This is a genomic window from Pseudomonas sp. HN11, assembly GCF_021390155.1.
In the GTDB taxonomy this organism is placed as follows: domain Bacteria; phylum Pseudomonadota; class Gammaproteobacteria; order Pseudomonadales; family Pseudomonadaceae; genus Aquipseudomonas.
The window spans coordinates 6194425-6249707 of the sequence record NZ_CP089985.1 but is presented as its reverse complement, the minus strand read 5'-3'; the positions used below and the strand labels follow the sequence as shown (position 1 = coordinate 6249707).

The following is a 55283-nucleotide window of genomic DNA, read 5'->3' as shown; positions in this document are numbered from 1 at the left end:
CGGCGCCTACGGCCTGGCCGTGGTCAGCGCCAGCCAACCGGACCGCGTAGTCGCTGCTCGCAGTGGCAGCCCACTGGTGATCGGCTTGGGCCTCGGCGAAAACTTTCTCGCCTCCGACCAATTGGCCCTGCGCCAGGTCACCGACCGTTTCATGTACCTGGAAGAAGGTGATATTGCTGACATCCGCCGCGAAAGCGTAGCGATCTGGGACGTTAACGGTAACTCCGTCGAGCGCGAAGCCGTGCAATACCGCGACGGTGCCGAAGCCGCCGACAAAGGCGAATACCGCCACTTCATGCTCAAGGAAATCCACGAGCAGCCAGCCGTGGTGCAACGCACCCTGGAAGGTCGCCTGAGTCAGAACCAGGTGTTGGTCAATGCCTTCGGCCCACAAGCTGCCGAACTGTTTGCCAAAGTGCGCAATGTGCAAATCGTGGCCTGCGGCACCAGCTACCACGCCGGTATGGTTGCCCGTTACTGGCTGGAAGAACTGGCCGGTATCCCGTGCCAGGTGGAAGTCGCCAGTGAGTTCCGCTACCGCAAGGTGGTGGTGCAGCCCGACACCCTGTTCGTGACCATCTCCCAGTCCGGCGAAACCGCCGACACCCTGGCCGCACTGCGCAACGCCAAGGAACTGGGCTTCCTGGCCAGCCTGGCAATCTGCAACGTCAGCATCAGCTCCCTGGTGCGTGAGTCCGACCTGACCCTGCTGACCCAGGCCGGTCGCGAAATCGGCGTAGCATCCACCAAAGCCTTTACCACCCAGCTTGTCGGCCTGTTACTGCTGACCCTGTCCCTCGGTCAAGTGCGTGGCACCCTGGCCGACGGCGTCGAAGCCATGCTGGTCGAAGAACTGCGCCGCCTGCCAACTCGTCTGGGTGAAGCCCTGGCCATGGACAGCACCGTCGAAAAAGTCGCCGAGCTGTTCGCCGACAAGAACCACACCCTGTTCCTCGGCCGCGGCGCGCAATACCCGGTGGCGATGGAAGGCTCGCTCAAGCTCAAGGAAATCTCGTACATCCACGCCGAAGCTTACCCGGCCGGCGAGCTCAAACATGGCCCATTGGCCCTAGTGGATGACGACATGCCAGTGGTCACCGTGGCGCCAAACAACGAACTGTTGGAAAAACTAAAGTCCAACTTGCAGGAAGTACGAGCCCGTGGGGGCCAACTGGTGGTGTTTGCCGATGAGAAAGCCGGCATGACCAACGGTGAAGGCACTCACGTCATCAATATGCCGCACATCAACGACACCCTGTCGCCGATCCTCTACACCATTCCGCTTCAGTTGCTTTCGTACTACGTGGCCGTGCTCAAGGGCACCGACGTAGACCAGCCGCGCAACCTGGCGAAGTCGGTGACGGTGGAGTAATACGCCGTATCCTGGAGGCCCGTCGGGCCTCCAGGATACGATGAAAGGATTCGACACCCATGCAATCTCCCTTCTCCCAGATCAGCGAGCGTTTGCACCATCGCCGGTTTGTCGTCGCAAACAACACCCAAGGTCTTTCCGGGGCCGGCACGGTGTTTCATTATCAGGTCGAGGGCCATGCTATCTCGAGCACTTACCAGGGCGGGCGGATTCGCAACGGGCAGCAGGTCGGGCGTGTTACAGGTCCCGACACCATCGAATTGCTGTACCAGTGCCTGACGACGGAAGGTGAACTGTTGGCGGGTTGGTCTCGTGGCACCGTTGGCGTGGATGAGATCGGGCTGACGACGCTTGCGTTCTCATGGGGCTGGTTGGCTGGTGCGACGGGTGGCGGCGAGTCCCGTTATGTGGAACTCGTGTCCGATTGATTTCGGTGAGCTACTTAACGTCGCTGATGCACAGCCGAAATGCCCTCGTCAGGCGTGTTGCACAAAAGTGAGACGCACCGCAAAACCGATCAACAGGCTGCCGAATAACCACTGCTGCATGCGTTGTGCTGAGCGATTGCGCGCCAGCCACTGGCCGATGCGCGCACCGGCCAGGGCGTAGCAGCAATCGAAGACGAAACCGACGACCACCAGGATCACGCCCAGCAGCGCGAATTGTGCCGCCACCGGCCCCGCTTGCGGGTTGATGAACTGCGGCAACAGGACCGAGCAGAACAGCAGCGCCTTGGGGTTGAGCAGGTTGGTCAGCAAGCCGCGTTGCAGTGCTGCACGCCAGGCATGGGCTGCCAGTGTGGTGTGTGCTGTATCCAGGAACGGCAGCATATTCGCGCGCAGGCATTGAATACCCAGCCACAACAGATAGGCCGCGCCACCCAGGCGCACTGCATCAAAGGTCCACGGCGCCACCTTGAACAAGGTCGCCAACCCCATGCCCGCCAACGCCACATGGCAGGCGCGGGCCAGTCCCAAGCCAATCGCCGTGGTCAGCGCCAAGGCCTTGCCCTGGCGCGCTCCGGTCTGCAGCAGCAGGATCATGTCCGGCCCGGGCAACAGATACGCCACCGACAATGCCACCAGGAATAACCAGAGTTCCGTCATGTCTCACCCCCTTGTGTGTTGGCCAATTCTAGGGCCGAAAGGTGGCGCAGGTGCTTGCGTAGTCAGCCAGAGAATCGTCTATTCTTGGCATTCTCTGCCATTGATAACCTTATTGACCGTTCACTTATGCCAAACCTTAAACTCGATGCGTTTGACCGCAAGATTCTTGAAGCCCTGCAACGCGACGGCCGCCTGAGTAATGTACAACTGGCCGATGAGATCGGGCTGTCCGCCTCACCCTGCCTGCGGCGCGTGCGTCTGCTGGAAGAGGCCGGTGTGATTCGCGGCTACCAGGCCACGCTGGACCGTGACGAAGTCGGCCTGGGGATGATGGTATTCGTGGGCGTGAAGGTGGAGCGGCATAACGACACCGAGGCCAACGCCTTTCGCGAGGCAGTGACGGCGCTGCCGGAAGTGATCTCGGCGTTCCTGGTGTCGGGGGAGTCGGACTTTCTGTTGCAGGTGGTGGTTCCGGATTTGCGCGGCTATGAGCGGTTCGTCACGGGTAGTTTGCTGAAGCTGCCGGGGGTGAGGGACATTCGCAGCAACTTCGCGATTCAGACCGTGAAAACCCCAGGGGCGTTACCGCTGGGGCATTTGCCCAACTAATCGCCTTCTGTGAGCGGGCTTGCACGCTCACCACAGGGTTACTGCGGCGTCATGCAGTCGAGTGAACGATCCACCATCACTTTGGCCATTTCCATCAGGTAACCGGCGGCCTTGGGGGAATCATTCAACCCCTCGGCACAGTGGAGCAGGTCTGAGGCATAAGCCAGGGCGTCTTCGAGACTGAGGTCGGGATGGGTGGTGAAAAAGTGGTGGGGTGGGTTGGACTTTACTTTGGTCATTTCAATAACTCCCAGTAGTCCAATGTACATTCGAGCTGCTAAACCCGGTCACTGAATTGACAGTGACGAACGCAGACTAGCCACCGACAAAGGCAGGGCACAAGTGGTTGGGGTTCTCTCGGAAATGTCCTGCGAAAGAAAGGGAAGCGGGACGTAGGAGTCGTAGTTTCAGACTTTGCCCGTTCAAGCGGCGCTTCAACTGCGCACGAATGTCAACAGTAGCGTGTAATCATTGTTGTCGGCAGCGCGAAGCGCTTGGATGTAGCGTTGGCGCACTTCATTAGCGGTCACCAAGTTACCGCGACCCCAGGAGAAGGGAGCAAGACCACATTGCCTCAGCAGGCAGTCGGCCATGAGGCGAGCATGTCTACCGTTGCCATTCGGAAAGGCGTATAGCCAAACAAGTCGGTGGTGAAAGCGCACGGCAACCTCTTCTGGCAGGAAGACATTGTGTTCCAGCCAGTAAGTCATGTTGTCGAGCAACTGCCGTAAGTTGACCGCGATCTGCGTCCAATCACAGCCGATATTCTTATCGGATTTGCGGAAGGTGCCGGCCCATTTCCAAGTGTCGTCGAACATTTTCAGGTGAAGCTCACGGCAGAAATGGTCGTTCAGTACATCCAGTTTTTTTTGCCGCGCTATCCAACGTGAGGCTTTGAGGATGTTCTGCGCCTCCCATTCATCCAATTCACCCTGGTTGGCGATATGCCTCGGTTTCAGGCCAGCGACTTCGTCGGGATCGAGCGGCGTTTGGCCTGGTTTCAGTTCCAGTTCTATTGCCATAGGCGGGCCCACGAACCGTCGAGTAGTTCTCTGCGACGTTCATCAATCTGACGTTCGATGAACGCATCAGAGGGGCGTTGGTCTTCGAAGCTCATGGAATGTGCAACGCCTAGGATTTCTTGCTTCGCCATGAATTCGGCGCGGTCTTGGACGACTTCGTGCAGGGGCTTCTTGGGGACCAGGCCGTAGACGAGTTCACAGTCCAGTGCTGCTGCTAGCTTTCTTAGCTGTGCGAGCGATATCCGATCTTCAGCCTCGGAGCGCTCGGACTTAGTCAACGTCCCTGAGGATACGCCGGCAATTTCGGCCTGCGTTTTTAATGAGCGGCCTAGTGATTCTCGGATAGCCCGCAGCCAACCGCCTGGCGGAGCAGCCGCACTTTTAAGGGTATTAAACGGCTCAATGGCACGTTCTACCTGAGAAAGGCGCAGTTTGTAGAGCTTGGAAGCACTCATGGTGAATAACCCTTTGTAAGCCTGTAGGCTATCAATTTCGTAATTAATATTAGCCTATAGGCATACAAAATAATAAAAAAATAAGCCTATAGGCTAACAAAACACATAATTTTGTTTGCCTATAGGCTTACAAATTCTTTCAAATTGTTAATGGCAACAAAATTTACGTCCACCAATACCGCACAAGATGAAAGAAAATCGGCGCCGCAAAGCACACCGAATCCAACCGATCCAACATCCCGCCGTGCCCTTCGATCATGTGACCCCAGTCCTTCACGCCCCGGTCGCGTTTGATCGCCGACATCACGATGCCGCCGGCAAACCCCAGCAGGTTGATCAGTAGAGCAATCAAAAACGACTGCCACGGGTTGAATGGCGTGGTCCACCACAGTGCCGCGCCGATCAGGGACGACAACAGGATGCCGCCGACAAAGCCTTCCACGGTTTTCGACGGTGACAGGTTCGGCGCGATCTTGTGCTTGCCGAACAACTTCCCACACACGTACTGCAATACGTCCGACAGCTGCACCACGATCACCAGGTAGGCGATCAGCAGCAGGTTGCGGCCTTCGTAGCCGGGGATGTCGAGGGTCAGCAGGGCGGGCACGAACGACACACAGAACACCGCAATCATCAGGCCCCACTGCACTTTCGACGCGCGCTCCAGAAAGTGCGTGCTGTCGCCACCCAAGGAGGCGAGGATCGGCAGCAGCAGGAATACGTACACCGGGATGAAGATCGAGAACAGCCCGTACCAGTCCGAATAGATCAGCAGGTATTGCAGCGGCAGCGCCAGGTAGAACGCAGCGACCAACGCCGGGTAGTCGCTGCGGCGGGTGGGGGTGAGGGTGAGGAATTCGCGCAGGGCGTAGAACGATACCGCGTAGAACAGCAGGATCACCGCGCCGGTGCCGAGCCAGAAGGCGATGCCGATGACCACCACCATCACCCACCAGGCGTTGATGCGAGCGTTGAGGTTGTCGATCACCGCATTGGGGGTGCCACGGGTGCGCAGTTTGAGGATCAGGCCGATCAGCGAGGCGAGCACCAGAATCGCGCCGATGCCACCGAACAACATCAGGGTTTGGCTATCCATGTCAGACATGCTCCGGGGCAAGGGCGAGCAGGGCATCGCGGGTGCGGGCGAGAAAGGTGGTCTTGTCTTCGCCTTCTTCCAGTTGCAGCGGCGCGCCGAAGCTGGTGGTGCACAACAATGGCAGCGGCAATACGCGGCCTTTAGGCATGACCCGGTTGAGGTTGGCGATCCACACAGGAACCAGTTCGGCCTGTGGGTAACTTTTTGCCAGGTGGTACAGGCCGCTTTTAAATGGCAGCAGGCCATCTTCGAGGTTGCGTGTACCTTCGGGGAAGATGATCAGCGAATCACCATCTTCCAGGGCGTTGAGCATGGGTTGCAAAGGGTTATCCACAGGGTCCTTGCGTTCGCGGTCGATCAGCACGCCGTTGAACACGCGGTTGATGATGTAGCGACGCAGGGCGCTTGCATTCCAGTAATCGCTGCCTGCCACCGGGCGCGTGAATTTGCGCAGGTTCTGCGGGAGCGAGGCCCACAGCAACACGAAGTCGCCGTGGCTGCTGTGGTTGGCGAAGTAGATGCGTTGCACCGGCACCGGCGCGCATCCCAGCCACAGGCTGCGGGCACCAGTAACGGTACGGGCCATGGAGGTAATCAGCGTGGCGACCACGGGTTCGAACATGGGGATTCCTTATCCGGCGAAAGGTAGCCAGGGGCTGGCGAGGATCACGCCCAGGGTCAGCAGCGCTTGCGCGCCCAGCAGCCAGGCTTGTTTGCGCAACAGTTTTAGAGCGCCGCGACGGCGTTCGGTCCAATGGCGACCAATGCGCTTGGCCGATTGCAGGCCAAGGCTCAGCAAGGCTTGGTCGAGGTCTGACGTGCGATCAATGTCGCGGGCCAGTAGGGCGAACAGGTCGGCGTCGAAGGCCACGCGCAGCGACCAGTACTTTTGCAGCAGCCCGAGGACAATCATCCACAGGCTGAGCAGCAGACAGATTGTCGAGATACTCGCCATCAACAACTGGGCCAGGCCGAACAACACACCGGCCACGGTCAGACCTGTGGATAAGTGATCGAGCGAGCGGCCACGCCGTAACAGGCTGGCGACCACTTGGAGTTCCATATCAGCCGGCATGGGGCAAACCCTCCAATGCTTCACGATGTGCGGGGTGCAGGACCACATCGGCCCGCGCTGTACGAATGATAGTCAGCGCCTGCTCGACCGTCGCGGCGCGTCCGGTGTGCAGCAACCAGGCGGCAACGGCGGTAGCGCTGCGCGAGTAGCCGAGTGCGCAGCACACCAGCAGCGGGCCGCTGGCGCGCAGGCGCTCGATGGCGTGTGCCGCTTGCAGGCAATCGTCGGGAGTTGGGGCGATCAGGTCCAGCACGGGAATGCATTGGTAGGCGCGGCCCTGTGGATCAATCGGCAATTCGGCGCATAAATCGACGATAGCGTTGAAGGGCTTCTGCTCATTTGTCGCAGGAATTCGCCCAAGCCAGACGTTATCCACCATCAGATCGGGCTTTGGACGCTTGCGTGTCCACAGGCGCGAGTTAATCCACGCGCCCGCCCTATACGGTGCATACAGCCAGCGCGCGGCGGGCGACATTCGGCCATCGGCGCGTTTCTGGAAACCCCAAGCACCCAGCACCAGATAGTTTGCCTTGACCAAGGCGAGAGAAACCGCAGGCCACAGTAACCACAGCCAGCCACCGCCCAGTACCAGGGCGAGAATCGCCAGTATTAGAGCACCCAGCCCGTAACGTATACCCAGCCGCCAACGCTTGGGATCCCGCGTCAACCGCGCATTCAACAGTGGGTTCGGATGTCCCACCGGCCACAGCCACACGCAAATCCACCCGGCGAGGGCGCCTGTGGGTAAGTCGATAAAGTGGTGTTGATAAGTGGTCAGCACCGAAATACCGATCAAGACGAACCAGCCATGCACCAACCATCGCCAGAAACCCTGGGTATGGCGCTGGTACATGACCCACAGGATCACCAGCAACGCTATATGCAGCGACGGCGCCTGGTTGAACGGCTTGTCGAACCCCGCCAGCACCGCAAACAGCCAGCCAAACACGCCGTCCAGCTCCGGCCGCTCGAAGGTGAAGCGCAGCGGCCAGAGCAGGAAGCAGCTCACGGCGATCACCTGGGCACTCAGCAAGCGCAGCGCATGTTGTTTCAACTCATACCGGGTGTTGGGCAGCAGCAGGGAAAACCCGTAGAGCAGGTCGATGGACCAGTAAGGCACGATGGTCCAGGCCAGGAACGGCATATGGGTTTCCCAGCCGAACACCAGCGTGCCGACGTCGCTGCGCTGGCTGGTGACCCAGGTGGCGAATCCGTAGGTGCTAAAAAACAGCGGCGCCAACAGCAACAGCCAGAGTACCGCTGGTTTCAACAAACCGGGTTCGCGCATGCTCAGATCTTCTGTGCCAGGGACACGGTGAAAATGCCCCACTCATCCACACGCTGGGTGATCTTGCGGAAACCGGCCGCTTCCACCAGTTGGTCCATTTCCGCCTGGCTGCGGCGACGCATCACCCAGGCCTGACCCTGGCGGTGGCTGGTCAGCGCACGGGCGATCAGCTCCAGTTGCGGGTGCCACGGCTGGCCGGTGTAGACCAGGTAGCCACCGGCCTCCACGGCTTCGGCCAGTCCGGCCAATGAACCGCCGACCATGCCGTTATCGGCAAACAACTCGTACAACCCGGACACCACCGCCAGCGTCGGTTTCGGATCCAGCGCGGCCAGGTCCAAACGGTCGAACGCGTCACCTTTGACGAACTGCGCGATATCCCCAAGGCCCTTCTCGCGGATCAGCGCGCCACCGTCGCGCACGTTGATGTCGCTGTAGTCACGCAGCAGGATCGATTCCGGCAGCGGCGACACGCCCTGTAAGGCTTCCAGAATGTAGCGACCGTGGCCGGCGGCGATATCCACAATGCGTACTTCACGATCTTCCCCACGCAACGTGGCCATCGCCAGGCGCAGTAGCTCTTCGACATTCAGCTTGCGTTGGCGAATGCCGCGCCAACCGATGGAGTTGAGGTAGTTGGTATCGATCATCCGCCCCAGCCCGCCCTTGCCGGTGGGGGTGTTGCGGTACACGTAGTCCAGGGTGCTGCCGGAGTCGAAACCGGTGTCGAAGCCCAGCTTCACGCCATCCGACAGGTTCTTGCCCAGGCCCATGCTGGCGCGGGTCAGGCGCCAGTACAGGTCGCGCAGGGAATTGCGCGGTAGTGGCGCGGCGAGGGCTTCAGACTCGGCGCAGGTGGCGCCCAGTTTGTCGGCATCCAGCAGTGACGCGCGGTCCAGCGGGTGTTCGAAGTTCTGCAGGATGAAACGCCGGGCGCTGTTTACGGCGGTGGCGCGGTCGCGCTCACCGAGGGTGTCATGGAAGAAACCGGGGAGAATGTGCAGCTCTTTTTTCAGGCTGCCGAGGCGGTCAAAAAATTGCTGCTGGGGTTTGCGATGCACGACGAAGTCGGAGCCAGAGACCAGCAGTTGAGTCGGCACCTGGATCGCCTGGGCATCGGCGACAACCCGGTCGGCCGCTTCGTACAGGCCGAGCAGCACATTCACCGAGATGGCCTTGGTGATCAACGGGTCGCTGTCATAGGAGGCCACGCGCTCAGGGTCATGGCTGAGGAACTTGGCCTTAACGTAGCTGTTGACGAAAAAGTTGCCGCGAAACTTGCGCATCAACGCCAGGCCCGGCCGTGCAAAGGGCACGTAGAGCTTGACCTTGAACGCCGGGGAAGCGAGCACCAGCGCGCGGATCTTCGGCGCGTAGTCGTGCACCCAGGTCGCGGCAATCACCGCGCCAACGCTTTGGGCGATGATGGCGAAGTTTTCCTCCTCGATGCCATAGGCGGCCCCGATGTGGTCGCAGAAGGTCTGCACATCACGGGCGCTGGTGGCGAAGCTGGGGCTGTCACCGCGCTCGCCGGGGGATTGGCCATGGCCACGGGCGTCCCAGGCGAAAAAGTCGAAGTGCGGCAGGTTCAGCTCATCCACCAGGTGGGCGATACGCCCCGAATGCTCATGGCCTCGATGGAACAACACGATTGCCTTGCGCGGCCCGGTATTCTCCGTGGCTGGCCAGTGCCGGTAGAAAAGCTCGACGCCGTCATGGGTACTGAAGGTGTGCTCTTGCTGTTCGCGCATCGCAAAAATCCTTATGCAATCGGTGAGGTTTCTTTTTGTTCTTTGAGGCCCTGGCGCACCCGATTGACCAAGGTGTAGGCGAGCAGGGCCGCCACCAGCCACATCACCGCGTCGATCCAGCCCGCGCCCAGCCAGCCCAGCGCCACGCCGGTGGCCAGCACGCCGAGTACGAAGGCGCGATCACTTTTGCCCATCGGCCCGTCATAGCGCCGCGATGCTCCCACCATCGGCCCCAGCACGCCGGCGTATTCGCTGAACACCGCCAACAACGCCACCAGCAGCACCGGCGCCAGGCTCACGCCGGGGATCAACGCAAACGGCAGGATCAGCGCGCTGTCGGCGATCACATCACACAGTTCATTCAGGTAGGCGCCCAGGCGCGACTGCTGGCCGAATTCACGGGCGAGCATGCCATCGATGGCGTTGAGGGCCATGCGCAGGATCATCCACAGCGGGATCAACGCAAACAGCCATAGATATTGGGCGAAACTGGCGATCAGCAGGCCGACCAGCAAGGAAATCACACCGGCCAGCACGGTGATTTGGTTGGCGGTGGTGCCATTGTCATAGAGACGTTGCACGAGAGGGCGCAGCAGATTTTGAAAGCGCGGTTTGAGCTGATAGATCGAAATCATGGGAGGTGACGCTTCCTTGTCTGTGGACCCGCGAAAAACTGTTCTGGAGTGTGCCGATTAATCGTGGCCTGCACCAGTGATGGCGTGTGTTTCTGGGGGGTTAGTCACGGTCTGCCTCTAAGCAAACAAAAATTTCACGCCTTGTGTTATATCGTAACTAATTGTGTGCGAGCGGACATAAGTGGATGCAAGTGGATCTGGAAGCTGACGGCGCTTCGGTGGAAGGCCTTCCGCGGTTTCAACAAGGGCTGTTCCATGCCCGTCGATTGCGCCGGGCCGGTATCAGCCTGACGGTGTTGGCCGTTGCCGGCTGGGTGCTGGCGCTGTTTGTCGCGTTGTTTGCGCCGTTGTCGATCTGGCCGGTGGTGTTGATCAACTGTGCGTCGGCATTGTTGCTGCTGGTGGCGGGTTTGCAATCGGCGTGGTGGGTGGCGGATTGGCGTGCCCAGGCGTTGGAAGAACCGTCGGTTGATGTGCCGGTTGAAGACGCAAGCCGGTATGCGCGCCTTGCGCAGCGTTTTGGCCAACAGATCGGCGCGCCGGTATTGTGGCTCGGCGGCTGGTCGTTGCTGGCGCTGGTCAGCCTTGTCGAGTTCTGGAACCTGGCCTTGCCCGCCGCAACGGTCGGTCAATCGGCAAGCATCGGTGCTGCGCTGGGGTTGGGATTGGCGTTCGGGTTGCTGGTGTTTGAACGCTGTCTTGCACAGGAGACCGCAGCGCAATGGCCCGAAGCCTCGCAACTGGCGCAGTTGAGCCGGGTGGCGATTATTTGCCTGGTGGTCAGTGCGGTGTGTCTGCTGTTTGCCGGTGCAAACTCAGTCTGGCCCCTGAGGGTGGCCGTATTGATCGGCTTGCTGCCGGCACTCGTCTCGCTGGAGTTTCTATCAAGAGCGGTGCTGTCCCTGTTCAGCCCACGCCAGCCACGCCTGGAACCCCGCCTGATGGCGCAAAGCTTTATCGCCGGGCTGTTGCGCTGGCCGCCGCAACCCTTGCTCGCGTTGCAACATGAATTGCACAACCGCTTTGGCATCGACCTGCGTCAGATCTGGGCGTTTACCTACATGCGCCGGGCGTTCCTTCCCGTGTTGTTGGTGGTATTGGCGGTAGGCTGGGCGCTCACCGGCGTGCACGAAGTGCCCCTGCAAGGCCGTGGGATCTATGAACGTTTCGGCAAGCCGGTGCAGGTCTTCGGCCCTGGCTTGCATGCGGGGTTGCCGTGGCCATTGGGCCGCGTGATCAGCGTGGAAAACGGTGTGGTGCATGAATTGGCTACCAGCGTCAGCGAAGCCGCCACGCCGGAACTGGCCCCTGCCGAAGGCCCGGCGCCGTTGATTGCCAATCGCTTGTGGGACGCCAGCCATGTGAATGACAAGTCCCAGGTGATCGCCAGCAGCAGCGGCGACAAACAGAGCTTCCAGATCGTCAATATGGATGTGCGGTTCGTCTACCGCATCGGCCTCACCGACCAGGCCGCGCTCGCCGCCACCTATAACAGCGCGGACGTACCGACCCTGATCCGCAGCATCGCCAGCCGCATCCTCGTGCATGATTTTGCCTCGCGCACCCTCGACGAATTGCTCGGCGAACAACGCACCAGCCTGGCCGAGGAAATTGGCCGCGCTGTGCAGGCCGACCTGCAAAAACTCGACAGCGGCGTAGAAATTCTCGCCACGGTGGTGGAGGCGATCCACCCACCGGCCGGAGCCGCCAACGCTTATCACGGTGTGCAGGCTGCACAGATCGGCGCCCAGGCCCTGATCTCCCGTGAGCGCGGCGCGGCCAGCGAACACACCAACCAAGCGTTGCTGCAAGCCAGCACCGTCCGCGACCAGGCCACCGCCACTGCCCGCGAAGTGAACGCGGGCGCGCAAGCGGCCAATCTGCGCTTCGCCGCCGAACAAAAGGCCTACGCCACGGCCGGCCAGGCGTTTGTGCTGGAACAGTATCTCGGTCAACTCAGCCAGGGCCTGGCCCATGCCAAGCTGCTGATTCTGGATCATCGCCTCGGTGCCGACGGCGCGCCGACGATCGATCTGCGTTCTTTTACCTTGCCGGCCGATCCCTCGGTGCCGCGTAAAGCCGTTCAATAAGGAGTCTGTCTGTTGAGCGCTCATTCTCACGATCACGGTCATCATCACGGTCATCACCACCATCATCACGGTGATGAACAAGCGGCCGGCCCGTTCCCCTGGCGGCGTATGGCCTGGGCGCTGTTGCTGGTGCTGTTTGCGGTTGCCGCCGCCAGCCTCGTGCAAGTGCGTTCCGGCGAGGCCACGGTGATTACCCGTTTCGGTAACCCGTCGCGGGTGCTGTTGGAGCCGGGCCTTGGCTGGTGCTGGCCGGCGCCGTTCGAGGCGGCGATCCCGGTGGATTTGCGTCTGCGCACCACCTCCAGCGGTTTGCAGGATGTGGGCACCCGCGACGGACTGCGCATCATCGTGCAGGCGTACGTGGCGTGGCAGGTGCAGGGCGACGCGGACAACGTGCAACGCTTTATGCGCGCCGTGCAGAACCAGCCAGATGAAGCGGCGCGGCAGATTCGCACCTTCGTTGGCTCGGCGCTGGAAACCACGGCGGCCAGCTTCGACCTGTCCAGCCTGATCAACACTGACGCCAGCCAAGTGCGCATCGCTGATTTCGAAGCGCAGTTGCGCCAGCAGATTGATCAACAATTGCTCGCCACCTATGGCGTGCGTGTAGCCCAGGTGGGTATCGAGCGGCTCACTTTGCCATCAGTGACCCTTACCGCCACGGTCGACCGCATGCGCGCCGAGCGTGAAACCATCGCCACCGAACGCACCGCCGTGGGCAAGCGTGAAGCCGCGCAGATCCGTTCCGCCGCCGAGCGTGATGCGCGGATTGTGCAGGCCGATGCCACGGTGAAGGCTGCCGATATCGAAGCGCAATCGCGGGTCGAAGCGGCGCAGATCTATGGCCGTGCCTATGCGGGTAATCCACAGCTTTACAACTTGCTGCGGTCTCTCGACACCTTGGGCACCGTGGTCACTCCAGGTACCAAAATCATCCTGCGCACCGACGCCGCACCGTTCCGCGCCTTGGTGGACGGGCCGAAGGACGTCCAGCCATGACTGAGCGTGCCAGCCCGGACAGCCCATGGATCCAGGCCGGGCGTTTGACCTTCCTGGCGTTGTACGCGGTGACGGTATTGGCGGCATTGGCCTGGGCGTTTTCCAATGTGCGCCAGATCGACCCGCAGAACCGTGCAGTGGTCCTGCATTTCGGCGCGCTCGACCGCATCCAGAATGCCGGGCTGTTGCTGGCGTGGCCGCAGCCGTTCGAGCAGGTGGTGTTGCTTCCGGCGGCTGACCGCGTGATCGAACGCCGTGTGGAGAACCTGCTGCGCTCCGACGCGGCGATCCAGGCCGACCGTGTAGCCAGTTTCGCCACGCCGTTGAGTGATGCGCTGGCCGGTTCCGGTTACCTGCTAACGGGGGATGCCGGTGTGGTGCAACTGGATGTTCGGGTGTTCTACAAGGTCACCGAACCCTATGCGTTTGTGTTGCAGGGCGATCATGTGTTGCCGGCCCTGGACAGGCTGGTGACGCGCAGCGCCGTGGCGCTCACCGCGGCGCGGGACTTGGACACTATTTTGGTAGCGCGACCTGAATTGATCGGCACCGACAACGGCGCCGCCGAACGCCGTGAACGGTTGCGCGGCGACTTGGTGCAAGGCATCAATAAACGCCTCACGGAACTGGCTTCCACAGGCTTGGGACTGGGCATCGTAGTGACCCGTGTCGATGTGCAATCGAGCCTGCCGGGCCCGGCGGTGAATGCCTTTAACGCCGTACTGACGGCCAGCCAGCAAGCCGACAAGGCCGTGGCCAACGCGCGCACCGACGCGGAAAAACTCACCCAGACCGCGACTCAGCAGGCCGACCGCCTGGTGCAAGTCGCCCACGCCCAGGCCAGCGAGCGTCTGGCCAACGCCCAGGCGCAAACCGCGACCGTCGTCAGCCTGGCCAAGGTGAAAGACCCGGGCCTGCTGCTGCGTCTGTACCGCGAGCGCTTGCCGAAGATTCTCGGCCAGGCCGGTGCCGTGACCACGGTCGATCCGAAAGACGACTCCCGCTTGATCATCCAGGGAGCCGAACAATGAGCGCACCCATGCTGACCTCAGCCGAACAGCGCAGCGCTGCCCGGCAATTGACCCTGGCCATGTTGGCTTTGGGTTTGTTGGTACTGGGGCTGGTATGGCGTTGGCTGGCGCCGGACCAGATCGGTGTGAGCCAACTGCTGCTGGGCGTCGCGTCGTTGCTGGTGGCCGTGCCAGTGATGCGTTCGGCCTGGTACAGCCTGCGGTTTCCCAGCCTGCATGGCATCACCGACCAACTGATCGCCCTGGCCATGCTCGGTGCCTGGGCCACAGGGGATCTACTGACTGCGGCGTTGCTGCCGATTATCATGATCTTCGGTCACGTGCTGGAAGAGCGCAGCGTGATCGGTTCCCAGGAAGCCATCCACGCGTTGGGCAAGCTGACGCGCAGCCATGCGCGTCTGGTGCAGGCTGACGGCAGCATTGTTGAGGTGGATAACGGCACGCTGAACACCGGTGATGTGGTCGAGGTGCGTGCCGGTGACCGCGTGCCGGCTGACGGCGTGGTGCTGTCGGGCCAGGCGAGCCTGGACACGGCGCCGATTACCGGTGAGTCGGTGCCGTTGGAAGCCAGTGTGGGCATGCAGGTGTTTGGCGGGGCGATCAACCTTGATGGCCTGCTGCGTCTGCAAGTGACCCGCACGGGTAACGAATCCACCTTGGGCAAAGTCATCGCGCTGATGCAGAACGCCGAGCGCTCCAAGCCACCGATCACACGGCTGCTGGAACGCTATGCCGGCAGCTATATGGTGTTGGTATTGTTGCTGGCGGCGGTGACCTGGTTTGTGACCAACGACCCCCAGGCGATGCTCGCCGTGCTGGTGGCCGCGTGCCCATGCGCGCTGGTGCTGTCGGCACCGGCCACGGCGATCGCCGGGATAGCAGTCGCGGCGCGGCATGGGATTCTGATTCGCAGCTCGGCGTTTCTGGAGGAGCTGGCCGACCTGACTTCATTGGTGGTCGACAAGACTGGAACGCTGACCTTCGGCACCTTGCGCCTGCAATCCATCGAGACCACTGCGCCGGATCGGCAGGGGCTGCTGAATCTGGCGGCCAGCCTGGGCTCAGCGAGTAGCCATCCGGTCAGTCGGGCGTTGGCGGGTTTGGCCACGCAGGAGCAACTGCTGGCGTTGACGGCCATTCGTGAGCGTCAGGGGCTGGGCGTCGTGGCGCAGACCGATCAGGGCGAAGCGGCCTTGGGGCGCCCGGAATTGTTCGAGCAACTGGGCATCGTCACCACCTCTGTACCGAACCACGATGGCCCCATCGCGGGGCTTGCGCTGAATGGGCAATTCCTCGCCTGGTTGCTGCTGGCCGACAGTGTCAAGCCGGAGGCACGCCAGGCGCTGCAAGAACTGCGCGATCTCGGTCTCGGTCGCCAACTGCTGCTTACCGGTGATCGTCAAAGCGTGGCCACCAGCCTGGCGCTGGAGGTAGGCATCAGCGATGTCGAAGCCCAGGCCTTGCCCGAAGACAAGCTCAACCGCGTGTTGGGAGAAATTGGCAGCGGCTTCCGCCCGATGGTGGTGGGCGACGGCATCAACGACTCCTTGGCGCTCAAGGCGGGTGTGGTCGGCGTGGCCATGGGCGCGGGCGGGGCAGATATTGCCTTGGCATCAGCTGATGTGGTGTTGATCGGCAGTGACTTGCGGCGTCTGGGCACCTGTGTGCGTTTGAGTCGCCAGTGCCGGCAGACCTTGCAGGTGAACGTGATCATCGGCCTGGGTTGGACCCTGGCCATTGTCGTGTTCGCCGCGTTCGGTTGGTTGGGCGCGGCGGGCGCCATGATTGCAGCGGTGTTGCATAACCTCAGCACCTTGCTGGTACTGGGCAATGCCGGGCGTTTGCTGCGTTTTCAAGAACCGCTTTTGAAGCTCGAAGAATAATTTTCAGGAATATTTGCTCAGGGCTGTAACGCGGCGCAGGGACCTCACTCTAGTGGTGTGTCGAGACTGGACAATCCGTTCAGACCGACACCCCTACGATCATGAGGAATACAACAATGAACATCAAATCCGCTGCTGCTGGTGCCGCTCTCGCAATGGCCGCCGCTACCATGTTTGCCGGTGTTGTCACTCAGGTTCAAGCCGCTGACACAGCGGTTCACTGCTACGGCATCAACGCTTGCAAAGGCCAGAACGACTGCAAAACCAAGGACCACGCCTGCAAAGGCCAAGGTTCTTGCAAAGGCCAAGGCTTCAAGGCGATGGCCAGTGCCGATGCGTGCACCAAGGCTGGCGGTACAGTCGGCGAGTAACCGACAAACGAGTGCACCCGCAGCGGTCGCCCCCACCGCTGCGGACACTTTCCCAGGAGTGTCTTATGCCTACCTCTGTTCCGAGCCTCGGTTACGGCCTGGGTTTACGCAGTGAGTACTATCAGCAGATCCTTGAACAATCGCCAGGCGTGGATTGGTTCGAAGTGATCTCCGAGAATTACTTGATCCAGGGCGGTAAAGCCTTGTATTACCTGGATGCGATAGCCGAGCGCTATCCCTTGGTGATGCACGGTGTATCCCTGTCCATCGGTGGGCCCCATGCCCTTGATACCGATTACCTGAAACAAATCAAACAGCTCGCCGAGCGTATCCAGCCGTCGTGGATTTCCGATCATCTGTGCTGGAGCCGTGGCAGCGCCCACCAGTTGCATGACCTGCTGCCACTGCCTTATACCGAAGAAAGCCTCTACCACGTGGCCGCCCGTGTCCGCCAAGTGCAAGACGTGCTGCAACGCCCGCTGGTGCTGGAAAACGTCTCCAGTTATGTGCGCTCGAAGGCGGACGAATTCACTGAGTGGGAATTCCTCAATGCCCTGACCCATCTGTCAGGCTGCCAGTTGTTGCTGGACGTCAACAATGTGTATGTCAGCTCGCGCAACCATGGCTTCGATGCCTGGACGTTTATCCGCAACCTGCCACCGGAAAGCATCCGCCAACTGCATCTGGCGGGGCATATGGATTACGGCGATTACGTGGTCGACACCCATGACCATCCCGTGTGCGATCCGGTGTGGGTGCTTTATCAACAAACGCTTGAGCATCTGGGGCCGGTGTCGACGCTACTGGAGCGGGACGACCATTTCCCACCTTTTGAAGAGTTGCTCACTGAACTGAGCAAGGCCCGCGAACTGGGCAGGACGGCCCTGGCCAGGAGGCCGTTATGCGCCTGATCGATTGGCAGTTGGCTTTCGAACAGCACTTGTTAGCCGACACGGCAGTGCCCAACAGTGTTTTTGCCGCCACTCTATTAGGCGGGCCGACGCTGGATGTGGACACGGGCCTGGCGATTTACCACAACGCCTATCTTTCACGGTTGCAGGAAGTCTTGCGGCATGACTTCAGCGCCACCCTTTATTGGCTGGGTGATGAAGAATTTGCCGCGTTGACCGAGGCCTACCTGCGGCGCTACCCCTCGGCTCATTACAGCCTGCGTTGGCTGGGCGAGCGTTTCCCGGCGTTTATCCTTGAGCATCTGGTGGCTGAGCAGGGTGCGCCATTGGCGGAGCTGGCGCGTTTGGAATGGTCGTTTACCCTGGCATTTGATGCACCGCGGGGCCAACCGCTGACGCTGAACGATATGGCATCGCTGCCGCCGCAGGCGTGGCCGGTGTTGCAGGTTTGCCTGGCGCCGACGGTGCAAGAGCTGCTGTGCCGATTCAACAGCGTAGCGATCTGGCGTGCCAGCAAGGATGAATCCGACTTCCCCGACAGCCATGCACTGGCCCCGGCGCAGACGTGCCTGGTGTGGCGCCATCAGAATGTCTGCCATTACCGTAGCCTTGAGTCGGCAGAGGCGTATGCGCTGGCAGGCATGGTGACGACCGGTTGGAGCTTTGCCGAACTGTGTGCGGCGTTGGCAGTCACTTATGCAGAGGGTGCGCCACTGCAGGCTGTCACATGGCTTAAACAGTGGGTCCAAGACGGTTTGCTCGAGCGCCGAGCCCCATAGAAGAACGCTATTAAATCGATAGCCTCCTACTTTGTCTTCGGATGGTCTAACCTCACCTCAGACGTCTGAAACAAGGGGGGACAACTCATGCTCGCGCAACTTCCACCGGCCTTACAGAATCTTCAGCTACCGCTGCGTCTGCGACTCTGGGACGGCCATGAATTCAACTTGGGCCCAGAGCCCAGTGTGACCATCGTGGTGAAGGACCCCACGGTCGTGACCAAGCTGACCCATCCAACGCTCGATTCACTGGGCGAAGCCTTCGTCGAGGGCAAACTGGAGCTGGAAGGCTCCATCTCCGAGGTCATCCGGGTATGTGATGAGTTGAGTCACGCTCTGATCGAAGACGACGAGGGGAGTCGTCCGGTGCGCTCGATCCACGACAAGGCCACCGACGCCGCGGCCATTTCCTATCATTACGACCTGTCCAACGAGTTCTACCAGCTGTGGCTGGACCAGGACATGGCGTACTCCTGCGGTTATTTCGAAACCGGCAGCGAATCCATCGACCAGGCTCAACAAGACAAATTTCGCCACCTGTGCCGCAAGTTGCGGTTGCAGCCGGGCGAATATTTGCTCGATGTAGGCTGTGGCTGGGGTGGACTGGCGCGGTTTGCCGCGCGGGAGTTCGGGGTCAAAGTATTTGGCATCACCCTGAGCAAAGAGCAGTTGGCATTGGCACGCGAACGGGTGAAAGCCGAAGGCCTGGAAGATCAGGTAGACCTGCAATTGCTCGACTACCGTGACCTGCCACAAGACGGCCGTTTCGACAAAGTGGTCAGCGTGGGCATGTTTGAACACGTCGGCCATGCCAACCTGGCGCAGTACTGCAAGACGCTGTTTGGCGCGGTGCGCGAAGGCGGCCTGGTGATGAACCACGGCATTACCGCCAAGCACACAGATGGCCGCCCTGTGGGGCGTGGCGCCGGGGATTTTATCGAGCGCTATGTGTTTCCCAATGGCGAACTGCCGCACTTGGCGATGATGACTGCTGAAATCAGTGAAGTCGGGCTGGAAGTGGTCGACGTCGAAAGCCTGCGCCTGCATTACGCGCGCACCCTGGACCATTGGAGCGAGCGCCTGGAAGACAATCTGGAAGCGGCAGCGAAGATGGTGCCGGAGCAAGCGTTACGTATCTGGCGGTTGTACCTGGCCGGTTGCGCGTATGCGTTTGCGCGGGGCTGGATAAATCTGCATCAAATTCTTGCAACCAAGCCCCATGCAGATGGCAGCCATGAACTGCCTTGGACCCGCAGTGATATCTACTTTGGTTGAGGGATGTTGTACCACCTCAGCGTGGTCGGATCGACCACGCTGTTAGGGAAGCGCTCAAACGTTCCATGCTGTTTCGCTGGATCCTGATCATCTTGGATGTACAGTTGCTGGGTAAATGTATTGCTGGTTTGTCTGAACGACAGGTCATGCCGGGCCAGGTTTTTACCCCAGTCATCGGATGGCAGTGAAATAAAGCTCATTCCCCAGGTCGGCTCGTTCATATCACCAATGATAACGAATACGCCCCAGTGGTGTTCGCCCGGTGAAAGGATCAGGTATATGCCGTTGTCGTAAAGATAAACAGCTGCACGCTCAAACGGTTTGTCGGGGTAAAGTACTTTATAATGCAGATGCAGGATGTAGGTTGGTTTGCCGATTTCCACCTGCAGGGTGGGTACTGTATTCATGATGGACCTCACTTGTCGGATGTGACGCTGTGAAGCTTAGTCCAGCATGCCAGTGCTTCTGCGCCGGCCGTCGAGCTAAAGAATCGGAGAAATAAGCCGCGCGACCCGCATGCCCAATTGTTGAAGGCGGCGGGTTTCGCGGCTTTCTTCTTGGCTGACTTCATGGGCCAGGGCGAAGTCGTCCAGCAGCATGTGTTCCACTTCCTTGGCGAAGGCCTCGTCGACCGTCAGCAGCATCACTTCGAAATTCAGCCGGAACGAACGGTTGTCCATGTTCGCACTGCCGATGGCGCTGATTTCGCTGTCCACCAGCACCACCTTCTGATGCAAAAAGCCCGGCGTATACCGGAACACCCGCACGCCAGCCCGCACCGCTTCGATAGCGTAAAGGCTGGAGGCGGCGTAGACAATGCGGTGATCCGGGCGTGACGGCAGCAGCAGGCGCACATCGACACCGCGCAAAACCGCCAGGCGCAGGGCGGCGAATACGGCCTCGTCGGGGACGAAATACGGGCTGGTGATCCATACGCGTTCGGTTGCTGCGTGAATGGCTTCGACAAAAAACAGCGAGCATGTTTCATACGGGTCGGCCGGGCCGCTGGCGAGCAACTGGCAGAGCACGCCGTCCTCGGGGTAGGCATCCGGCAGGATCAGCGGCGGCAACTCGCGCGCGGCCCAGAACCAGTCTTCGGCAAACGACTCCTGCAAGCACGCCACCACAGGGCCCACGACCTGGACATGAGTATCGCGCCACGGCGCCAGTGGTGGCTTCTTGCCTAGGTATTCATCCCCGACGTTATGCCCGCCCACAAAACCGGTGACGCCGTCCACCACCACAATCTTGCGGTGGTTGCGGAAGTTGACCTGGAAGCGATTGAGCCAGCCGCTGCGGGTAGCAAACGCCTTGATATGCACGCCGGCTTCACGTAACGACTGTACGTAGCGATGGGGCAGGGCGTGGCTGCCAATGCGGTCGTACAACACGTAGATGGCGACGCCTTGGGCGGCTTTTTCTTTCAGCAAGGCGTGCAGTTGCCGGCCGAGTTCGTCGTCATGAATGATGAAGAATTGCAAGAGTACGGCGGTCCTCGCGCTGCGAATGGCCTCGAAGATTGCGCTGAAGGTGGCCTCGCCGTTGACTAACAGGCGTACTTCATTGTTCGCCAGGCACGGCATGCGCCCCAGTTTGGGCATGGCGCGCAGAGAGGCGTACGCATTGGAACTACGCGCGGCGAGGGCTTCCTCGACCCACGGGCGCCAGTTCAATGCGGTGATCGCCTTGTGCATTTCCTGGTTGGCCTGGCGACGCGCCTGGATATAAGCATCGAACGTGCTGCGACCGAAGATCAGGTAGGGTATCAGGGTGAGGTAAGGCATGAACATCAGCGACAAGGCCCAGGCGATCGAGCCTTGGGCGGTCCTGACGGTCAGCACCGCGTGGATCGCGGCGAGGGTCCCCAGAAAATGCAGCGTGGCGATGAAATAGGCGAGCAGGTGCGGGCCAAAGAAATCCATGGACGACGTAACTCCAGGCAATCCAAGTGCCTAACAGACCATGTCTGGTCAGGAATGTCGCTATTTTATTTGCCGTGCAACCCTGGCACCTTTGCGGCGTCTAACGCCCAACATTACCCAGGAGTTACCCGATGAATGCTCGTCTGCTGTCTTTGGCCATGATGATTGGTTTGTCGCTGCCGGTGGCGGCGCAGGCGCAGATGCTGGCGCCGGGCTTGTGGGAACTGACCACTAGTAATATGAAAGTCGATAATCAGGACCTGCCGGACCTGTCGCTGATCCTCGGTCAGCTCAAGCAACAGATGACTCCGGAACAGCGCGCCATGCTGGAAAAACAAGGCATCACCATGGCCGGTAAAGGCGTACAGGTGTGCCTGACCCCGGCTCAGGTCGCCTCCGATTCGATCCCGCTGACCGACCCGCAGTCGGGCTGCAAGCAGGAAGTGACCGACAAGACCGGCAACCAGTGGAAGTTCCGCTTCAGTTGCCCGAAAGCCCAAGGCACTGGAGTCGCTACTTTCCAGAGCCAGAAAGAATTCACCACCACCGTCAACGGCACCTTCAATGCTACTGGTATTCAGCAAAAGGGCAGCCTGGACAGCCATGCCCAGTGGCTGGGCAACGATTGCGGAACGGTCAAACCTCGCGCTTAACGCAGAAAATGCAGAGGCAAGCCCTGGCAACTGTCCACCACTTGGCCGTTGTGCCAGGCCAAGTGGCCGGAAACCAGGGTGGTGCTGACGCTGTGGCGAAAGCTGCGCTCGGTGAAGGGCGTCCAGCCGCAGCGGGCCAGGATCGGCTGGCTGCTGACGTGTTTGCCTTCGGGCTCCGGTTTGATCAGCACCAGGTCGGCCCAATACCCTTCACGTAGATAACCGCGATCCGGGATGGCGAACAGGTCGGCCACCCGGTGGCTGGTTTTTGCCACTAGGGTGGTCAGCGGCAGCAGCCCGTCGGCCACCAACTCCAACAATGCCGGCAGCGCGTGCTGCACCAGAGGCAATCCCGACGGCGCCTCGCGATAACCCAATTGTTTTTGCGCCCATGTATGCGGCGCATGGTCACTGCCAATCACGTCCAGACGATCACTCAACAAGGCTTGGCGCAAGGCGTCACGGTCGGCACGGGTCTTGATTGCCGGGTTGCATTTGATCTGGTGCCCAAGACGGTGATAGTCGCGGTCATCGAACAGCAGGTGGTGCAGGCAGACTTCGGCGGTGATGCGTTTTTCGCACAAGGGTTTGTCTTCGAACAGCGCCAGTTCACGGGCGCTGGTGAGGTGCAGTACGTGCAGGCGGGTGCCATGGCGTTTGGCCAATTCCACTGCAAAGGATGACGAGCGATAGCACGCCTCGGCATCGCGGATCAGCGGATGGGCGACGGCGGGGATGTGCTCGCCGAAACGCTCGCGCAGCCGCAGCTCGTTGGCCTGGATGCTTGGCGTGTGTTCGCAATGGGCCAGCAAGATAGTGGGGACTTCGGCAAACAGGCGCTCCAGGATCCGTGGATCATCCACCAACATATTGCCGGTCGAGGCGCCCATGAAGACTTTGACCCCAGCCACCTCGCGCGGGTCGAGGGCGGCGACGGTGTCGAGGTTGTCGTTGCTCACGCCGAAATGAAATCCATAGTTGGCCACCGAGTGCAGGGCAGCGCGGCGCTTTTTGTCGGCCAGGGCGTCCAGGTCGAGGGTGGCCGGGCGGGTGTTGGGCATGTCCATGAAGCTGGTGATGCCGCCGGCCACTGCTGCGCGGGATTCGCTGTAGAAACTGCCTTTGTCCGGCGCGCCAGGTTCGCGAAAGTGCACTTGGTCATCGATCATACCGGGCAGCAGCCATTGGCCTTGGGCGTCGATGGCGACAGGCGCGTTATGGTCCTGGATACTGCTGGCGATCTTTTCGATACGACCATTGGCGACCAACACATCGGCGTCGAATGTCTGGCCTTCATTCACCAGGCGGGCGTTGCGGATCAACAGGCGGCTCATGGGTCAGAACTCGTTTTGCAAGGCTTTGTAGCCACGCACCAGGTCAACGTTGGTGCGTGCCACGTCTTCGGAAAACTCCGAGGCGCTCACGCTCACCGGCGGGAATTGCGAGAGGTCGGTGTTGGGCCCGATGCGGGTGGTGGAGGGCACGTAGAACGCGGCAGGCAAGTCGCGGCCGTCGACCACCGAGTTGTGGCGCACCACACAACCATCGCCCACGGCGCAGTTGAACAGCACGCTGTTGAAGCCGATGAACACGCGGTCGCCGACGGTGCAGGGGCCGTGGACGATGGAACGGTGTGCAATGGAGGTGAACTCGCCGATGGTCACCGCCGCCCCGGACTTGGAGTGGATGACCACGCCGTCCTGGATATTGGAGTTGGCGCCGATGATGATCGGGTCCATACCACCGCTGGCGTCGACTTCGTCGGCGCGGATCACGGCGTAGGGGCCGACGAAAACATTTTCGCCAATGACGACCTTCCCGCAGATGATGGCGGTCTTGTCGACGTAGGCCGATTCGGCAATCACGGGCAGATCGCCGGACGGGTTTTTGCGGATCATGCTAAGGGCTCCGTAATGATGTGAACGTAGTCGCCGTCGATGGCGTTGTAGAAGCAGGTAGGCCGCCCTGTGTGGCCGGCCGGTCCCTGTTGGTCGACGATCAGCAATACTGCGTCGCCGTCGCAATCCAGGCGTGCTTCCACCAACTGTTGCCAATGACCGGAGCGTTCGCCCTTGCGCCACAACCGCTGGCGCGAGCGCGACCAGTAGCAGACCTGCCCGGTGCCCAGGGTTTCCTGGAGGGCCTGGCGGTTCATCCAGGCCAGCATTAATACCTCGCCGCTGCCGTGTTGCTGGGCGATGGCGGCGATCAGGCCAGCGCTGTTCCACGGCAGGGCATCGAGCACGGGTTCGAGTGGAAAGCGGCTGCCGACGGCAGCCTCTTCCAGGTCAAGCATGCTCAGGGTCATGGCTTGATCAGGGCGGCGCACAAAGTATTGAGGTTGTATTCGAACAGCCCGGTAAAGGTGCTGGCTGGCCCTTCTGCGGCGAGGGCGTCGGAGTACAGCGTGCCGCCGATCCGCGCGCCGCTTTCGTCAGCAATCTGCTTGAGCAGGCGTGAATCCTTGATGTTTTCCATGAACACGGCTTTGACCTTGTCTTTGCGGATCTGGGTGATCAGCGCGGCCACTTCAGCAGCGGACGGCTCACGTTCTGTGGACAGGCCCTGGGGTGCGAGGAACTCGATACCGTAAGCCTGGCCCAGGTATCCGAAGGCGTCGTGGGAGGTGACGATGCGGCGGTTACCGGCTGGCAGGGCGCCGAACTTGGTTTTGGCTTCGGCCAGCAGGCGGTAGATTTCTTTCAGGTAGGTTTGGCTGTTGTGTTGATAGTCGCTTTTGTTGGCCGGGTCGGCAGCGATCAAGGCCTTGGTGATGTTGTTCACATAGATTTCGGCGTTGGCCAAGTTGTGCCAGGCGTGCGGGTCGGGAATGGTCTCGCCATCCTCATCCATGGTGTGGGAAATCACGCCTTTGCTGGCGGTGACCACGGTCGCCTTGGTTTCAGTGCTGGCCACCAGCCGGTCCAGCCACGGCTCGAAGCCCAGGCCGTTCTTGATGATCAGCTTGGCCTTGAGCAGCGCCTTCGCGTTGTCCGGCGTTGGCTCGTAGGTGTGGGCGTCGGCGTCGGGGCCGACCATGTTGCTGATCTGGATGTGATCACCACCGATCTGGTGGGTAATGTCATCGAGGATGCTGAAGCTGGTAACCACCTGGAGCTTGTCTGCGGCCTGGGCCGTCGACAACGACAGGACGAGACTGAACAGTACGAGTAGAGCGCGCATCGGGAAACACCTCATTGGGATGACAGCAAGGGCGGGCGGCGCAGCAAGCCGTGCACCGGACCGAAGACCACGGACAGCAGATACCCGGCACCCGCCATTAGCACGATGGCCGGGCCGCTGGGCAACGAGTAGTAGAACGACAGCAACAAACCCAACCACACCGACAGGCATCCCAGCACCGCCGATACCGCGATCAACACCGGTAGGCGCCGGCTCCAGAAACGTGAAGCAATGGCCGGTAACATCATCAGACCCACCACCATCAAGGCGCCGATGGCCTGGAAGCCGATCACCAGGTTCAGCACCACCAGGGTCAGGAACAACCCGTGTGCCAGCGGGCCGAGGCGGCTGACGGTCTGCAGAAACAACGGGTCGAGGGTGTCCAGCAGCAGCGGTTTGTAGATCGCGGCCATGGTGATCAGGCTGAAGCTGGAAACCCAAAGCATGCCCGTGAGGGTGGTTTCGTCGACGGCCAGGGCAGAGCCGAACAGCAGGTGCAGCAGGTCGAGGCGCTTGCCGGCGATGCCGAGGATCAATACGCCGGCGGCGAGGGAGATGGGGTAGATGGCAGCGAGGCTGGCGTCTTCGCGCAGGCCGGTGCGGCGGGTAATCCAGGCGGACAGGCCAGCCATACCCAGGCCCGCGCCGAGGCCGCCGATGGTCAAGGCGGGCAGGCTGAGGCCGGCAAACCAGAAGCCGAGTGCGGCACCAGGCAGAATGCCGTGGGCGACGGCATCTCCGATCAGACTCATGCGCCGCAGGATCAGGAATACCCCCAAGGGCGCGGTGCTGCAGGCGAGTACCAGCCCGCCAATCAAAGCGCGACGCATGAAAACGAAGTCGACGAAGGGCATCCACAGGTGGGCGGCAAAATGCATCAGGCCACCTGCATCTGTGACTGCGGGCGGATCAGCTCTTTGCTCGAGCCGAAGACGCAGCCGGTGCTTTTGATCTGCACCACTTGTTGGGTGTGCTGGCGTACTGAGGCGAGGTCATGGCAGACCACGATCAACGTGCGGCCTTGCTGGTGCCAGGCGTGAATATGTTTCCAGCACAGTACCTGGCCTTCTTCATCAAGAGCGGCGTGGGGTTCGTCGAGCAACAGCACGGGAGCTTCGGCCAGGCTCATGCGGGCGAGCAGGGCGCGTTGCAGTTCGCCACCAGATAAGGCCATTAGCGGACGGTGTTCCAGGCCATTCAGGCACCAGTCTTCCAGAACCGCTTCAAGACGCTGACTGCGTTGTTGCGGTGCGAGTTGGGTGCCCCAGAAACCGGCGGCGACCAGCTCTTGCAGGCTGATGGGAAACTGTCGATCCAAATGTTGCTGCTGGGGTAGGAATGACAGGCCGCCACGGCGTGGAACATCCACGCTGACTTTGCCCGACAGCGGCTTTTGCAGGCCGGCGATGACTTTGAGCAAGCTACTTTTGCCGGTGCCGTTGGCACCGATAATGCCGGTGAGGCTGCCTTTTTCCAGGGTAATGTCGATGGCGGGTGTCAGCGGTTGGCCGGGTGCGCCCCAGCGCAAAGCGGTGCAGGTGATCATGCAGGGTGTCTCGTCCAGCGGCTTTCAGCCACGGCGTCGTGCGCGTGCAAGCTTTCGGCGTGGATCACTTTCAGGTGGAAGGCTTTGACCGCATCCGAGCGTTTCAAGGCGAGGTTCAAGCGGCGGGCGGCGTCTTCGCAGAACATCAGGTTTTGCCCGTTAGCCAAAGCGAAGGCTTGTTCGTCCGCGCGTTTTACAGCGGTTTGTACGGCGGTGCCCAGGGCGGCTTCGACGGTGTCGATCAATTCCGTAAGCGGCAGTTGCTCGCCATTCAACTGGACATGCAACTGCGCACTGCTGCGCTGGCTATGAGGCGTGGCGACGATGCCATTGGCGCTGCCAAGCCAGGTCAACACGTCTTCATGCTGCAACGGTGTGTTGGCGAAGTCGCCGAGAAATTGTTGCTGAATCAACTGCCTGGCGAGGGCAGCGGAGCATGGGCACGTTGAGGAATAAATAACGTCAATTTTTAGTTCCACGTGGAACATCTGGTTTTCCAGGCGCGCTTCAATGCTCACCGGGTAGCCTTTCCAGCCGGCCAGCGGGCTGACCAGCGCCGGGCGTTTGAGCAGCAAATCGGTGTGGATGCGTAGGTAGGCGTTATTAGATAAACCTTCATGACTGTCGAGAAAACGCTGCAGTACAGTACGCAGAAGTGCGGGCGTAAGCGGTTGCTGGTCGAGCATCCCCAGCGCCAGGTACAGGCGAGACATATGAATGCCACGGGCGGCGCCATCGTCCAGGCTCACTCCGGCATCGGCGGTTGCAGCCAAGCGCTGGCCGTCGATAAGAATCGGTAGGGCGATACCGCACATGCCCACCCAGTCGAGTGGCAAGGCTTGGCGTGAAGCCTGCGCGGCGATATCCGGCAGAGTCAGCGCGTTCATGAGCAGGTCCATCGTTGGAAATAAAAAGACATGTTATATTATAACTATTGAGTCGACGATGATTTTTCTGCTCCAGCCTTTTTTCAGTCATGTCGAGTAGGGACGCTCCTTTATTTGCGGTATTTTTCATGCACAGACGTCAGCTCCTAAACTTGCTTCTGGCCAGCCCGCTGTTCACCTTGCCGTTTACCGCCCACGCCACGCAAATCAGCAACGCCCGCCTGTGGCGCTCGGACGACAAGCTGCGGCTGGTGTTCGATCTCAGCGGTCCGATCCAATACAAGACGTTTACCCTGAGCGCGCCGGAACGCTTGATCATCGACCTCAGCGGCGCCGGGCTCAGTGGTGATTTCTCTCAGTTGGCGCTGAAAAACAGCGGGATCACCTCGATCCGCTCCGGGCATTTCGGCAAAGGCGATACGCGCATCGTGCTGGACCTTGCCGCACCGATGCAGCTCAACAGCTTTCTATTGCCGCCCCAGGATGGCCAAGGCCATCGCCTGGTGTTGGACCTGACCAGCGCCACCCAGGCGCCTCGCCAGATTGCGGCCGAGCCCAAGGCGCTGGTGGATAAGGCGCACCCCAAGCGTGACATTATTGTGGTGGTCGACCCTGGCCACGGCGGCAAAGACCCAGGTGCGGTCGGCTCCAAGGGGCAGCGCGAAAAAGATGTGGTGCTGTCCATCGCCCAACTGCTGGCTAAACGTTTGAAGCGCGAGAAGGGCTTCGATGTGAAGTTGGTGCGCAACGACGACTTCTTCGTACCGTTGCGCAAACGCGTGGAAATCGCCCACAAGCACAATGCCGATATGTTTATCTCGGTGCATGCGGACGCGGCGCCACGGATCACCGCGTCGGGCGCTTCGGTATATGCCTTATCGGAAGGCGGCGCCACATCAGCTACGGCGCGGTTCATGGCGCAACGGGAAAACGGCGCCGACCTGCTCGGCGCCACCAGCCTGCTCAACCTGAAGGACAAGGACCCGATGCTCGCCGGGGTGATCCTGGATATGTCGATGAACGCCACCATCGCTTCCAGCCTGCAACTGGGCAACTCGATCCTGGGTAGCCTGGAAGGCATCACCAGCCTGCATCAGAAGCGTGTGGAGCAGGCGGGTTTCGCGGTGCTCAAGTCACCGGACGTGCCGTCGATCCTGGTGGAAACCGGGTTTATTTCCAACGCGCGGGACAGTGCACGGCTGGTCACCGCGCGTCATCAACAGGCGGTTGCCGATGGCCTGTTCGAAGGCCTGAAGAAGTACTTCCAGAAGAACCCACCCATGAACAGCTACATGGCGTGGGTGCAGGAACAGAAGAACGGTCAGGTCTAACAGCCGGTCATACGGCTGCAGGTGAACTTGGCGCTGGCGCCACCCGAACTGGAAAACCGGTTGAGGGTGGTCCAGCCCACGCGTCGCGTGTAGCCGACCCACGCCTCACCATCGGACGCCAACCCGGTAAAGAACGTCAGTTGCCCGTAGCGGCTGTTGGTCTGTGCCCAATAGCGTTTGCCGATCACTTCGTAACCGCGCAAATACGTGGTAGTGCCTACCGTCGCCACACTGTAGGCGTTGCCTAATGGGTCGACACAAGCGAGCAGGTTGGCGCTGCGCGTGCAGTTGGCCAGCAGGCTGGGTACCTGCGCGCAGGCCGGTCCAGCGGCAACCAATAACAAGGCGCACACCAAGTGTTTCATCGGGTTTCTCAAGGTCGGGAAGTATCCAAGCATTGCGCCCTTCGTCGTAGCGTTCAAGAGGGGATTGGCTTATTTGCATTGTTATACTATAACATTAAAACACAGCCTGACCCGTGAACCGCTCCCTATGACCAGACAAGACCTCTTGGCCCAGCCTCCCCTCGACTACATGAATGAAGCCCAACAAGGCTTCTTCCGCGAGTTGCTGCTGACTCAGCGTAATGAGCTGCAAGCACGCATTGATGCTGAGTTTCTGATGCTGCGTGAACAGGAAACCAACAGCGACCCAGCCGATGTCGGCAGCGCCGAAGAACAGCGCCAATGGCAACTGCGCCTGCTGGAACGCGAAAAGAAGCTGCTGGACAAGATCGACGACGCCCTCGAGCTGCTGGCCCGCGGTGAATACGGCTGGTGCCGCGAAACCGGCGAGGCCATCGGCCTACAGCGCTTATTGCTACGTCCTACCGCCACCCTGTGTATCGAAGCCAAAGAACGTGAAGAGCTGCGCGAACGCCATAAACGGGCGATTTGACCGGCCAACCCTGATGAGGAATACCTGATGCCCAATCGTCTCCCCGTGACTGTGTTGTCCGGCTTTCTCGGCGCCGGTAAAAGCACGCTGCTCAATTACGTCCTGCGCAACCGCGAAAACCTGCGGGTAGCAGTAATCGTCAACGACATGAGCGAAATCAACATCGACGGTAGCGAAGTCCAGCGCGACGTCACCCTCAACCGCGCCGAAGAAAAACTGGTGGAAATGAGCAACGGCTGCATCTGCTGCACCTTGCGGGAAGACCTGCTCGAAGAGGTCGGAAAACTCGCCAAGGAAGGTCGTTTCGATTACCTGCTGATCGAGTCCACCGGTATCTCCGAACCCTTGCCTGTGGCCGAGACCTTCACCTTTCGCGATGAAAACGAGCAAAGCCTGGCCGACATCGCGCGCCTGGACACCATGGTCACCGTGGTCGATGGCATGAACTTCCTGCTTGATTACCAAGCTGCTGAAAGCCTGGCGTCGCGCGGTGAAACCCTCGGTGAAGAGGACGAGCGTTCCATCACCGACCTGCTGATTGAGCAGATCGAATTCGCCGATGTGATCCTCATCAGCAAGATCGACCTGATCAGCAGCCGCGAACGCGAAGAGTTGATGGCGATCCTTGAGCGCCTCAACGCTCAGGCGGAAATCATCCCGATGGTCATGGGCGAAGTGCCGTTGTACAAGATCCTCAACACCGGCCGTTTCGACTTCGAGCGCGCCGCCCAAGCGCCAGGCTGGTTGCAGGAACTGCGCGGCGAGCACGCGCCGGAAACCGAAGAATACGGCATTGCTTCCACGGCCTACCGGGCGCGCCGTCCCTTTCATCCACAGCGTTTTTTCGACTTTATCGACCGGCCCTGGGTGAACGGCAAATTGCTGCGTTCCAAGGGTTTTTTCTGGCTGGCCAGCAAGCATCAGGATGCGGGCAGTTGGTCCCAGGCCGGCGGTTTGATGCGCCATGGGTTCGCCGGTCGCTGGTGGCGCTTTGTGCCGAAAAGCCAGTGGCCTCAGGACGAAGAAAGTGTCGCGGCGATCATGGGCAACTGGCAACTGAGCACCGGTGACTGCCGCCAGGAACTGGTGTTTATCGGGCAGAACATCGACTTCATCCAAATGCGCACCGAGCTGGACGCCTGCTTGCTCACCGATGAAGAAATGGCCCTGGGCGTCGAAGGCTGGCGCCTGCTGGTCGATCCTTTCGGCCCTTGGTATGAGGAGGCAGCCGCCTGATGCTGGCCCCGGTGATTCCCCTGCGCCCCGTGATCCGCCAGACCCGCGGTGACACCCCTTTGGCGCTGTCCGACATCTTGGAAGATGGCGTTAACCTGGCCGTGTGGGAGCGGCAGTTGCCACTGCACATTGCTGAGTTCGGCGCCTTGCTGGTGGCACTGAACGAGCCGTTGGCTGATTCCATGGTCATCGAACTCAGCAACGAAGACGCCGTGCCCAACCTGCAGGGTTTGGCGTCCAGTTGCCGTGATCTTGAAGGCTATGAAGGCTTTATCGCCGATGTGTCGTGGCTGGTCAGCGCGTTCGCTTGCTTGCTGGGTGCCAAGCGCATTGGTGTGCGCCTCCGTCTGTTGGACAAGGCCATGTGTCCACGTTTTCACGTTGACCATGTGCCGGTGCGGTTGATCACCACCTATGCGGGGATCGGCAGCCAATGGTTGCGCGAAGGCGTGATGGACCGCCGCAAGCTTAGCCAACCGGATGCCGAGCCCAGCGAGCGTATCGAACAGATTCACTGCGGCGAAGTCGCCCTGCTGAAGGGCACCAAATGGCATGGCAATGAAGGTCATGGACTGATTCACCGTTCGCCTGCACTCGAGGCCGACGAGCGCCGATTGATCCTGACACTGGATTGGCTCGCATAACCGCGTAGGATCAAACGCTCTACACGGTCTGAACGATGCCCCTCATGCTGCAGAACATTCCTACCCATGTGATTGCCGGGCCCTTGGGGGCCGGCAAGACCAGCCTCATCAAACACCTGCTTGCCCAACGCCCGGCCAACGAGCGCTGGGCCGTACTGATCAACGAATTCGGGCAGATCGGCCTCGACGCAGCCTTGCTCACCCAGGATGACGAAGGCATTGCCCTGGGCGAAGTCGCCGGAGGCTGTCTGTGTTGTGTGAATGGTGCGCCGTTTCAGGTAGGACTGAGTCGTCTATTGCGTAAGGCCAGGCCTGACCGGCTGTTTATCGAACCATCGGGCCTTGGCCATCCGGCGCAGTTGCTCAAGCAGTTGCGGGAGGCGCCGTGGCAGGGCGTGCTGGCGGTCCAGCCCTGTGTGCTGGTGCTGGATGCCCAGGCGTTGGCAATGGGAAAACCCTTGCCAACAGCGCAACAGGAGGCGTTGACGAGTGCCGGGCTGTTGGTACTGAACAAGGATGAAACGCTGGACGCCGCACAGCGTCAGGCGATCGAACAGCGGCTACCGGACTCGCCGTTTTACTGGACGCGCCAGGCGCAATTACCGCTGGAGCAGCTACCCGGTTTGAATGCGCAGGCGCAGCGGGCTGTGGATAACTTCGAAGTGCCAGAAGGCCCAGGGCTGATGCCGGCACTCTGGAGCGATCCCACTCAACCCATTTGCCTGAGTCAGGCCCAGGAGGGCGGTTGGAGTATCGGCTGGCGCTGGCACTCGAGCCAGCAATTCGACGGGCAACGCCTGCATCAATGGATCGCAAGCCTTGAGTGGCTCCGCGCCAAACTGGTTATCCACAGCGCCGAAGGCTGGGTATCCACCAATGCTGTGGATAACGGCGAGCTCACGTGGCAGCCCAGCGAATGGCGTCGCGACTCGCGCATTGAATTGATTTTCAGCGAACCACAGGACGTGGCCGCCTTGCAGGCCGCATTGGCAGCCTGCCGTTACTGACGGTTCTTGGTCGCGTGGTCCTGGCGCCACTGACTCAGTTCGATCACCTCGGCGCTGGGCAACGGCTCCTTGATCTCGAACGGGTAGGGCGCCAGTTCGATCTGCGCGCTGTGAGCGCCGAACTGAGTGATCACGCCGGCGTGGCGGGTTTCGCCAGTCACCGTGAATTCAAAGTTGTAGATACGTGCCAGGCGTCGCCGACCATTGGCGTCCTTCACAAACCCGATACGCTTGAGCGCCACCGCGCCGTCGAGCAGCTCAATGTCAAGCTTTGCGCAATGCTGCCTGACCCGCTCCAGCGCCCGCTCGCGCAGGCCGTGGTTGTGCCACACCCAGGCTGCACCGGTCGCCAGCAGCATCAACACGAAGATATTTCCCAGGGTCAGCATGCGAAAGACTCCAACAAAGTGAGAGCAGCTTAACTGTGTCGCCGGTCTGTCGTACAGGCTGCGTTTAGTCGCATACTGCGCGGCCAGAATTTCAACGGCTTTACGGAAATCTCCCGCATGAAACGCACACCTCATCTGCTTGCGATCCAGTCTCATGTGGTCTTTGGCCACGCCGGAAACAGCGCCGCCGTGTTCCCCATGCAACGGGTCGGGGTGAACGTCTGGCCGCTGAACACGGTACAGTTCTCCAACCACACTCAGTATGGCCAGTGGGCAGGCGAAGTGTTGGCGCCGCAGCAGATTCCAGCGCTGGTGGAAGGCATCGCCGCCATTGGTGAATTGGGCAATTGCGACGCTATTCTGTCCGGCTATCTGGGCAGTGCGGATCAGGGACGGGCGATCCTGACCGGGGTGGCGCGCATCAAGGCCATCAACCCCAAGGCCCTGTATCTGTGCGATCCCGTAATGGGTCACCCGGAGAAAGGTTGCATCGTGCCGCAGGAAGTCAGCGATTTCCTGCTGGACGAAGCCGCGGCCATGGCCGACTTCTTGTGTCCCAACCAGCTGGAACTGGACAGCTTTGCCGGGCGCAAGCCGCAGTCACTGTTCGATTGCCTGGCCATGGCCAAGGCGCTGCTGGAACGCGGGCCTAAAGCCGTATTGGTTAAGCACCTGGATTACCCCGGCAAGCTACCGGACGGTTTCGAGATGCTACTGGTGACCTCTGAAGGCAGCTGGCACTTGCGCCGACCACTGCTGGCGTTTCCGCGTCAGCCCGTGGGCGTGGGCGACCTGACCTCGGGGCTGTTCCTGGCGCGGGTACTGTTGGGCGACAGCCTGTTAGCGGCGTTCGAGTTCACCGCTGCAGCGGTGCATGAAGTGCTGCTGGAAACCCAGGCTTGCGCCAGTTATGAACTGGAGCTGGTGCGTGCTCAGGACCGTATCGCCCATCCCCGCGTGCGGTTCGAGGCGACGCCGATCAGCCTGTGATTACGCGTCTGCCTTGATTTCCTGGTAGCGTTTTTCCAGCTCCTGGCGGATCTGCCGGCGCTGCTGTGCCTGAACGAACCGGCGCTTATCTTCGCTGTTCTGCGGCTGCAGCGGCGGCACGGCGGCCGGTTTGCGCTGGTCGTCCACGGCCACCATGGTGAAGAAGCAGCTGTTGGTGTGGCGCACCGAGCGTTCGCGGATGTTCTCGGTCACCACCTTGATGCCCACCTCCATTGAGGTGTTGCCGGTGTAGTTGACCGACGCGAGGAAGGTCACCAGCTCGCCGACATGGATCGGCTCGCGAAAAATCACCTGATCCACCGACAACGTGACGACATAGCGACCTGCATAACGGCTCGCGCAGGCGTAGGCCACTTCGTCGAGGTACTTGAGCAGGGTGCCGCCGTGGACATTGCCTGAGAAGTTGGCCATATCAGGGGTCATCAATACCGTCATCGACAGCTGGGCATTTCCGGGTTCCATAGCACACTCACGGGTTGTAGGCATTGGTTGGGGGGCACCTCTGCGGGTGCTGGAATCTTTGCTGCGCCTTCTTTAACGGGACGCCGGTGGTCGGCTTGCCGTCACGCGCGTACCGATCTGTTTCCATATATTGCACCGGCTTTCTGCTGGAAGTCGCGGTGTTAACCTTCAAAAGCCCATCTCAGGGCATTTCTTACGATCAATGTCGACTTTTCCTTGCGCTTTGCGACAGTTCAAAAGCGCGGGCGGAAGTGGGAAAAGCGCCAGCACCCCTCAAGGAGCCCCTCGCCATGCACGCCATCAGCTTTATCCAGGATTTGGCCGTGATCATGTTGGTGGCCGGGGTTGTCACCATCCTGTTTCACCGCCTCAAGCAGCCGGTAGTGCTGGGCTATATCGTCGCCGGGTTCATCATCGGCCCTCACACCCCGCCGTTCGGCCTGATCCATGATGAGGACACCATCAAGACCCTCGCTGAGCTGGGGGTGATCTTCCTGATGTTCTGCCTGGGCCTGGAGTTCAGCCTGCGCAAGCTGTTCAAGGTCGGCGCCACGGCGTTTATCGCAGCCTTCCTGGAGATCATTCTGATGATCTGGATCGGCTATGAGATCGGCCGCTGGTTTGATTGGAACACCATGGACTCGCTGTTCCTCGGCGCAATCCTGGCGATTTCCTCCACCACCATCATCGTCAAGGCGCTCAATGACCTGAAGATGAAAAACCAGCGCTTCGCCCAGCTGATTTTCGGTGTGCTGATCGTCGAGGACATCCTTGGCATCGGCATCATCGCCTTGTTGTCGAGCATTGCCGTCAGTGGCACGGTCAGCTCCGGCGAGGTGTTTTCCACGGTCGGCAAGCTTTCGCTGTTCATGATCGTAGCGCTGGTTATCGGTATTTTGCTGGTGCCGCGCTTGCTGGCCTACGTGGCCAAGTTCGAAAGCAACGAGATGTTGCTGATCACCGTACTGGGCCTGTGTTTCGGTTTCTGCCTGCTGGTGGTCAAGCTGGAATACAGCATGGTGCTGGGCGCGTTCCTGATCGGCGCGATCATGGCCGAATCCCGTCAGTTGATTAAGATCGAGCGCCTGATCGAGCCGGTTCGCGACATGTTCAGCGCCATCTTCTTTGTTGCTATTGGCTTGATGATCGACCCGCAGATCCTGCTGCAATATGCCTGGCCAATTGCGGTGATTACCGTGGCTGTGGTGTTGGGCAAGATGTTGTCCTGCGGCCTAGGGGCATTTATTGCCGGCAATGACGGTCGTACCTCACTGCGTGTGGGCATGGGTCTGTCACAGATTGGTGAGTTTTCCTTCATCATCGCGGCCCTGGGGATGACGCTGCAGGTAACTAGTGATTTCCTTTATCCCGTCGCCGTGGCGGTTTCAGCGATTACCACGCTGCTCACGCCGTACCTGATTCGTGGCGCAGACCCATTGTCCTTGAAGATTGCAGCGATCATGCCTCAACGTATGAGCCGAGTGTTCGGCATGTACGGCGAATGGTTGCGCAGTATCCAACCTCAAGGCGCGAGTGCGATGCTGGCGTCGATGATCCGCAAGATCATCCTGCAAGTAGGGGTGAACCTGGCGCTGGTGGTGGCAATCTTCTTTGCCGGCAGCTTTTTCGCAGCGCGCATTGGCGGGTATCTGGAGGGCTGGATCAGTGATCCAAGTTGGCAGAAGGCATTGATCTGGGGTGGGGCGTTGCTGTTGTCGCTGCCGTTTTTGATCGCGGCGTATCGCAAGCTCAAGGCGCTCTCGATGCTGCTGGCGGAAATGAGCGTGAAGCCGGAAATGGCCGGGCGGCATACCCAGCGCGTACGAAGAGTCATCGCGGAGTTGATCCCGATCCTTTCGCTGCTGGTAATCTTCCTGTTATTGGCAGCCTTGTCGGCCAGCATTCTGCCGACCAACAAGTTACTGGTACTGATCGCCGTGGTCACGGCGGCGGTAGCGGCTGTGCTCTGGCGGTGGTTCATCCGCGTGCATACGCGGATGCAGGTCGCCTTGCTGGAGACGCTGGATAACCACAAGGACACGCCGGAGCACTAAGCGCCTGGTGTGGACTCAGCTTTCCAGCCAGACATCCCGCGCCCAGTGCCACACCGATTCCCAGGTTTCCTCGGTGACGAGTTCTTCTTCTGCGGACCACAGCACCACAGTGCCGTCTTCCTCAACGCAGTAGTAGTCGTCGCCGTCCTGGCAGATCGGGATCAGGCTACGATCAACACCGGCGTCCCAGGCGTTGGCGGCAACGTCCGGCAGGTAGGTGTGAGATTGCGGGTCGGTGACGGTCACCGGCTCCAGGCTGCCGTACACCACGTCGCTGACGGTCAGCAGGAATTCACGGAAGACAAACGGGATGTCGATGAACAGTTGTTCCTCGATTTCCACCAACAGGTCTTCGTCAGGCAGCTCCAGCGGAACCGGGACCGGTTCGTTGGCTTCACGCAATTGTTCGATGATTTCTTCCACGGCCGGGATCCTCTTGCTAAATGGCGCGGTTTATAGGGGCGTTTTATACAGTAGCTCGCTATAAGTGCAACCGTGAAATAGAAAACCCCGGACAGGTCCGGGGTTTTTTGTATCTGCGTGCTAAGCGTGCAGGGATCAGCCGTTCTGGCGGATACCGGCGACCAGCCAAGGCTGGTTGTCGCCCTGAGCACGTTCCATGTTCCAGCTTTCGCTGAATACTTCGCCCTGGTCGAAACGCGAGGTCTTCGACACACCGCTGAAGGTCAGGGTGGCGATGGTCTTGTCGGCGCGATCATCCACACCTTCCAGCTGGACGCGCAGGTCGTCGATATAGGTCGACTGGAAGCCGTCGCCCAGGTCGGCGCGTTCGCGCTTGAGGAACTCCAGCAGTTGCGGGGTCACGAACTCGGAGATCTTATCCATTTCGTTGGCGTCCCAGTGTTGCTGCAGGGACTGGAAGTGGCTGCGGGCCGCTTCCACGAAACGTTCTTCGTTGAACCAGGCTGGCGCGTTGATCACTGGACGGGCAGCAGCAGGTGCTGCCGAACCGCCAAAGATCGAGCCCATGGCTGGCTTTTGCTCGAACACTTCACGCTGCATCGGCGCGCCGGCTGGAGCCAGGTGCTCCTGCTGCTTGCGGCGACGGGCGGCGATAAAGCGGAAGATCACAAAGGCAATGACCGCCAGGATCAGCATGTCGAAGATCTGCATGCCCTGGAAGCCGCCGCCCATGAACATGGAAGCGAGCAGGCCACCAGCGGCGATACCGGCCAGAGGGCCCAACCAGCGCGAAGCACCGCCGGCCTTGGCTGCGGCACCGGCAGCACCGGCTGCGCCTGCGGTAGCCGCAGCACCGCCGGCACCGGCGGATGGTGCCATTTGGCTGGTCTGGTGAGTCGGTGCTGCCCCCGAACTTTTGCCGCCACCGAAGCGCTTGGCGTTGGCGTCGATGCTCATCGTCAGGCCGATGCACAACGCCATGGCGATGCTAAGAAAACGTTTCATAAAGGGAATTCCCATTTGTGGATTGCACGCGCGCCATGTTGCACAGGTGTAGTGACAGTGGCTAGCGGCATAATGTTTCGGGCTTTTGCGTAAGACCGATTCCGAAGGGTCTGTAGGACTTATTAAACATATTGGCCCGCGCTCGTTAAAAACAAGGGCGGGCCAATAAGCTTCATGTAGGTAAATGTTTCAAATGGCTTCGAGTTTCGCGTAACCCATCATCAGCCACTTGCTGCCTTCGGCGAAATTCACCTGCACCCGCGCCTGGGCACCCGCGCCTTCGAAGTTGAGGATGACACCTTCGCCGAACACTGAATGCCTGACCTGCTGGCCAAGACTGAACTGGGTTTCCGGAATCTCGGAGCCAGCAAACAAGGTGCTGGAGTTCTGCTGCTGGCCGCCGCCGAACGGGCGGCTGACGCTGTTGGACAGGCGCACTTCCTGGATCAGACCCTTCGGCACTTCACGTACGAAGCGCGACACCTTGTTGTAGGTCTCGCTGCCGTACAGGCGTCGGGTCTCGGCGTAGGTCATCACCAGGTTCTGCATGGCACGGGTGATACCCACATAGGCCAGGCGGCGCTCTTCCTCAAGACGGCCGGGTTCTTCCAGGCTCATCTTGTGGGGGAACAGGCCTTCTTCCATGCCCACCAGGAACACATACGGGAATTCCAGGCCCTTGGCGCTGTGCAAGGTCATCAGCTGGATGCTGTCTTCATGCTCATCGGCCTGGGTATCACCGGCTTCCAGCGATGCATGGCCGAGAAACGCAGCCAGTGGCGTCAGCTCTTCGTCTTCCTCGGTGTTTTCGAACGCGCGAGCGGCGCTGACCAGTTCCTCAAGGTTCTCTACCCGGGCCTGGCCTTTCTCGCCTTTTTCCGCTTCGTGGTAGGCGATCAGCCCGGACTGCTCGATTACGGTCTGGGTCATCAAGTGCAGGGGCATTTCCGCGCACTTGGCCGCCAGGTTCTCGATCAGCTCGACAAACACATTCAGTGCGCCCGCTGCACGGCCGGTCAGGCCTTTATTGACGATGAGCAAGCGCATGGCTTCCCACATCGACACATCGGCATGGCGCGCGTGGTCGCGAATCGCTTCGACGGTTTTCTCGCCGATGCCACGGGCCGGGATATTGATCACCCGCTCCAGCGCCGCATCGTTGCCGCGACCTTCCAGCAAACGCAGGTAGGCCATGGCGTTCTTGATTTCCGCGCGTTCGAAGAAGCGCTGGCCGCCGTAGATGCGGTACGGGATACGTTCGCGCAGCAAGGCTTCTTCCAAGACCCGCGATTGGGCGTTGGAGCGATACAGAATTGCGATGTCACTGCGCGCCAGGCCGGTTTTCAGCGCGCTTTCGATGGTTTCCACCACGTAGCGCGCTTCATCGTGCTCGTTGAACGCCGCATACAGGTTGATCGCCTCGCCTTCGCCGCCGTCGGTCCACAGCTCTTTGCCCAGGCGTCCGGTGTTATTGGCGATCAAGGCGTTGGCGGCCTTGAGGATCCCGGCGGTGGAGCGGTAATTCTGCTCCAGGCGAATGGTGACCGCGTCCGGGAAGTCTTCGGAATACTGGTAGATGTTCTCGATTTTCGCGCCACGCCAGCCGTAGATCGACTGGTCGTCGTCGCCCACCACCATCAGGCTGTCGCCGCCCTTGGCCAGCAGGCGCAACCAGGCGTACTGCACGGCGTTGGTGTCCTGGAACTCGTCCACCAGGATGTGCCGGAAGCGTTTCTGGTAGTGCGCCAGCAAACCTGGGTTGTCGCGCCACAGGTCGAGGGCGCGCAACAGCAGTTCGGAGAAGTCGATGACCCCGGCGCGCACGCAGGCGGCCTCGTAGGCTTCATAAATGCTGCGCATGGTAGCGAGGAACAGATCGCCGCTGGCCTGGATGTGTTGCGGGCGCAGGCCTTCGTCTTTCTGGCCGTTGATGAACCATTGCGCCTGGCGCGCCGGCCAACGCTGCTCGTCGAGGCCCAGTTCGCGAATCACCCGCTTGACCAGGCGTTGCTGGTCATCACTGTCGAGGATCTGGAAGGTCTGGGCCAGGCCCGCTTCCTGCCAGTGTGCTCGCAACAGGCGGTGTGCCAGGCCGTGGAAAGTGCCCACCCACATGCCGGCCGGGCTGATGCCCATCAACTGCTCGATGCGGTGGCGCATCTCGGCAGCGGCCTTGTTGGTGAAGGTCACCGACAGGATGGAATGCGGGGACGCGTTTTCGACCTGGATCAACCAGGCGATACGGTGCACCAGCACTCGGGTTTTACCGGAGCCAGCACCGGCCAGGACCAACTGACGGCCAACGGGGGCCGCTACGGCCTGGCGTTGGGCATCGTTGAGGGAGTTCAGCAAAAGGGAGAGATCATCGCGCATCGGCGCATTCTATGGCCCCCGGGGGAGTGGGGCAAATACCAATGCCGGGTGGTCGATGGAAAACCCTCAGGGTGATGACCGGTCGGTCAATGGCCGCAGCCCGCGCGGCGTCTCGCTCAAGCCGTCTGGCCCCGATGTTTGCGCGGCATGACGGTGCAGTTTTTATGACGTTGAGCAGTTTGGCCCAGGCGCTTGCTTGTGTATGCTCCGTCGACGTTTCGGGCTCACCATTATAAGAACACTGCCTATGACCCTCAGCACCGACCTGCTCGGCCCCTCGGCGGCCCCCACGCAGGCTCTTCGCAAACACTACGCCACGGAGATGACGGTCGAGCGCACACGCCTGCTGTATCAGGGCTCGCTGTTGCCGACCCTGTTGATGCTGGTCAATGGCCTGGTCTGCGCCTGGCTGTTGTGGAACCCAAAGCAATACCTGCTGGACAGCATCTGGCTGGTCTGGCTGCTGGCCCTGGTGGCGATGCGTGTGATCCAGGTGGCGGCGTTCGACTCGGCCATCCCTAGCCGCCAGGCGCAGCCGGTGTGGCGACGCATGTTCATGCTTGGCTCGGCGGTCAGTGGCCTCACCCTGGCCACTGCCGCCATCGCGCTGGTGCCAGCGGATAGCTTCATGCAGCAGGCCTGGGTGTTCGGTCTGATTGGCGCGGCGACGCTGTCGGCCAGCGTAGCCTATGCCGTGAGCCTGCCAGCGTTCCTGTCTTTCGCCTTACCGTGCCTGGTGCCGGCCATCATTTACCTGTTTTGGACTGGCGACCCACAGCAACGCGGTTGGGGCGTACTCGGCCTGATTCTGCTGGCGTCCTTGAGTCTGGTGGCGTGGCAGGTTAATCGCCTGATCCAGCGCGGGCTGCTGCGGCGCTTCCAGAACCAGGCGTTGATCGAGCATCTGCAGCAGGCACAACAGCGCAGCGAGCAACTCAATCAGGAGTTGGTGCGCGAAGTCGAACAACGCCGTCAGGTCGAGCAAGAACTGCGCGAAGCCCAGATCGGCTTGCAGGACCGCGTGGCCCAACGCAGTCAGGAACTGGACGCCACCAACCTGGCCCTGAATAAAAGCGAAGCGCGCCTGGCCATGGCGCTGCAAGCCAGTGAACTAGGCCTGTGGGACTGGAACCTGCAAACCGATGAAGTGCACCACACCCAGCTCAAGGAGCTGTTCGGCCTGGAGCCGGAATACGTCACGGCGATGCTCAGCCACCTCAAGCCGCGCCTGCATCCCGAAGACCTGCCGCTGCTCAAGCGTGCCTTGGTGGAGCACCTCAAGGGTCGCAGCGAGGACTACCAGGTGGAATACCGCGTGCGCCACGGCGATGGGCACTGGGTGTGGATCGAAGACCGTGGCCGCGCTGTAGAGCGCGCGCCCAGTGGGCGGGTCACACGGATGCTCGGTACACGCCGCGATATCAGCGCCGGCAAGGCCTTGGAGGAACAACAGCGTTTGGCGTCGACGGTATTCGAGGCGGCCAGCGAAGGCATCGTGATCCTTGATCCGGATTACAAGCTGATTGCCGTCAACCAGGCGTTCAGCCGTGTCACCGGCTTTGAAACCGACGACATGATTGGCCGCAATGTAGTCGAGCTGCCCAGCAGCCGTGATGCCCGCCGCCACTTCCCGGTGATCCGCCAGGCGTTGCTCACCCACGGCACCTGGCAGGGCGAGTTGGTGGAGACGCGCAAGAACGGTGAGCTGTATCCGCAGTGGCTGCAATTGAATGTGGTGCGCGATATCCGCGGAAAAGTCAGTCACATTGTGGGCTTCTTCGCCGATCTATCGGCGCGGCGTGAGTCCGAAGAGCGCATGCGCTACCTCACTCATTACGATGAGTTGACCGGCTTGGCCAATCGCTCGCTGTTCCGCGAACGGCTGCGCGAAGCCCACCAGCGGGTCCGCCAGGGCGGGCGCAGCCTGGCGTTGCTGCACATCAACCTCGACCGCTTCAAGCTGCTCAATGACAGCCTCGGCCATGAAGTGGCCGACCAATTGCTGCAGAAAATGGCGCGTCGCCTGATCAATGCCTTGCCCGAGGCCGACACCATCGCGCGCCTGTCCGGGGACGAATTTGCCGTGCTGTTCGACGCCTATGGCAACCTGTCGAGCCTGGCGCGGGTCGCCACGCGGCTGCTGGCCAAACTGCGAGTGCCGGTGACGGTGGAAGGGCATGAGCTGGTAGTGAGTGCGTCGATGGGTGTCAGCCTGTTGCCGGACAACGCGCGGGAAATTTCCGCCCTGGTCAGCCAATCCAATATGGCCATGCAACATGCCAAGCACCTGGGCGGCAATAACTTCCAGTTCTACACCGACAGCCTCCAAGCCAGCACGCTAGAGCGTTTGCAGCTGGAAAACCATCTGCGCAAGGCCATCGAAGAGCGCCAGCTCACGGTGTTTTACCAACCCAAACTGTGTCTGACCACCGGCAAGCTGAATGCCGCAGAGGCGTTAATCCGCTGGGAGCATCCACAGTGGGGCATGGTGCCGCCGGGGGACTTTATCGGCCTGGCCGAAGAGACCGGCTTGATCGTGCCACTGGGCGAATTCGTGCTGCGTGAGGCCTGCTGGCAGGCGTGTGAATGGCAGCGCCAGGGGCTGGCGCCGATCCGCGTGTCGGTGAACCTGTCGGTGCATCAACTGCGCCAGGGCAAGCTGGTCAGCCTGGTGCGCCAGGTGCTCGAAGAGACCGGCCTGGACCCGCAATACCTTGAGCTGGAGCTGACCGAAAGCCAATTGCTCGACAGCGTCGAGCACATCATCGCCACCTTCCAGCAACTGCGCGACCTGGGCGTGAAGCTGGCGATCGACGATTTCGGCACGGGTTATTCGTCCCTCAGCTACCTCAAACGTATCCCCGTGGACTACGTGAAGATCGACCAGACCTTCATCCGTGGGCTCGGCCAGGGGCGTGAAGACGCCGCCATCACCCGTGCCATCATCGCCATGGCCCATGGGCTGGCGCTCAAGGTGGTGGCCGAAGGCGTTGAAGATCAGCAGCAGTTGGATTTCCTGCGTGGGGAGCGGTGCGACGAAGTGCAGGGCTATTTGATCAGCCGGCCGATGCAGGCCGAAGGGCTGGCAGATTTGTTACGGAAAAATGCAGATTTTCCCTAGCGATGCCTGGGGCGCCCCTGTGGCTACAACTCGGCTGCCCTTAGATTCAAAGGGGAGCAGGGCGATTTAGTGATGCGTCGGACGGGCAAAACGACAATTCTTGTAGTATAACTACAAACTTGCTACATCCCTGGCCCTGCCCATAACAAGAGTCCTGCCCTTTGAACCTGTTGCAACATATCGCCCAGTCGCGCCACCTGTTACGCAAATCGGAACTCAAGGTTGCCGATCACGTGCTGCTTGACCCTGCGGCTGTGATGCACAGTTCCATGGCGGACCTCGCCCATAGCGTGGGCATCAGTGAGCCGACTATCGTGCGCTTCTGCCGCGCTATCGGTTGCTCCGGGTTCCAGGACTTGAAACTCAAGCTGGCCCAAAGCCTGGCCGCTGGTGCGAGCTTTGGCCAATTCGCGATCCATGAAGACGACTCCGTCGCCGACTACAGCCTGAAAATCTTCGATACCACCCTGCACACGCTGATGGAAGTACGCGAGAAGCTTGACCCGGTGGAGTTGCAAAAGGCCGTGACGGCCATGTCCCAGGCTCAGCGCGTCGAGTTTTATGGCTTTGGTGCTTCCGGCGCGGTGGCTGCCGATGCTCAGCACAAATTCTTCCGCTTGCTGCTTACCGCCGCGGCCTACAGCGACCCGCACATGCAGGCAATGTCAGCAGTGACCTTGAAGCCTACGGATGTGGCCATCTGCATTTCCCAGTCAGGCCGCTCCAAAGACCTGCTGATCACCGCCAACCTGGTGCGTGAAAGTGGCGCTTCGCTGATCACCCTGTGCCCGAGCCAGACGCCGTTGGCGGAACTGTCCACGGTCAACCTGGCGATCGATGTGCACGAAGACACCGAGATCTACACCCCGCTGACTTCGCGCATTGCCCACCTGGTGGTGATCGACGTGCTGGCGATGGGCGTCGCCATGGCGCGCGGGCCGAGCCTGGTCAACCACCTCAAGAGCGTGAAGCGCAGCTTGCGCAGCCTTCGCCTGTCACCGAAATCCGTCAAAGCATTGGATGATTGATCAAACTTTCATCAGTTTGTAATCCCCGCGCCGCCAAACCGTCATCGCCCAGGGCCATCCTGAACTCCCCGTACTCGCATTGGGAGACTCCAAATGGCCCGGACCTACGAAGACAGCAACAGCTCCGTCAAAACCCGTCGTCAGCAGGAAGACCAACGCCGCATGGCGTTCCGTCGCGCAATCGAAGACCGTTGCGAGGAGCGCCAACTGCTCCAGAGCATCAGTGACTACCCGGAACTCCACTGGCAGGCACCCGCGGCTGCCCAGCGAAACGCTCAGCCAGTGCGCTGATCTGCACCCGCTCGCTGCGGATAAAGCCCAGGAACGCATGGGCCACCGGTGACAGGCGCTTGGCCTTGGCCTGCACCAGGCACCAACTGCGGTACAGCGGCAGCTCTTCCACCGGCAGCTCCTTGAGCCCGCCGGTGGCCAGTTCCATGTTGACCGCGTGACGCGTCAGTAGGGCCACGCCCAATCCCGCGCATACACATTCCCGCTGCGCCTCGGCGGAGGCCACTTCCACCGTCTGGGTGAAGTGCACGCGTTTTTCTTTGAAATATTCTTCGCACGCCAGTCGCGTGCCGGAACCGGGTTCGCGCAGCAGCAGCGTGTAAGGCTCAAGGTCCTGCAGTCGCAGTGGCCCTTGCAGGCTCAGCGGGTGGTCGGGCGGCGCCACCGCAACGATCGGGTTGTTGAGGAAGGGTAGGAATTCCAGGCCCATGTCCTGAGGCACCATCGACATGATCACCAAGTCATCGCGGTTGTCCGAAAGCCTGCGAATCACCTGGGCGCGGTTTACCACCGTGAGGTGCAACTGCACCTCTGGATGCTGGCGCTTGAAGGCTGCAAACAGGTGGGGCACGAAGTACTTGGCGCTGGATTCAATCGCCAGCTTCAACTGGCCTTGCAGCGAGCCCTGCATGTCCGAGAGCTGCATATCGAGGTTTTCCAGGCGCCCGAAAATATCGCGACTGGCCCGCTGCAAGGCTTCGGCGGCTTCGGTCATGTAGAGCTTTTTGCCGACATAATCGAATAGTGGCTGGCCAATCAGCTCTTCCAACTGGCGAATTTGTAGGCTAACGGCTGGTTGTGTGAGGGACATTTCCTCAGCTGCGCGGCTGTAGGAGCGCAAATCGCAGACCTCATGGAAGATCTGCAGTTGGCGCAATGTCAGCCGCATCAATGACTTACGCAAAATTATTCTCCTCCCCCCAGGCCGTTCGGCTAACTATAAGTCTTTACTTATGCGCAACCCAATAATTATTGATTTTTGTTAATCCCTCAGCGGGCTTAGTGTGTGTCTCGCGACTGTCATGAAACATTTGGTCACGCGCCGACCCGGATCCAGCGGGTCAAAGAACGCAGCAATCGGCTCAAGGGAATTTCCAAGTGATAAAAAAGATCCTGATCGCCAACCGTGGTGAAATTGCCGTACGTATCGTGCGTGCCTGCGCCGAGATGGGCATTCGCTCGGTCGCGGTCTACTCCGACGCCGACCGGCACGCGTTGCACGTCAAACGTGCCGACGAAGCCCACAGCATTGGTGCCGAGCCCCTGGCCGGTTACCTGAACCCGCGCAAGCTGGTGAACCTAGCGGTGGAAACCGGCTGTGACGCGCTGCACCCTGGCTACGGCTTTCTGTCGGAAAACGCCGAACTGGCGGACATCTGCGCTGAACGCGGTATCAAATTCATCGGCCCGTCGGCGGAAGTGATTCGCCGCATGGGCGACAAGACCGAAGCGCGCCGCAGCATGATCAAGGCCGGTGTGCCGGTCACGCCGGGCACCGAAGGTAACGTTGCGGACATCCATGAGGCGCTGACCGAAGGCGACCGCATCGGTTATCCGGTGATGCTCAAAGCCACCTCCGGTGGTGGCGGCCGTGGTATCCGCCGTTGCAACAGCCGCGAAGAACTTGAGCAAGCCTTCCCCCGCGTCATCTCCGAAGCCACCAAGGCCTTTGGTTCGGCGGAAGTGTTCCTGGAAAAATGCATCGTCAATCCCAAGCACATCGAGGCGCAGATCCTCGGCGATAGTTTTGGCAACGTAGTGCACTTGTTCGAACGCGACTGCTCGATCCAGCGCCGAAACCAGAAGCTCATCGAAATCGCCCCAAGCCCGCAACTGACCCCGGAACAGCGCGCCTACATCGGTGACCTGTCGGTACGCGCCGCCAAGGCCGTGGGCTACGAGAACGCCGGCACCGTGGAATTCCTGCTCGCCGAGGGCGAGGTGTACTTCATGGAGATGAACACCCGGGTGCAGGTGGAACACACCATCACCGAAGAAATCACCGGAATCGATATCGTCCGCGAACAGATCCGCATCGCCTCGGGCTTGCCGCTGTCGGTGAAACAGGAAGACATCCAGCACCGTGGTTTCGCCTTGCAGTTTCGTATCAACGCCGAAGATCCGAAGAACAATTTCCTCCCGAGCTTCGGCAAGATCACCCGTTACTACGCGCCTGGCGGTCCCGGTGTGCGTACCGACACGGCTATCTATACCGGCTACACCATCCCGCCGTTCTACGACTCCATGTGCCTGAAGCTGGTGGTGTGGGCGTTGACCTGGGAAGAAGCCATGGACCGCGGCCTGCGTGCCCTGGACGACATGCGCCTGCAAGGCGTGAAGACCACCGCCGCCTATTACCAGGAAATCCTGCGCAACCCGGAATTCCGCAGTGGCCAGTTCAACACCAGTTTCGTGGAAAGCCACCCTGAGCTGACCAACTACTCGATCAAGCGCAAACCCGAAGAGCTGGCCCTGGCCATCGCTGCCGCCATCGCCGCCCACGCAGGCCTGTGAGGAATATAACAATGAGCAAGAAGATCTTCGTAACCGACACCATCCTGCGCGACGCCCACCAATCGTTGCTCGCGACGCGCATGCGCACTGACGACATGCTGCCGATCTGCGACAAGCTCGACAGAGTCGGCTACTGGTCCCTTGAAGTCTGGGGCGGCGCGACCTTCGACGCCTGCGTGCGCTTCCTCAAAGAAGACCCGTGGGAGCGCCTGCGCAAACTGCGCGCTGCGTTACCCAACACTCGCCTGCAAATGCTGCTGCGCGGCCAGAACCTGCTGGGCTACCGCCACTACAGCGACGACGTGGTCAAGGCATTCGTGGCCAAGGCTGCGGTGAATGGCATCGACGTGTTCCGCATTTTCGACGCGATGAACGACGTGCGTAACCTGCGCGTGGCCATCGAAGCGGTGAAAGCCGCCGGCAAACATGCCCAAGGCACCATCGCCTATACCACCAGCCCGGTGCACACCGTCGAGGCCTTCGTGGCCCAGGCCAAACAACTGGAAGCCATGGGCTGCGACTCGATTGCGATCAAGGACATGGCCGGTCTGTTGACCCCTTACGCTACCGGCGAACTGGTCAAGGCGCTGAAGGCCGAGCAGACCCTGCCAATCTTTATCCACTCCCACGACACCGCCGGCCTGGCCGCAATGTGTCAGCTCAAGGCCATCGAAAACGGTGCCGATCATATCGACACCGCGATCTCCAGCTTCGCCTGGGGCACCAGCCACCCAGGGACCGAGTCGATGGTCGCCGCCCTCAAAGGCAGCGAGTTCGACACCGGCCTGAGCCTGGAACTGCTGCAAGAGATCGGCCTGTACTTCTACGCGGTGCGCAAGAAGTACCACCAGTTCGAAAGCGAATTCACCGCCGTCGACACCCGTGTGCAAGTCAACCAGGTGCCGGGCGGGATGATTTCCAACCTCGCCAACCAGCTGAAAGAGCAGGGCGCTCTCAACCGCATGAGCGAAGTGCTGGCCGAAATCCCACGTGTGCGTGAAGACCTCGGCTTCCCGCCGCTGGTGACGCCGACTTCGCAGATCGTCGGCACCCAGGCGTTCTTCAACGTGTTGGCCGGCGAGCGCTACAAGACCATCACCAACGAAGTGAAGCTCTACCTGCAAGGCGGCTACGGCAAGGCGCCGGGCACCGTGAACGAGAAACTGCGTCGTCAGGCCATCGGCAGCGAAGAGGTGATCGACGTACGCCCGGCCGACCTGCTCAAGCCGGAAATGACCAAGCTGCGCGGCGAAATCGGCGCCTTGGCCAAGTCCGAAGAAGACGTGCTGACCTATGCCATGTTCCCGGACATCGGCCGCAAGTTCCTCGAGGAGCGCGACGCCGGCACCCTGGCACCGGAAGTGCTGCTGCCGATCCCTGAGGCTGGCGGCGTGGCGCGTGCTGGTGGCGAAGGCGTGCCGACCGAGTTCGTCATTGACGTACACGGCGAAAGCTACCGCGTCGACATCACTGGTGTCGGCGTGAAGGCCGAAGGCAAGCGTCACTTCTACCTGTCCATCGACGGCATGCCGGAAGAAGTGGTGTTCGAACCGCTCAATGAATTCGTCAGCAGTGGCGGCAGCAAGCGCAAGCACGCCACCGAGCCGGGCCATGTCAGCACCGCGATGCCGGGCAATATCGTCGACGTGCTGGTCAAGGAAGGCGACGTAGTCAAAGCCGGCCAAGCCGTGTTGATTACCGAAGCCATGAAGATGGAAACCGAAGTGCAGGCAGCAATTGCCGGCAAGGTGACCGCTGTTCATGTGGCCAAGGGCGACCGGGTCAATCCTGGCGAAATCCTGATTGAAATCGAAGGCTGATACAGCCTTCGACACTACCGTTTAATCCTCGGGGGGGCAGGTGCTCCCCTTTTTTTCGCCCGGAGTTTGGTCAGAACCGCATCCGCCATTGCCCTATCAGGCCTTGACTGCTGCTGTTGGAGCCTTTTTCAGCGCTGTAGGCCAGGCCGACGGTGTGGTTTACCGAGAGCGCCAGATCCAGCCCGGCCTGCAGATTGAGGCTGTTGCGGTCCAGGGACGTGCCCTGGATTGTGAAGCCTTCAATGCCGCCGTGGCGAAAGGACTGGCGTACCTGGTTTTCGACATCGCCATAGAGGTGCTTCCAGCTTGTACTCAAATGGGGCGTGAGAGTCATCCGATTATCGAAGCGGTATACCGTGGCCAGGCGCAGGCCAGCAGTGCTGCTCAGGTTTTGCTGGATGTGTGCGGCGACGTTCAGCGCGGCCGGCCCGCCTTGCTCCTTGAAGCTGTCACGGCTATAGCGTTGGTAGCCAAGCCCGGCAAAGGGTTCGACGCTGGTGTCGTCGTTGCCCAATTGGTAACCCACTTCGCCGAAGATATTCTGGCTGTTGGCGTTGTAATGGCCCTTGAGCGTGTCCTTGTACCCCAGGATCTCGACGCCGCGCTTGTTTTGGCCGGCATGGCTGCTGTAGATCGCCCCAAGGCGCAACGCCAGCGGGCCATCCTGGCGCACGGCGTAACTTCCCAGGTGCCAACTGTCCAGGTCTGCGCTAAAACGCTGCGTATCAAAACGGCTGCTGGATTTTGCTCCCAGCACACCGACTCGCCAGGCGTGGTCGATTGACCAGTCGGCGCCCATTAAAACGCCCTGGTTGGCGGTATTCAGGCCGGCAGTACCGCGCTGGCTGTCAAGGCCGCCTTCGCTGCCGAGGTTTTTTACCCAGAAGTGGCCGTCGGTGTCGGTGGGCAGTTCGCGCAGGGTCGAGAGCACTCGGGCGCTGAGTTGCTGGGTGGTGCTCTGGGTAGCGGTCGCCAGGTTCGCATTTTGACTGCCGGCCAGTTGTTCAAGCGCCGCGCCGAACGCGCCGGGTTTCTGCGCGAGTTCGGTGTTGAGTTTTTCCAGGGCCTTGATTTGCTCGAAGCTCAGCTTTCCCGTCGTCCGCAGGCGAGCCAGTGCGGGCTCCAGAACCTTTGCTACCTGCAAGCCATTGTAGGTGGTGGCTTGCCGAGTGAGGTGACTGTCGATGGGGGACGTTTCAAGCTCGGGTAAGTAGGACCAGTCATCATCAAGCGCCTCGTAGGGTTGATTCCAATACGGCATGTACTCGATGTCGCCTCGCGCTTGGGCTTGTGGAAGGCTCGCGGTGGCGGCAAGGCTGATGCAGAGCACGATTTTGCGGGGGGATATGGGCATGGCTTCCCGACCTCTTGTGGATGAGGCCAGGAATTTATCGAGGTGACGGGAGGATAACTGTCAGGGCATTGGCCCGCGATTCGCGGGAGTTGTCCTTACCGGGAAGAGAATAAAAGCTTGATCTGGCCGCCAACGATCAACGGCTTCAGGCCCGGCACTGCGCGAGTGTTTTGAGCTGCCCATCACCCCGCTGATTCGCCTCCGACAACCAGGCTTCAAACCCCGCCCCAATCGCGGACCATTCGGAATCGAGTATCGAGTACCACGCCGTGTCCCGGTTCTGCCCCTTCACTACCATGTGCTGGCGGAACACGCCCTCGAAGCTGAACCCCAAGCGCTCTGCCGCGTACTTGGAGCGGGCGTTGCCGTTGTTGCACTTCCATTCCAACCGACGATAGCCCTGCTCGAATGCATACTTGGCCAGCAGATACACCGCTTCGGTGCTTTTCGGCGTGCGCTGCATGGGTGCACCGAAGGTAACGTGGCCGATTTCGATGCGACCTTGGGTGGGGACGATGGACATCAGGCTGAGGATACCTTGCGCTTGGCCGGTCGCACGGTCGATCACGCTGAAAAAGTAAGGGTCACTGTGGGATGCGTGATTTTTCAGCCACTCATTGAACACGCTGCGCTCCGGGAAAGGCCCGTAAGGCAGGTAATCCCACAGCTTGGGGTCGGCGCCGGGCCCCTGGAGTGCTTGGAACAGGTCGTCGCCATGGTGCGCCGGGTCTAGTTTCTCCAGGCGTATAAAGCGTCCTTCAAGCAGTTGCACAGTGGGCGCCGGGACGCCTTTCCAGTCGGCTAGGGAAGTGGACATGCTGCGCTCCTTAAAGACCTTTGCGAAATTGAATGAAACCCGGGCGTTCGGCGATGCGCTCGTAGAGTTGGATCGCGGTGGCGTTGGTCTCGTGGGTGAGCCAGTGGACCTTGCAGCAACCGTCGGCCTTGGCGGTGGCGTAGACGCACTCGATGAGCTTGCGGCCCACGCCGGTGCCACGTTGCGACGGGTCCACCAGCAGGTCCTGCAGGTAGCAGGAGTTCTCGATGCTCCAGTTGGAGCGGTGGTAGATGAAGTTGACCATGCCCACCGCCTTGCCGTCCTGCCAGGCCAGCGCCGAATGAGTCGGCTCATTGGCATCGATCAGGCGCAGCCAGGTGCTTTGGCTGACGGCATCCGGCAGTTCAGTGTTGTAGAACTTCAGATACGTCTGCCACAGCGACAACCACGCGGCGTGGTCAGCGGCGGTGACCTGACGGATATTGATCTGGCTCATTCTGGAACTCCTTGGGGAATAAAGCGGGCGAGGGTCTGGTCGCGAATATCCTGGCTGGCGCCCAGTCCTTCGCGAACACCCGCGATGTCGGCCGGGCTGCGGTTCTGGCTGAGTTTGCGTTTGCCGATCAGGCGCTCGATCGGCAGGGCAAAGCCGACGATGGCCTTGAGCATGCCGTCAATGTAGTCGGCCGGAGCGTCGCTGACTTTCCAAGGCTGGTCACGACTGCCTTCATGGCGGTCGGTCAATGCCTTGACCACACTGAGCAAGCGCTGGGCATCGGTGAACACCTCGGCTTTGCCGTAGGCATGCACGGCGATGTAATTCCAAGTGGGCACGACTTTTCCGTGTTCGGCTTTGGACGGGTAAAACGCCGGGCTGACGTAGGCCTCGGCACCGGCAAAGATCACCAGGGCTTCGCCGCCGCTTTGCAGGTCCTTCCACTGCGGATTGGCCTTTGCCAGGTGCCCGTAGAGCGTACCGTAGGCGCCTTCAGTGGGGTTGAGCAGCAGCGGCAAGTGGCTGGCCAGCAAGCCACGCTCACCGACCGTCACCAGCTGCGCCAGGCGGGTGTGCAGGATCAGTTGTTGCAATTCGGGCAAATCTTCAAGGGCAAACGCGCTGGGTGTGTACATGGAAATATTCCTTGGCGAATGCCTGCATCCTAGGCAGGCTAATGGTGTGTTGTAAGAGCCATCTAGCACTAATTTCATAGGTCCAATATGTCGCCCATCACGCCACCGTTATCGTTCAACCCCGCCGGTATCGAGCTGGACCGCCGTCAGGGGCTGACGCGGCAACTGTATGAAGCGTTGCGCCAGCGCGTGCTGGATGGGCGATTGGTCAGTGGGACGCGCCTGCCCGCCAGCCGCGACCTGGCGGCAGCGTTGTCGATCTCGCGTAACAGTGTGGTGCGGGCCTACGATCAGCTGTTCGCGGAAGGGTTTACCGAGAGCCGGGTAGGGGACGGTACTTACGTTGCTTTGCTGCCTGCCCCCAAAAAACTATCCACAAAAGTATCCACAGGGTTTTCAACAGGGTTATCCCCAACCTTATCCACAAAACGGGCGGATTTGCCCGAAGACCTGACCAGTGAAGTTATCCACAGCGCCGGTTTGGCTCGCATAAAAACCAACCACCTGTCACATCCACCATCGGGGCCACCACGGGCATTCCGGGTGGGCGTGCCGGCGTTCGATCTGTTTCCCTTTGAGGTCTGGGCCAAGCTGAATGGGGCTTTCTGGCGCAAGCCGGACCTGGAGCAACTGTGTTACGGCGACCCTGCGGGTGACGCTCGCCTGCGCGGTTTGATCGCGGCGTACCTGCTCAGCTCGCGGGGCATGCAGTGCACCGCTGAGCAAATAGTGATCACCAGTGGCGCGCAGCAGGCCATCAGCCTTTGTGCACAGCTGCTGGTGGAGCCCGGGGACGGTGTGGCTGTGGAAAACCCCGGCTACCGTGCGGCAGGTCATGCGTTCGCCTTGGCCGGTGGGCAGTTGCACGGTGTACCGGTGGACGGCGAAGGTCTTGATTACCAAGTGCTCAACCGTTTGCAGGGTTGTCGTGTGGCTTACGTCACACCTTCGCACCAGTACCCGCTGGGCGTGGTCATGAGCCTGGCGCGACGCCTGGAATTGCTGGCCTGGGCTGAACGCACGGATGGCTGGATCATCGAGGACGATTACGACGGTGAGTACCGCTACACCGGTGCGCCGCTGTCGCCGCTGGCTGCCCTGGATCACAGCGGTCGGGTGCTGTATGTCGGCACCTTCGGCAAAGTGGCTTTTCCGGCATTGCGCCTTGGCTACCTGGTGTTGCCGCCGGGCCTGGTGGACGCCTTCGCCCGGCGTCGCGCGGTGGACATGCGCCACTCCGAGGTCAGCACCCAGGCAGTGATGGCTGAGTTCATGGCCGCCGGGCATTTCCAGCGGCATATCCGGCGTATGCGGCGGGCGGCGTTGAGTCGGCGCAACACGCTGCTTGCCGATTGGCCCCAAGGTCTTCCCGGCGTTGGCGAGCTGCCGAATGTCGCGGCAGGGCTGCACCTCACTGTGCGGGTGGACAGCCTGGCTCGCGAACAGCAACTGCTTGAGCAAGCGAGCACCGCCGATGTCGAGGTCAACGGCCTGAGCAGCTACTGGCTGACGGATTCCACCGTGCCGGCGGATCAGCGCGCCGGCCTGGTGCTGGGGTTTGCTGCTGTACCCGAGCCGGCGATTTGCCAAGCGTTGCAGCGGCTACGCAAGGCCTGGGGTGCTTGAATGGAAGCAGTGGCGCCAGCTAGGTGAGCAGCCCGGTCTGACGGTTCAGGTCCCGGCTTTGATCTTGGTCCAGGCTCGTGTCCTTGCGCGCTCGGCTTTGCTACCTAACGGTTTCAGGGTATAGAGCGTGGCCATCGCCGCATCGGTAGGGTATAGGTTGGGGTTGTTGCGGATGGCCGGGTCGACCTGCTCGGTTGCGTCCTTGTTTGGGTTGGGGTAGCCGACAAAGTCACTGATCGGCGCGATGACCTGGGGTTGCAGCAGGTAGTTGATAAAGGTGTAGGCGTCCTGCGCATTCTTAGCCCCCTTGGGGATCGCGAGCATGTCGAACCAGATGGGCGCGCCTTCCTTGGGCAGACGCATGTCAACGACTACGCCGTTCTTGGCTTCCTTGGCCCGATTGGCCGCTTGGGAAAAGCTGCCCGAGTAACCAACGGCGACGCAGATATCACCGTTGGCGATATCTGCCATGTATTTGGACGAGTGGAAATAGGTGATGTAGGGGCGGATCTTCAGCAACAGCGCTTCGGCTTTTTCATAGTCCTTTGGGTTGCTGCTGTTGGGGTCCAGGCCCAGGTGTTGCAGGGCCAGGGGCAGGATCTCCGATGGCGAGTCCAGCAGGGCTACGCCGCACTGCTTGAGTTTGCTGATGTTCTCTTCCTTGAAGATCAGGTCCCAGCTGTCCACCGGCGCGTTATCACCCAGCGCCGCCTTGATCTTGGCCGGGTTGAAGCCGATCAGGATGGTGCCGTACATGTAGGGTACGGCGAATTTATTGCCGGGGTCGTTGGCCTCGATCAGCTTCATCAGCTTGGGGTCGAGGTGGTTCCAGTTGGGCAACTGGCTGCG

The 55283-nt window shown here is 60.7% G+C and carries 56 protein-coding genes (2 of these 56 only partly in view); 25 read left to right on the top strand and 31 right to left on the bottom strand.

The window, feature by feature from the left end:
- Both glmS and LVW35_RS28790 read left to right on the top strand, forming a co-directional pair.
- On the top strand, positions 1-1372 hold the 3' portion of the coding sequence (gene glmS / locus LVW35_RS28795) for a glutamine--fructose-6-phosphate transaminase (isomerizing) (RefSeq protein WP_233893059.1). 461 nt of this gene lie to the left of the window's left edge; 1372 of the gene's 1833 nt are visible here — the last part of the coding sequence; its start codon lies off the left edge, out of view; its stop codon occupies positions 1370-1372.
- Positions 1373-1431: 59 nt separating this feature from the next.
- Entirely contained in the window at positions 1432-1800 is a 369-nt protein-coding gene (locus LVW35_RS28790; RefSeq protein ID WP_233893058.1) for a hypothetical protein, read from the top strand.
- 48 nt (positions 1801-1848) lie between these two features.
- Here LVW35_RS28790 and LVW35_RS28785 read toward each other — a convergent pair whose 3' ends face one another.
- Complete coding sequence (locus LVW35_RS28785; RefSeq protein ID WP_233893057.1) at positions 1849-2478, bottom strand: LysE family translocator; 630 nt, start codon at positions 2476-2478, stop codon at positions 1849-1851.
- A gap of 126 nt (positions 2479-2604) precedes the next feature.
- On the opposite strand from LVW35_RS28785, the gene LVW35_RS28780 reads away from it, so the two are divergent.
- On the top strand, positions 2605-3087 hold the full coding sequence (locus LVW35_RS28780) for an Lrp/AsnC family transcriptional regulator (RefSeq protein ID WP_233893056.1): 483 nt from the start codon (positions 2605-2607) through the stop codon (positions 3085-3087).
- 38 nt (positions 3088-3125) lie between these two features.
- On the opposite strand, the gene LVW35_RS28775 is transcribed toward LVW35_RS28780, so the two are convergent.
- The 9 genes from LVW35_RS28775 to LVW35_RS28735 all read right to left on the bottom strand — a co-directional run bounded on the left by LVW35_RS28775 (position 3126) and on the right by LVW35_RS28735 (position 10409).
- Positions 3126-3326 (bottom strand): DUF3077 domain-containing protein, encoded by a 201-nt coding sequence (locus tag LVW35_RS28775; RefSeq protein WP_233893054.1) that lies wholly within the window; start codon positions 3324-3326, stop codon positions 3126-3128.
- Between the two features lie 195 nt (positions 3327-3521).
- Positions 3522-4109, bottom strand: a complete 588-nt coding sequence (locus tag LVW35_RS28770; protein WP_233893053.1) for a mobile mystery protein B — start codon at positions 4107-4109, stop codon at positions 3522-3524.
- On the bottom strand, positions 4100-4564 hold the full coding sequence (locus LVW35_RS28765) for a helix-turn-helix domain-containing protein (protein ID WP_233893052.1): 465 nt from the start codon (positions 4562-4564) through the stop codon (positions 4100-4102). Before LVW35_RS28765 ends, LVW35_RS28770 begins: the two co-directional genes overlap by 10 nt.
- A gap of 163 nt (positions 4565-4727) precedes the next feature.
- Complete coding sequence (locus tag LVW35_RS28760; protein ID WP_017528659.1) at positions 4728-5660, bottom strand: phosphatidate cytidylyltransferase; 933 nt, start codon at positions 5658-5660, stop codon at positions 4728-4730.
- 1 nt (position 5661) lies between these two features.
- A complete protein-coding gene (locus tag LVW35_RS28755) occupies positions 5662-6282 on the bottom strand; it encodes a lysophospholipid acyltransferase family protein (protein WP_233893051.1) in 621 nt (206 codons plus the stop codon).
- Positions 6283-6291: 9 nt separating this feature from the next.
- Positions 6292-6735 carry a hypothetical protein gene (locus LVW35_RS28750; RefSeq protein WP_233893050.1) on the bottom strand — a complete coding sequence of 148 codons (444 nt, stop codon included), beginning with the start codon at positions 6733-6735 and terminating at the stop codon, positions 6292-6294.
- Entirely contained in the window at positions 6725-8023 is a 1299-nt protein-coding gene (locus LVW35_RS28745) for a phosphatase PAP2/dual specificity phosphatase family protein (RefSeq protein WP_233893049.1), read from the bottom strand. The genes LVW35_RS28750 and LVW35_RS28745 overlap by 11 nt, the downstream gene beginning before the upstream one ends.
- 2 nt (positions 8024-8025) lie before the next feature.
- Positions 8026-9774 (bottom strand): bifunctional alpha/beta hydrolase/class I SAM-dependent methyltransferase, encoded by a 1749-nt coding sequence (locus tag LVW35_RS28740; protein ID WP_233893048.1) that lies wholly within the window; start codon positions 9772-9774, stop codon positions 8026-8028.
- Positions 9775-9785: 11 nt separating this feature from the next.
- The gene (locus LVW35_RS28735) at positions 9786-10409 is read right to left on the bottom strand and encodes a CDP-alcohol phosphatidyltransferase family protein (RefSeq protein WP_233893047.1); all 624 of its coding nucleotides are present in this window, start codon (positions 10407-10409) and stop codon (positions 9786-9788) included.
- A 185-nt stretch (positions 10410-10594) separates the two neighbouring features.
- Between LVW35_RS28735 and hflK (LVW35_RS28730) the strand changes: the two genes are divergently transcribed.
- The 8 genes from hflK (LVW35_RS28730) to cfaB all read left to right on the top strand — a co-directional run bounded on the left by hflK (LVW35_RS28730) (position 10595) and on the right by cfaB (position 19748).
- On the top strand, positions 10595-12499 hold the full coding sequence (gene hflK / locus LVW35_RS28730; protein ID WP_233893046.1) for a protease modulator HflK: 1905 nt from the start codon (positions 10595-10597) through the stop codon (positions 12497-12499).
- A 9-nt stretch (positions 12500-12508) separates the two neighbouring features.
- Complete coding sequence (hflC, locus tag LVW35_RS28725) at positions 12509-13498, top strand: protease modulator HflC (protein ID WP_233896566.1); 990 nt, start codon at positions 12509-12511, stop codon at positions 13496-13498.
- On the top strand, positions 13495-14529 hold the full coding sequence (gene hflK / locus LVW35_RS28720; RefSeq protein ID WP_233893045.1) for a protease modulator HflK: 1035 nt from the start codon (positions 13495-13497) through the stop codon (positions 14527-14529). Before hflC ends, hflK (LVW35_RS28720) begins: the two co-directional genes overlap by 4 nt.
- A complete protein-coding gene (locus tag LVW35_RS28715; RefSeq protein ID WP_233893044.1) occupies positions 14526-16412 on the top strand; it encodes a cation-translocating P-type ATPase in 1887 nt (628 codons plus the stop codon). The genes hflK (LVW35_RS28720) and LVW35_RS28715 overlap by 4 nt, the downstream gene beginning before the upstream one ends.
- A gap of 116 nt (positions 16413-16528) precedes the next feature.
- Positions 16529-16783, top strand: coding sequence for a BufA2 family periplasmic bufferin-type metallophore (bufA2, locus tag LVW35_RS28710; protein ID WP_233893043.1), 255 nt, complete (start codon positions 16529-16531; stop codon positions 16781-16783).
- Between the two features lie 65 nt (positions 16784-16848).
- Positions 16849-17694, top strand: coding sequence for an MNIO family bufferin maturase (gene bufB / locus LVW35_RS28705; RefSeq protein ID WP_233893042.1), 846 nt, complete (start codon positions 16849-16851; stop codon positions 17692-17694).
- Positions 17685-18473: an HvfC/BufC N-terminal domain-containing protein gene (locus tag LVW35_RS28700; RefSeq protein ID WP_233893041.1), complete on the top strand. Its 789-nt coding sequence runs from the start codon at positions 17685-17687 to the stop codon at positions 18471-18473. The genes bufB and LVW35_RS28700 overlap by 10 nt, the downstream gene beginning before the upstream one ends.
- Before the next feature lie 87 nt (positions 18474-18560).
- Positions 18561-19748, top strand: a complete 1188-nt coding sequence (cfaB, locus tag LVW35_RS28695; protein ID WP_233893040.1) for a C17 cyclopropane fatty acid synthase CfaB — start codon at positions 18561-18563, stop codon at positions 19746-19748.
- On the opposite strand, the gene LVW35_RS28690 is transcribed toward cfaB, so the two are convergent.
- Positions 19736-20155, bottom strand: a complete 420-nt coding sequence (locus tag LVW35_RS28690; protein ID WP_233893039.1) for a hypothetical protein — start codon at positions 20153-20155, stop codon at positions 19736-19738. The two genes, cfaB and LVW35_RS28690, sit on opposite strands and share 13 nt — an antisense overlap.
- A 75-nt stretch (positions 20156-20230) precedes the next feature.
- Positions 20231-21670: a cardiolipin synthase gene (gene cls / locus LVW35_RS28685; RefSeq protein WP_233893038.1), complete on the bottom strand. Its 1440-nt coding sequence runs from the start codon at positions 21668-21670 to the stop codon at positions 20231-20233.
- A gap of 131 nt (positions 21671-21801) precedes the next feature.
- Here cls and LVW35_RS28680 point away from each other — a divergent pair, with 131 nt between their 5' ends.
- Positions 21802-22323 (top strand): DUF3617 domain-containing protein, encoded by a 522-nt coding sequence (locus tag LVW35_RS28680; RefSeq protein WP_233893037.1) that lies wholly within the window; start codon positions 21802-21804, stop codon positions 22321-22323.
- Here LVW35_RS28680 and LVW35_RS28675 read toward each other — a convergent pair.
- Genes LVW35_RS28675 through folE2 form a run of 7 tightly spaced genes read right to left on the bottom strand, consistent with a single transcriptional unit; the run spans position 22320 to position 27939 of the window.
- On the bottom strand, positions 22320-23657 hold the full coding sequence (locus LVW35_RS28675) for a dihydroorotase (RefSeq protein ID WP_233893036.1): 1338 nt from the start codon (positions 23655-23657) through the stop codon (positions 22320-22322). The genes LVW35_RS28680 and LVW35_RS28675 overlap by 4 nt on opposite strands.
- Before the next feature lie 3 nt (positions 23658-23660).
- Positions 23661-24221: a gamma carbonic anhydrase family protein gene (locus LVW35_RS28670; RefSeq protein WP_177110928.1), complete on the bottom strand. Its 561-nt coding sequence runs from the start codon at positions 24219-24221 to the stop codon at positions 23661-23663.
- Positions 24218-24631 carry a phosphoribosyl-AMP cyclohydrolase gene (gene hisI, locus LVW35_RS28665; protein WP_233893035.1) on the bottom strand — a complete coding sequence of 138 codons (414 nt, stop codon included), beginning with the start codon at positions 24629-24631 and terminating at the stop codon, positions 24218-24220. The genes LVW35_RS28670 and hisI overlap by 4 nt, the downstream gene beginning before the upstream one ends.
- Positions 24628-25506 (bottom strand): metal ABC transporter substrate-binding protein, encoded by an 879-nt coding sequence (locus LVW35_RS28660; protein WP_233893034.1) that lies wholly within the window; start codon positions 25504-25506, stop codon positions 24628-24630. The genes hisI and LVW35_RS28660 overlap by 4 nt, the downstream gene beginning before the upstream one ends.
- Positions 25507-25517: 11 nt before the next feature.
- On the bottom strand, positions 25518-26384 hold the full coding sequence (locus LVW35_RS28655; RefSeq protein ID WP_233893032.1) for a metal ABC transporter permease: 867 nt from the start codon (positions 26382-26384) through the stop codon (positions 25518-25520).
- Entirely contained in the window at positions 26384-27052 is a 669-nt protein-coding gene (locus tag LVW35_RS28650) for a metal ABC transporter ATP-binding protein (protein WP_233893031.1), read from the bottom strand. The genes LVW35_RS28655 and LVW35_RS28650 overlap by 1 nt, the downstream gene beginning before the upstream one ends.
- Positions 27049-27939, bottom strand: a complete 891-nt coding sequence (folE2, locus tag LVW35_RS28645) for a GTP cyclohydrolase FolE2 (RefSeq protein ID WP_233893030.1) — start codon at positions 27937-27939, stop codon at positions 27049-27051. Before folE2 ends, LVW35_RS28650 begins: the two co-directional genes overlap by 4 nt.
- Positions 27940-28067: 128 nt before the next feature.
- On the opposite strand from folE2, the gene LVW35_RS28640 reads away from it, so the two are divergent.
- Positions 28068-29270 (top strand): N-acetylmuramoyl-L-alanine amidase, encoded by a 1203-nt coding sequence (locus LVW35_RS28640; RefSeq protein WP_233893029.1) that lies wholly within the window; start codon positions 28068-28070, stop codon positions 29268-29270.
- Here the strand turns inward: LVW35_RS28640 and LVW35_RS28635 are convergent.
- Positions 29267-29635 carry a glutamine synthetase gene (locus tag LVW35_RS28635; protein WP_233896565.1) on the bottom strand — a complete coding sequence of 123 codons (369 nt, stop codon included), beginning with the start codon at positions 29633-29635 and terminating at the stop codon, positions 29267-29269. The two genes, LVW35_RS28640 and LVW35_RS28635, sit on opposite strands and share 4 nt — an antisense overlap.
- Before the next feature lie 127 nt (positions 29636-29762).
- On the opposite strand from LVW35_RS28635, the gene dksA reads away from it, so the two are divergent.
- Genes dksA through LVW35_RS28615 form a run of 4 tightly spaced genes read left to right on the top strand, consistent with a single transcriptional unit; the run spans position 29763 to position 33054 of the window.
- Complete coding sequence (dksA, locus tag LVW35_RS28630) at positions 29763-30167, top strand: RNA polymerase-binding protein DksA (protein WP_233893028.1); 405 nt, start codon at positions 29763-29765, stop codon at positions 30165-30167.
- Positions 30168-30194: 27 nt separating this feature from the next.
- Positions 30195-31403, top strand: a complete 1209-nt coding sequence (gene zigA, locus LVW35_RS28625) for a zinc metallochaperone GTPase ZigA (RefSeq protein ID WP_233893027.1) — start codon at positions 30195-30197, stop codon at positions 31401-31403.
- Positions 31403-32047, top strand: coding sequence for a DUF1826 domain-containing protein (locus LVW35_RS28620; protein WP_233893026.1), 645 nt, complete (start codon positions 31403-31405; stop codon positions 32045-32047). Before zigA ends, LVW35_RS28620 begins: the two co-directional genes overlap by 1 nt.
- 44 nt (positions 32048-32091) lie before the next feature.
- On the top strand, positions 32092-33054 hold the full coding sequence (locus LVW35_RS28615; protein ID WP_233893025.1) for a CobW family GTP-binding protein: 963 nt from the start codon (positions 32092-32094) through the stop codon (positions 33052-33054).
- On the opposite strand, the gene LVW35_RS28610 is transcribed toward LVW35_RS28615, so the two are convergent.
- The gene (locus tag LVW35_RS28610; RefSeq protein WP_233893024.1) at positions 33048-33443 is read right to left on the bottom strand and encodes a DUF3301 domain-containing protein; all 396 of its coding nucleotides are present in this window, start codon (positions 33441-33443) and stop codon (positions 33048-33050) included. The two genes, LVW35_RS28615 and LVW35_RS28610, sit on opposite strands and share 7 nt — an antisense overlap.
- A gap of 117 nt (positions 33444-33560) precedes the next feature.
- Between LVW35_RS28610 and pdxY the strand changes: the two genes are divergently transcribed.
- A complete protein-coding gene (pdxY, locus tag LVW35_RS28605) occupies positions 33561-34433 on the top strand; it encodes a pyridoxal kinase PdxY (RefSeq protein WP_233893023.1) in 873 nt (290 codons plus the stop codon).
- Here the strand turns inward: pdxY and LVW35_RS28600 are convergent, their stop codons facing one another.
- The gene (locus tag LVW35_RS28600; RefSeq protein ID WP_016978672.1) at positions 34434-34916 is read right to left on the bottom strand and encodes an acyl-CoA thioesterase; all 483 of its coding nucleotides are present in this window, start codon (positions 34914-34916) and stop codon (positions 34434-34436) included.
- A gap of 290 nt (positions 34917-35206) precedes the next feature.
- Between LVW35_RS28600 and LVW35_RS28595 the strand changes: the two genes are divergently transcribed.
- Positions 35207-36970: a cation:proton antiporter gene (locus LVW35_RS28595; protein ID WP_233893022.1), complete on the top strand. Its 1764-nt coding sequence runs from the start codon at positions 35207-35209 to the stop codon at positions 36968-36970.
- A 15-nt stretch (positions 36971-36985) separates the two neighbouring features.
- On the opposite strand, the gene LVW35_RS28590 is transcribed toward LVW35_RS28595, so the two are convergent.
- The 3 genes from LVW35_RS28590 to uvrD all read right to left on the bottom strand — a co-directional run bounded on the left by LVW35_RS28590 (position 36986) and on the right by uvrD (position 40771).
- The gene (locus LVW35_RS28590) at positions 36986-37393 is read right to left on the bottom strand and encodes an SMI1/KNR4 family protein (RefSeq protein ID WP_014720555.1); all 408 of its coding nucleotides are present in this window, start codon (positions 37391-37393) and stop codon (positions 36986-36988) included.
- A 135-nt stretch (positions 37394-37528) separates the two neighbouring features.
- Positions 37529-38398, bottom strand: a complete 870-nt coding sequence (locus tag LVW35_RS28585) for a Tim44 domain-containing protein (RefSeq protein WP_233893021.1) — start codon at positions 38396-38398, stop codon at positions 37529-37531.
- A gap of 189 nt (positions 38399-38587) precedes the next feature.
- Positions 38588-40771 carry a DNA helicase II gene (gene uvrD / locus LVW35_RS28580; RefSeq protein WP_233893020.1) on the bottom strand — a complete coding sequence of 728 codons (2184 nt, stop codon included), beginning with the start codon at positions 40769-40771 and terminating at the stop codon, positions 38588-38590.
- 247 nt (positions 40772-41018) lie between these two features.
- Between uvrD and LVW35_RS28575 the strand changes: the two genes are divergently transcribed.
- From LVW35_RS28575 to LVW35_RS28565, 3 genes are all read left to right on the top strand, one after another.
- Positions 41019-43892 carry an EAL domain-containing protein gene (locus tag LVW35_RS28575; RefSeq protein WP_233893019.1) on the top strand — a complete coding sequence of 958 codons (2874 nt, stop codon included), beginning with the start codon at positions 41019-41021 and terminating at the stop codon, positions 43890-43892.
- A gap of 161 nt (positions 43893-44053) precedes the next feature.
- Positions 44054-44920, top strand: a complete 867-nt coding sequence (hexR, locus tag LVW35_RS28570) for a transcriptional regulator HexR (protein WP_003177007.1) — start codon at positions 44054-44056, stop codon at positions 44918-44920.
- 93 nt (positions 44921-45013) lie between these two features.
- Complete coding sequence (locus LVW35_RS28565; RefSeq protein WP_083351517.1) at positions 45014-45211, top strand: PA3496 family putative envelope integrity protein; 198 nt, start codon at positions 45014-45016, stop codon at positions 45209-45211.
- On the opposite strand, the gene LVW35_RS28560 is transcribed toward LVW35_RS28565, so the two are convergent.
- Positions 45141-46115, bottom strand: coding sequence for a LysR family transcriptional regulator (locus LVW35_RS28560; RefSeq protein WP_326489597.1), 975 nt, complete (start codon positions 46113-46115; stop codon positions 45141-45143). The two genes, LVW35_RS28565 and LVW35_RS28560, sit on opposite strands and share 71 nt — an antisense overlap.
- A 194-nt stretch (positions 46116-46309) precedes the next feature.
- On the opposite strand from LVW35_RS28560, the gene LVW35_RS28555 reads away from it, so the two are divergent.
- A complete protein-coding gene (locus LVW35_RS28555; RefSeq protein ID WP_003195732.1) occupies positions 46310-47725 on the top strand; it encodes an acetyl-CoA carboxylase biotin carboxylase subunit in 1416 nt (471 codons plus the stop codon).
- Positions 47726-47736: 11 nt separating this feature from the next.
- Positions 47737-49545, top strand: a complete 1809-nt coding sequence (gene oadA / locus LVW35_RS28550; protein WP_233893018.1) for a sodium-extruding oxaloacetate decarboxylase subunit alpha — start codon at positions 47737-47739, stop codon at positions 49543-49545.
- 70 nt (positions 49546-49615) lie between these two features.
- Here the strand turns inward: oadA and LVW35_RS28545 are convergent, their stop codons facing one another.
- The 4 genes from LVW35_RS28545 to LVW35_RS28530 form a co-directional block, all read right to left on the bottom strand.
- A complete protein-coding gene (locus LVW35_RS28545; protein ID WP_233893016.1) occupies positions 49616-50899 on the bottom strand; it encodes an autotransporter outer membrane beta-barrel domain-containing protein in 1284 nt (427 codons plus the stop codon).
- A 145-nt stretch (positions 50900-51044) separates the two neighbouring features.
- Complete coding sequence (locus LVW35_RS28540; RefSeq protein WP_233893015.1) at positions 51045-51716, bottom strand: GNAT family N-acetyltransferase; 672 nt, start codon at positions 51714-51716, stop codon at positions 51045-51047.
- Between the two features lie 10 nt (positions 51717-51726).
- A complete protein-coding gene (locus tag LVW35_RS28535) occupies positions 51727-52173 on the bottom strand; it encodes a GNAT family N-acetyltransferase (RefSeq protein ID WP_233893014.1) in 447 nt (148 codons plus the stop codon).
- Positions 52170-52808, bottom strand: coding sequence for an FMN-binding negative transcriptional regulator (locus LVW35_RS28530; protein WP_233893013.1), 639 nt, complete (start codon positions 52806-52808; stop codon positions 52170-52172). The genes LVW35_RS28535 and LVW35_RS28530 overlap by 4 nt, the downstream gene beginning before the upstream one ends.
- Before the next feature lie 87 nt (positions 52809-52895).
- Here LVW35_RS28530 and pdxR point away from each other — a divergent pair, with 87 nt between their 5' ends.
- Complete coding sequence (gene pdxR, locus LVW35_RS28525; protein WP_233893012.1) at positions 52896-54434, top strand: MocR-like pyridoxine biosynthesis transcription factor PdxR; 1539 nt, start codon at positions 52896-52898, stop codon at positions 54432-54434.
- A 45-nt stretch (positions 54435-54479) separates the two neighbouring features.
- Here pdxR and LVW35_RS28520 read toward each other — a convergent pair whose 3' ends face one another.
- Positions 54480-55283, bottom strand: the 3' portion of a protein-coding gene (locus tag LVW35_RS28520) for a polyamine ABC transporter substrate-binding protein (protein ID WP_233893011.1). Its footprint extends 288 nt past the window's final position; 804 of the gene's 1092 nt are visible here — the last part of the coding sequence; its start codon lies beyond the right edge, outside the window; its stop codon occupies positions 54480-54482.

Coding starts and splice junctions, on each gene's coding strand:
- LVW35_RS28790 (WP_233893058.1), top strand. CDS start 1,432: ATGCAATCTCCCTTCTCCCAGATCAGCGAGCGTTTGCACCATCGCCGG.
- LVW35_RS28785 (WP_233893057.1), bottom strand. CDS start 2,478: ATGACGGAACTCTGGTTATTCCTGGTGGCATTGTCGGTGGCGTATCTG.
- LVW35_RS28780 (WP_233893056.1), top strand. CDS start 2,605: ATGCCAAACCTTAAACTCGATGCGTTTGACCGCAAGATTCTTGAAGCC.
- LVW35_RS28775 (WP_233893054.1), bottom strand. CDS start 3,326: ATGACCAAAGTAAAGTCCAACCCACCCCACCACTTTTTCACCACCCAT.
- LVW35_RS28770 (WP_233893053.1), bottom strand. CDS start 4,109: ATGGCAATAGAACTGGAACTGAAACCAGGCCAAACGCCGCTCGATCCC.
- LVW35_RS28765 (WP_233893052.1), bottom strand. CDS start 4,564: ATGAGTGCTTCCAAGCTCTACAAACTGCGCCTTTCTCAGGTAGAACGT.
- LVW35_RS28760 (WP_017528659.1), bottom strand. CDS start 5,660: ATGGATAGCCAAACCCTGATGTTGTTCGGTGGCATCGGCGCGATTCTG.
- LVW35_RS28755 (WP_233893051.1), bottom strand. CDS start 6,282: ATGTTCGAACCCGTGGTCGCCACGCTGATTACCTCCATGGCCCGTACC.
- LVW35_RS28750 (WP_233893050.1), bottom strand. CDS start 6,735: ATGCCGGCTGATATGGAACTCCAAGTGGTCGCCAGCCTGTTACGGCGT.
- LVW35_RS28745 (WP_233893049.1), bottom strand. CDS start 8,023: ATGCGCGAACCCGGTTTGTTGAAACCAGCGGTACTCTGGCTGTTGCTG.
- LVW35_RS28740 (WP_233893048.1), bottom strand. CDS start 9,774: ATGCGCGAACAGCAAGAGCACACCTTCAGTACCCATGACGGCGTCGAG.
- LVW35_RS28735 (WP_233893047.1), bottom strand. CDS start 10,409: ATGATTTCGATCTATCAGCTCAAACCGCGCTTTCAAAATCTGCTGCGC.
- hflK (WP_233893046.1), top strand. CDS start 10,595: ATGCAAGTGGATCTGGAAGCTGACGGCGCTTCGGTGGAAGGCCTTCCG.
- hflK (WP_233893045.1), top strand. CDS start 13,495: ATGACTGAGCGTGCCAGCCCGGACAGCCCATGGATCCAGGCCGGGCGT.
- LVW35_RS28715 (WP_233893044.1), top strand. CDS start 14,526: ATGAGCGCACCCATGCTGACCTCAGCCGAACAGCGCAGCGCTGCCCGG.
- bufA2 (WP_233893043.1), top strand. CDS start 16,529: ATGAACATCAAATCCGCTGCTGCTGGTGCCGCTCTCGCAATGGCCGCC.
- bufB (WP_233893042.1), top strand. CDS start 16,849: ATGCCTACCTCTGTTCCGAGCCTCGGTTACGGCCTGGGTTTACGCAGT.
- LVW35_RS28700 (WP_233893041.1), top strand. CDS start 17,685: ATGCGCCTGATCGATTGGCAGTTGGCTTTCGAACAGCACTTGTTAGCC.
- cfaB (WP_233893040.1), top strand. CDS start 18,561: ATGCTCGCGCAACTTCCACCGGCCTTACAGAATCTTCAGCTACCGCTG.
- LVW35_RS28690 (WP_233893039.1), bottom strand. CDS start 20,155: ATGAATACAGTACCCACCCTGCAGGTGGAAATCGGCAAACCAACCTAC.
- cls (WP_233893038.1), bottom strand. CDS start 21,670: ATGGATTTCTTTGGCCCGCACCTGCTCGCCTATTTCATCGCCACGCTG.
- LVW35_RS28680 (WP_233893037.1), top strand. CDS start 21,802: ATGAATGCTCGTCTGCTGTCTTTGGCCATGATGATTGGTTTGTCGCTG.
- LVW35_RS28675 (WP_233893036.1), bottom strand. CDS start 23,657: ATGAGCCGCCTGTTGATCCGCAACGCCCGCCTGGTGAATGAAGGCCAG.
- LVW35_RS28670 (WP_177110928.1), bottom strand. CDS start 24,221: ATGATCCGCAAAAACCCGTCCGGCGATCTGCCCGTGATTGCCGAATCG.
- hisI (WP_233893035.1), bottom strand. CDS start 24,631: ATGACCCTGAGCATGCTTGACCTGGAAGAGGCTGCCGTCGGCAGCCGC.
- LVW35_RS28660 (WP_233893034.1), bottom strand. CDS start 25,506: ATGCGCGCTCTACTCGTACTGTTCAGTCTCGTCCTGTCGTTGTCGACG.
- LVW35_RS28655 (WP_233893032.1), bottom strand. CDS start 26,384: ATGCATTTTGCCGCCCACCTGTGGATGCCCTTCGTCGACTTCGTTTTC.
- LVW35_RS28650 (WP_233893031.1), bottom strand. CDS start 27,052: ATGATCACCTGCACCGCTTTGCGCTGGGGCGCACCCGGCCAACCGCTG.
- folE2 (WP_233893030.1), bottom strand. CDS start 27,939: ATGAACGCGCTGACTCTGCCGGATATCGCCGCGCAGGCTTCACGCCAA.
- LVW35_RS28640 (WP_233893029.1), top strand. CDS start 28,068: ATGCACAGACGTCAGCTCCTAAACTTGCTTCTGGCCAGCCCGCTGTTC.
- LVW35_RS28635 (WP_233896565.1), bottom strand. CDS start 29,635: ATGAAACACTTGGTGTGCGCCTTGTTATTGGTTGCCGCTGGACCGGCC.
- dksA (WP_233893028.1), top strand. CDS start 29,763: ATGACCAGACAAGACCTCTTGGCCCAGCCTCCCCTCGACTACATGAAT.
- zigA (WP_233893027.1), top strand. CDS start 30,195: ATGCCCAATCGTCTCCCCGTGACTGTGTTGTCCGGCTTTCTCGGCGCC.
- LVW35_RS28620 (WP_233893026.1), top strand. CDS start 31,403: ATGCTGGCCCCGGTGATTCCCCTGCGCCCCGTGATCCGCCAGACCCGC.
- LVW35_RS28615 (WP_233893025.1), top strand. CDS start 32,092: ATGCTGCAGAACATTCCTACCCATGTGATTGCCGGGCCCTTGGGGGCC.
- LVW35_RS28610 (WP_233893024.1), bottom strand. CDS start 33,443: ATGCTGACCCTGGGAAATATCTTCGTGTTGATGCTGCTGGCGACCGGT.
- pdxY (WP_233893023.1), top strand. CDS start 33,561: ATGAAACGCACACCTCATCTGCTTGCGATCCAGTCTCATGTGGTCTTT.
- LVW35_RS28600 (WP_016978672.1), bottom strand. CDS start 34,916: ATGGAACCCGGAAATGCCCAGCTGTCGATGACGGTATTGATGACCCCT.
- LVW35_RS28595 (WP_233893022.1), top strand. CDS start 35,207: ATGCACGCCATCAGCTTTATCCAGGATTTGGCCGTGATCATGTTGGTG.
- LVW35_RS28585 (WP_233893021.1), bottom strand. CDS start 38,398: ATGAAACGTTTTCTTAGCATCGCCATGGCGTTGTGCATCGGCCTGACG.
- uvrD (WP_233893020.1), bottom strand. CDS start 40,771: ATGCGCGATGATCTCTCCCTTTTGCTGAACTCCCTCAACGATGCCCAA.
- LVW35_RS28575 (WP_233893019.1), top strand. CDS start 41,019: ATGACCCTCAGCACCGACCTGCTCGGCCCCTCGGCGGCCCCCACGCAG.
- LVW35_RS28565 (WP_083351517.1), top strand. CDS start 45,014: ATGGCCCGGACCTACGAAGACAGCAACAGCTCCGTCAAAACCCGTCGT.
- oadA (WP_233893018.1), top strand. CDS start 47,737: ATGAGCAAGAAGATCTTCGTAACCGACACCATCCTGCGCGACGCCCAC.
- LVW35_RS28545 (WP_233893016.1), bottom strand. CDS start 50,899: ATGCCCATATCCCCCCGCAAAATCGTGCTCTGCATCAGCCTTGCCGCC.
- LVW35_RS28540 (WP_233893015.1), bottom strand. CDS start 51,716: ATGTCCACTTCCCTAGCCGACTGGAAAGGCGTCCCGGCGCCCACTGTG.
- LVW35_RS28535 (WP_233893014.1), bottom strand. CDS start 52,173: ATGAGCCAGATCAATATCCGTCAGGTCACCGCCGCTGACCACGCCGCG.
- LVW35_RS28530 (WP_233893013.1), bottom strand. CDS start 52,808: ATGTACACACCCAGCGCGTTTGCCCTTGAAGATTTGCCCGAATTGCAA.
- pdxR (WP_233893012.1), top strand. CDS start 52,896: ATGTCGCCCATCACGCCACCGTTATCGTTCAACCCCGCCGGTATCGAG.